54 protein-coding genes and 3 pseudogenes (1 of these 57 running past the window's edge) are annotated in these 55577 nt (G+C 66.4%); 28 read left to right on the top strand and 29 right to left on the bottom strand.

Annotation, left to right across the window (positions count from 1 at the left end):
* The 3 genes and pseudogenes from AAG816_RS16590 to AAG816_RS16580 all read right to left on the bottom strand — a co-directional run.
* A protein-coding gene (locus AAG816_RS16590; protein WP_341990769.1) for a hypothetical protein crosses the window boundary here: on the bottom strand, positions 1-1096 show its 5' portion. Its footprint begins 296 nt before the window's first position; 1096 of the gene's 1392 nt are visible here — the first part of the coding sequence; its start codon is at positions 1094-1096; its stop codon lies off the left edge, out of view.
* A 157-nt stretch (positions 1097-1253) separates the two neighbouring features.
* Positions 1254-2897 carry a cisplatin damage response ATP-dependent DNA ligase gene (locus tag AAG816_RS16585; protein ID WP_341990768.1) on the bottom strand — a complete coding sequence of 548 codons (1644 nt, stop codon included), beginning with the start codon at positions 2895-2897 and terminating at the stop codon, positions 1254-1256.
* Between the two features lie 221 nt (positions 2898-3118).
* Positions 3119-4120: pseudogene (locus AAG816_RS16580) on the bottom strand (ligase-associated DNA damage response exonuclease); the annotation flags it as partial.
* Positions 4121-4165: 45 nt separating this feature from the next.
* Between AAG816_RS16580 and AAG816_RS16575 the strand changes: the two are divergent.
* A complete protein-coding gene (locus AAG816_RS16575) occupies positions 4166-5110 on the top strand; it encodes a methyltransferase domain-containing protein (RefSeq protein WP_341990767.1) in 945 nt (314 codons plus the stop codon).
* A 21-nt stretch (positions 5111-5131) separates the two neighbouring features.
* Here the strand turns inward: AAG816_RS16575 and AAG816_RS16570 are convergent, their stop codons facing one another.
* On the bottom strand, positions 5132-5638 hold the full coding sequence (locus tag AAG816_RS16570) for a tyrosine phosphatase family protein (RefSeq protein ID WP_341990766.1): 507 nt from the start codon (positions 5636-5638) through the stop codon (positions 5132-5134).
* Complete coding sequence (locus tag AAG816_RS16565) at positions 5635-6261, bottom strand: HD family hydrolase (protein WP_341990765.1); 627 nt, start codon at positions 6259-6261, stop codon at positions 5635-5637. The genes AAG816_RS16570 and AAG816_RS16565 overlap by 4 nt, the downstream gene beginning before the upstream one ends.
* A 155-nt stretch (positions 6262-6416) precedes the next feature.
* Here AAG816_RS16565 and AAG816_RS16560 point away from each other — a divergent pair, with 155 nt between their 5' ends.
* The 3 genes from AAG816_RS16560 (at position 6417) to AAG816_RS16550 (ending at position 7680) form a co-directional block, all read left to right on the top strand.
* Positions 6417-6851, top strand: coding sequence for an NUDIX hydrolase (locus AAG816_RS16560; protein WP_341990764.1), 435 nt, complete (start codon positions 6417-6419; stop codon positions 6849-6851).
* Positions 6852-6909: 58 nt separating this feature from the next.
* Positions 6910-7308: a TIGR02301 family protein gene (locus AAG816_RS16555; protein WP_341990763.1), complete on the top strand. Its 399-nt coding sequence runs from the start codon at positions 6910-6912 to the stop codon at positions 7306-7308.
* Positions 7309-7407: 99 nt separating this feature from the next.
* Positions 7408-7680 (top strand): hypothetical protein, encoded by a 273-nt coding sequence (locus AAG816_RS16550; protein WP_341990762.1) that lies wholly within the window; start codon positions 7408-7410, stop codon positions 7678-7680.
* A 49-nt stretch (positions 7681-7729) separates the two neighbouring features.
* On the opposite strand, the gene AAG816_RS16545 is transcribed toward AAG816_RS16550, so the two are convergent.
* A complete protein-coding gene (locus tag AAG816_RS16545; RefSeq protein WP_341990761.1) occupies positions 7730-9067 on the bottom strand; it encodes a dihydroorotase in 1338 nt (445 codons plus the stop codon).
* Between the two features lie 76 nt (positions 9068-9143).
* On the opposite strand from AAG816_RS16545, the gene AAG816_RS16540 reads away from it, so the two are divergent.
* Both AAG816_RS16540 and AAG816_RS16535 read left to right on the top strand, forming a co-directional pair.
* A complete protein-coding gene (locus AAG816_RS16540) occupies positions 9144-9986 on the top strand; it encodes a folate-binding protein (RefSeq protein ID WP_341990760.1) in 843 nt (280 codons plus the stop codon).
* A 2-nt stretch (positions 9987-9988) separates the two neighbouring features.
* On the top strand, positions 9989-10627 hold the full coding sequence (locus AAG816_RS16535) for a DNA-3-methyladenine glycosylase I (protein WP_341990759.1): 639 nt from the start codon (positions 9989-9991) through the stop codon (positions 10625-10627).
* Here the strand turns inward: AAG816_RS16535 and AAG816_RS16530 are convergent.
* From AAG816_RS16530 to AAG816_RS16510, 5 genes are all read right to left on the bottom strand, one after another.
* Complete coding sequence (locus tag AAG816_RS16530) at positions 10614-11741, bottom strand: DUF3616 domain-containing protein (protein WP_341990758.1); 1128 nt, start codon at positions 11739-11741, stop codon at positions 10614-10616. The genes AAG816_RS16535 and AAG816_RS16530 overlap by 14 nt on opposite strands.
* Positions 11742-11804: 63 nt before the next feature.
* Positions 11805-13619, bottom strand: a complete 1815-nt coding sequence (locus AAG816_RS16525) for a sulfatase-like hydrolase/transferase (protein WP_341990757.1) — start codon at positions 13617-13619, stop codon at positions 11805-11807.
* Positions 13620-13739: 120 nt separating this feature from the next.
* Entirely contained in the window at positions 13740-14183 is a 444-nt protein-coding gene (locus tag AAG816_RS16520) for a GNAT family acetyltransferase (RefSeq protein ID WP_341990756.1), read from the bottom strand.
* Positions 14180-15220, bottom strand: a complete 1041-nt coding sequence (locus AAG816_RS16515; RefSeq protein WP_341990755.1) for an L-threonylcarbamoyladenylate synthase — start codon at positions 15218-15220, stop codon at positions 14180-14182. Before AAG816_RS16515 ends, AAG816_RS16520 begins: the two co-directional genes overlap by 4 nt.
* 106 nt (positions 15221-15326) lie before the next feature.
* Entirely contained in the window at positions 15327-16190 is an 864-nt protein-coding gene (locus AAG816_RS16510; RefSeq protein ID WP_341990754.1) for an MBL fold metallo-hydrolase, read from the bottom strand.
* A gap of 214 nt (positions 16191-16404) precedes the next feature.
* On the opposite strand from AAG816_RS16510, the gene AAG816_RS16505 reads away from it, so the two are divergent.
* From AAG816_RS16505 to AAG816_RS16495, 3 genes are all read left to right on the top strand, one after another.
* Positions 16405-16545, top strand: a complete 141-nt coding sequence (locus tag AAG816_RS16505; protein WP_341990753.1) for a DUF3096 domain-containing protein — start codon at positions 16405-16407, stop codon at positions 16543-16545.
* 125 nt (positions 16546-16670) lie between these two features.
* Complete coding sequence (gene ppdK / locus AAG816_RS16500; protein WP_341990752.1) at positions 16671-19349, top strand: pyruvate, phosphate dikinase; 2679 nt, start codon at positions 16671-16673, stop codon at positions 19347-19349.
* A 161-nt stretch (positions 19350-19510) separates the two neighbouring features.
* Positions 19511-20440: a histone deacetylase family protein gene (locus tag AAG816_RS16495; protein WP_341990751.1), complete on the top strand. Its 930-nt coding sequence runs from the start codon at positions 19511-19513 to the stop codon at positions 20438-20440.
* A gap of 45 nt (positions 20441-20485) precedes the next feature.
* On the opposite strand, the gene AAG816_RS16490 is transcribed toward AAG816_RS16495, so the two are convergent.
* Positions 20486-21184: a TIGR00266 family protein gene (locus AAG816_RS16490; protein ID WP_341990750.1), complete on the bottom strand. Its 699-nt coding sequence runs from the start codon at positions 21182-21184 to the stop codon at positions 20486-20488.
* Positions 21185-21336: 152 nt separating this feature from the next.
* Here AAG816_RS16490 and AAG816_RS16485 point away from each other — a divergent pair, with 152 nt between their 5' ends.
* Positions 21337-21792, top strand: a complete 456-nt coding sequence (locus tag AAG816_RS16485) for a GNAT family N-acetyltransferase (protein WP_341990749.1) — start codon at positions 21337-21339, stop codon at positions 21790-21792.
* 35 nt (positions 21793-21827) lie between these two features.
* Positions 21828-22934, top strand: coding sequence for a hypothetical protein (locus tag AAG816_RS16480; protein WP_341990748.1), 1107 nt, complete (start codon positions 21828-21830; stop codon positions 22932-22934).
* A 39-nt stretch (positions 22935-22973) separates the two neighbouring features.
* On the opposite strand, the gene AAG816_RS16475 is transcribed toward AAG816_RS16480, so the two are convergent.
* The 3 genes from AAG816_RS16475 to AAG816_RS16465 all read right to left on the bottom strand — a co-directional run bounded on the left by AAG816_RS16475 (position 22974) and on the right by AAG816_RS16465 (position 26218).
* The gene (locus tag AAG816_RS16475; protein WP_341990747.1) at positions 22974-25211 is read right to left on the bottom strand and encodes a xanthine dehydrogenase family protein molybdopterin-binding subunit; all 2238 of its coding nucleotides are present in this window, start codon (positions 25209-25211) and stop codon (positions 22974-22976) included.
* Positions 25212-25214: 3 nt separating this feature from the next.
* Positions 25215-25676, bottom strand: coding sequence for a (2Fe-2S)-binding protein (locus tag AAG816_RS16470; protein ID WP_341990746.1), 462 nt, complete (start codon positions 25674-25676; stop codon positions 25215-25217).
* 137 nt (positions 25677-25813) lie between these two features.
* Positions 25814-26218, bottom strand: coding sequence for a helix-turn-helix domain-containing protein (locus tag AAG816_RS16465; RefSeq protein ID WP_341990745.1), 405 nt, complete (start codon positions 26216-26218; stop codon positions 25814-25816).
* A 120-nt stretch (positions 26219-26338) separates the two neighbouring features.
* Here AAG816_RS16465 and AAG816_RS16460 point away from each other — a divergent pair, with 120 nt between their 5' ends.
* A complete protein-coding gene (locus tag AAG816_RS16460) occupies positions 26339-26950 on the top strand; it encodes an NAD(P)-dependent oxidoreductase (protein WP_341990744.1) in 612 nt (203 codons plus the stop codon).
* Between the two features lie 22 nt (positions 26951-26972).
* Positions 26973-27596 (top strand): DsbA family protein, encoded by a 624-nt coding sequence (locus AAG816_RS16455; protein ID WP_341990796.1) that lies wholly within the window; start codon positions 26973-26975, stop codon positions 27594-27596.
* A 108-nt stretch (positions 27597-27704) separates the two neighbouring features.
* On the opposite strand, the gene groL is transcribed toward AAG816_RS16455, so the two are convergent.
* On the bottom strand, positions 27705-29348 hold the full coding sequence (gene groL, locus AAG816_RS16450; RefSeq protein ID WP_341990743.1) for a chaperonin GroEL: 1644 nt from the start codon (positions 29346-29348) through the stop codon (positions 27705-27707).
* Between the two features lie 43 nt (positions 29349-29391).
* On the bottom strand, positions 29392-29679 hold the full coding sequence (gene groES, locus AAG816_RS16445) for a co-chaperone GroES (RefSeq protein WP_341990742.1): 288 nt from the start codon (positions 29677-29679) through the stop codon (positions 29392-29394).
* A gap of 342 nt (positions 29680-30021) precedes the next feature.
* On the opposite strand from groES, the gene AAG816_RS16440 reads away from it, so the two are divergent.
* A complete protein-coding gene (locus AAG816_RS16440; protein ID WP_341990741.1) occupies positions 30022-30555 on the top strand; it encodes a hypothetical protein in 534 nt (177 codons plus the stop codon).
* A 209-nt stretch (positions 30556-30764) separates the two neighbouring features.
* A complete protein-coding gene (gene cytX / locus AAG816_RS16435; protein WP_341990740.1) occupies positions 30765-32045 on the top strand; it encodes a putative hydroxymethylpyrimidine transporter CytX in 1281 nt (426 codons plus the stop codon).
* 112 nt (positions 32046-32157) lie between these two features.
* Here the strand turns inward: cytX and AAG816_RS16430 are convergent, their stop codons facing one another.
* The gene (locus AAG816_RS16430; protein WP_341990739.1) at positions 32158-32661 is read right to left on the bottom strand and encodes a VOC family protein; all 504 of its coding nucleotides are present in this window, start codon (positions 32659-32661) and stop codon (positions 32158-32160) included.
* A 7-nt stretch (positions 32662-32668) separates the two neighbouring features.
* Positions 32669-33736: a PA0069 family radical SAM protein gene (locus AAG816_RS16425; RefSeq protein WP_341990738.1), complete on the bottom strand. Its 1068-nt coding sequence runs from the start codon at positions 33734-33736 to the stop codon at positions 32669-32671.
* A 421-nt stretch (positions 33737-34157) separates the two neighbouring features.
* On the opposite strand from AAG816_RS16425, the gene AAG816_RS16420 reads away from it, so the two are divergent.
* From AAG816_RS16420 to AAG816_RS16405, 4 genes are read left to right on the top strand one after another with little or no spacing between them, the layout of a single operon-like run.
* A complete protein-coding gene (locus AAG816_RS16420) occupies positions 34158-34310 on the top strand; it encodes an aa3-type cytochrome c oxidase subunit IV (RefSeq protein WP_341990737.1) in 153 nt (50 codons plus the stop codon).
* Between the two features lie 29 nt (positions 34311-34339).
* On the top strand, positions 34340-35506 hold the full coding sequence (locus tag AAG816_RS16415) for a Re/Si-specific NAD(P)(+) transhydrogenase subunit alpha (RefSeq protein ID WP_341990736.1): 1167 nt from the start codon (positions 34340-34342) through the stop codon (positions 35504-35506).
* Entirely contained in the window at positions 35503-35958 is a 456-nt protein-coding gene (locus AAG816_RS16410) for a proton-translocating transhydrogenase family protein (RefSeq protein ID WP_341990735.1), read from the top strand. Before AAG816_RS16415 ends, AAG816_RS16410 begins: the two co-directional genes overlap by 4 nt.
* A gap of 10 nt (positions 35959-35968) precedes the next feature.
* On the top strand, positions 35969-37366 hold the full coding sequence (locus AAG816_RS16405; RefSeq protein WP_341990734.1) for an NAD(P)(+) transhydrogenase (Re/Si-specific) subunit beta: 1398 nt from the start codon (positions 35969-35971) through the stop codon (positions 37364-37366).
* A 141-nt stretch (positions 37367-37507) separates the two neighbouring features.
* On the opposite strand, the gene AAG816_RS16400 is transcribed toward AAG816_RS16405, so the two are convergent.
* Complete coding sequence (locus tag AAG816_RS16400) at positions 37508-37843, bottom strand: GIY-YIG nuclease family protein (protein WP_341990733.1); 336 nt, start codon at positions 37841-37843, stop codon at positions 37508-37510.
* A complete protein-coding gene (locus AAG816_RS16395; protein ID WP_341990732.1) occupies positions 37840-39675 on the bottom strand; it encodes a M3 family oligoendopeptidase in 1836 nt (611 codons plus the stop codon). Before AAG816_RS16395 ends, AAG816_RS16400 begins: the two co-directional genes overlap by 4 nt.
* A gap of 253 nt (positions 39676-39928) precedes the next feature.
* Here AAG816_RS16395 and AAG816_RS16390 point away from each other — a divergent pair.
* The 4 genes and pseudogenes from AAG816_RS16390 to AAG816_RS16375 all read left to right on the top strand — a co-directional run.
* Positions 39929-40258: pseudogene (locus tag AAG816_RS16390) on the top strand (response regulator); the annotation flags it as partial.
* Positions 40259-40459: 201 nt separating this feature from the next.
* Positions 40460-40639 (top strand): annotated as a pseudogene (locus AAG816_RS16385) (helix-turn-helix domain-containing protein); the annotation flags it as partial.
* Between the two features lie 545 nt (positions 40640-41184).
* Positions 41185-42825, top strand: coding sequence for a L,D-transpeptidase family protein (locus tag AAG816_RS16380; RefSeq protein WP_341990731.1), 1641 nt, complete (start codon positions 41185-41187; stop codon positions 42823-42825).
* Positions 42826-43290: 465 nt separating this feature from the next.
* Entirely contained in the window at positions 43291-44682 is a 1392-nt protein-coding gene (locus AAG816_RS16375; protein ID WP_341990730.1) for a DUF882 domain-containing protein, read from the top strand.
* 403 nt (positions 44683-45085) lie between these two features.
* Here AAG816_RS16375 and AAG816_RS16370 read toward each other — a convergent pair whose 3' ends face one another.
* Positions 45086-45340 carry a DUF2312 domain-containing protein gene (locus AAG816_RS16370; RefSeq protein WP_341990729.1) on the bottom strand — a complete coding sequence of 85 codons (255 nt, stop codon included), beginning with the start codon at positions 45338-45340 and terminating at the stop codon, positions 45086-45088.
* 414 nt (positions 45341-45754) lie between these two features.
* The gene (locus AAG816_RS16365) at positions 45755-46060 is read right to left on the bottom strand and encodes a DUF1244 domain-containing protein (RefSeq protein WP_341990728.1); all 306 of its coding nucleotides are present in this window, start codon (positions 46058-46060) and stop codon (positions 45755-45757) included.
* Positions 46061-46297: 237 nt separating this feature from the next.
* Here AAG816_RS16365 and AAG816_RS16360 point away from each other — a divergent pair, with 237 nt between their 5' ends.
* The 3 genes from AAG816_RS16360 (at position 46298) to pyk (ending at position 49341) form a co-directional block, all read left to right on the top strand.
* Positions 46298-47197, top strand: coding sequence for a DMT family transporter (locus AAG816_RS16360; RefSeq protein ID WP_341990727.1), 900 nt, complete (start codon positions 46298-46300; stop codon positions 47195-47197).
* Positions 47198-47357: 160 nt separating this feature from the next.
* Positions 47358-47867, top strand: coding sequence for a DUF1036 domain-containing protein (locus tag AAG816_RS16355; protein ID WP_341990795.1), 510 nt, complete (start codon positions 47358-47360; stop codon positions 47865-47867).
* A 46-nt stretch (positions 47868-47913) separates the two neighbouring features.
* Positions 47914-49341 carry a pyruvate kinase gene (pyk, locus tag AAG816_RS16350; RefSeq protein ID WP_341990726.1) on the top strand — a complete coding sequence of 476 codons (1428 nt, stop codon included), beginning with the start codon at positions 47914-47916 and terminating at the stop codon, positions 49339-49341.
* Between the two features lie 74 nt (positions 49342-49415).
* Here the strand turns inward: pyk and AAG816_RS16345 are convergent, their stop codons facing one another.
* The 6 genes from AAG816_RS16345 to AAG816_RS16320 all read right to left on the bottom strand — a co-directional run bounded on the left by AAG816_RS16345 (position 49416) and on the right by AAG816_RS16320 (position 53422).
* The gene (locus AAG816_RS16345; RefSeq protein WP_341990725.1) at positions 49416-50237 is read right to left on the bottom strand and encodes a hypothetical protein; all 822 of its coding nucleotides are present in this window, start codon (positions 50235-50237) and stop codon (positions 49416-49418) included.
* Positions 50238-50330: 93 nt separating this feature from the next.
* Positions 50331-50456 carry a type B 50S ribosomal protein L36 gene (gene ykgO, locus AAG816_RS16340; RefSeq protein WP_341990724.1) on the bottom strand — a complete coding sequence of 42 codons (126 nt, stop codon included), beginning with the start codon at positions 50454-50456 and terminating at the stop codon, positions 50331-50333.
* A gap of 199 nt (positions 50457-50655) precedes the next feature.
* Complete coding sequence (locus AAG816_RS16335; protein ID WP_341990723.1) at positions 50656-52038, bottom strand: AarF/ABC1/UbiB kinase family protein; 1383 nt, start codon at positions 52036-52038, stop codon at positions 50656-50658.
* 24 nt (positions 52039-52062) lie between these two features.
* On the bottom strand, positions 52063-52560 hold the full coding sequence (locus AAG816_RS16330) for a DUF6790 family protein (protein ID WP_341990722.1): 498 nt from the start codon (positions 52558-52560) through the stop codon (positions 52063-52065).
* 114 nt (positions 52561-52674) lie between these two features.
* Positions 52675-53031, bottom strand: coding sequence for a hypothetical protein (locus AAG816_RS16325; RefSeq protein ID WP_341990721.1), 357 nt, complete (start codon positions 53029-53031; stop codon positions 52675-52677).
* 16 nt (positions 53032-53047) lie between these two features.
* A complete protein-coding gene (locus AAG816_RS16320; RefSeq protein ID WP_341990720.1) occupies positions 53048-53422 on the bottom strand; it encodes a hypothetical protein in 375 nt (124 codons plus the stop codon).
* A 357-nt stretch (positions 53423-53779) separates the two neighbouring features.
* On the opposite strand from AAG816_RS16320, the gene AAG816_RS16315 reads away from it, so the two are divergent.
* Both AAG816_RS16315 and AAG816_RS16310 read left to right on the top strand, forming a co-directional pair.
* On the top strand, positions 53780-54157 hold the full coding sequence (locus AAG816_RS16315; protein WP_341990719.1) for a DUF2946 family protein: 378 nt from the start codon (positions 53780-53782) through the stop codon (positions 54155-54157).
* 44 nt (positions 54158-54201) lie between these two features.
* Entirely contained in the window at positions 54202-55167 is a 966-nt protein-coding gene (locus tag AAG816_RS16310) for a DUF1775 domain-containing protein (RefSeq protein ID WP_341990718.1), read from the top strand.
* Positions 55168-55577 lie beyond the last annotated feature (410 nt).

Genomic DNA, 55577 nt, shown 5'->3' with positions numbered 1-55577 from the left:
TTGCATCTCGGTTGATGAATCCTGGCCAGGGATCGATCGTAGATAGGATTTTAAAAAAATTTGCGTCGAGTTTTGTATTTGAAATTTCGTCTATAAAATTCTTTGCCTTCTCGAAAATAATGTATTGGATGAATTTATTTTTCATTCCATCATCTAGGCATCGAAGGTAATAATTAGCTGATATAATAAAAAGTTCCTTGTTCTCGAATTTTGAATTCGATAGTTTTTCGCGCGATATTTGTCCTTCAAGAATAGTTGTTCCGTTTTTGTAAGCGTTTAAAATTATATCGCAATTTTCATACTTTTTAGCTAAAGTGCTGTTCGTCATCCATGCATATTCTGTTACTTTTTCACGGCTTTCATTTAGAGGCGGCCATTTCAATGGTGGTCTATGATCCGCTAGTTTTGATAATGCAATCGCTGCCATGCGCATTTTCGAAGATAGTTCTGGCGGAAGGGTTCGATTAGTTGCATTTTCCAAATTGAATGCCCACCATCCCAATGCTGGAAGTATGTGGGTGTCAGATATTGAATTTACGTCAGGGAATGAGCGATTTTTTGTTTCTTTTAGACTTAAATGTGTCCGAATTGCCTCAACCTCACCTGGTTCTGCTAACGTGTCAGTTATCACTATGTCGGCAGCATCGTTGCCGCGCATAGCGCCGATAATGACAATTTGTGCGTGGCGGTCACTCGCTAGCGAGCGCCCGCGATCAAGTGCTTTGCTTACACTCTCGCGTGTTGCATCAGGCCCGTCGCTCAAGGGCACTGTTTTACAGGAGGTCAGTGTCGGCAGTCCTGTTCGGAACTTTATCTGGTCCGCCAGTTCCTGGGCGGCCTCGCGACCACCTTTCCCGGAGAAGGCCGCAACAAATATAGATGGAAGTTCTCCATCGTAGCTCTTTTCAAGAAACCGGCTTTGGATAAACGTGCAAAAAGAATCATCCGGATTAAGCTCAAATTTATCAATAAGCCCAGTTAGATGAGCAGTAATGATCGTCGCAGCTATGCCGGATACGCCGCCGATAAACCATTTAAAAAACGTTCTTAAGAGCTTTGCTAATGTGCTTGCGTTTCCTGCATCTGAGTCACTCATGGTCAGGCTCAGCATTTGAGAAGCGATGATTGGATTGTAATAGAGATCCAATCGAAGGAAACAAAAACATCCAATCGATCTGGTACTAAAGGTCGCTATGCGACAATGACACACATGCCGAATCCTCACGAGGAAAGGATCGGGGAGGTGGCCCCCCTCACCCCAGCAGGCGCTCGAGCGTCTCCAGCCGGTCCGCCTCGCGGGGCGGCTTGTCCCACCTCAGCCGGGCCACACGGGGAAAGCGCATCGCCACCCCCGACTTGTGACGCGGCGAGCGGGCGAGGCCTTCGAAGGCGATCTCCAGCACCAGGCCGTCGTCCGGCTCGTGCCGCACCTCGCGCACCGGGCCGAAGCGGTTGATGGTGGCGCGGCGCACGAACTTGTCGATCTCCAAAAGCTCTGCATCGGTGAAGCCGAAATAGGCCTTGCCCACCGGCACCAGCACATCGCCCTCCGGCCCCGCCGTCCACACCCCGAAGGTGTAGTCGGAATAAAACGACGAGCGCTTGCCGTGGCCGCGCTGGGCATACATCAGCACCGCATCCACCGTGTGGGGATCGCGCTTCCATTTCCACCACGGCCCGGTGGGGCGGCCGGGCAGATAAAAGCTGTCCCAGCGCTTCAGCATCACCCCTTCCACCGCCGCCGCATCGTCGCCAGCACCCGCCGAGGCGGGATCGGCGCGGGCGGCAGTGAGCGCCTCCCAGCTGTCGAACGGCACCAGAGGGGAGAGATCCAGCCGGGCCTGGGTCGGGGGGGAGAGGGTCGCGGTGAGCGCCGCCAGCCGGGCGCGGCGCTCCGCGAAGGGCAAAGGGCGCAGGTCTTCGCCCTCGAGCACCAGCAGATCATAGGCGCGGATGTGGGCGGGGAATTCCGCCAGCATCTTCGGTGTTACGGTTTTGCGGTTGAGCCGTTGTTGCAGCACGTTGAAGGACTGCACCCGCCCCTCCCGCAGCACCAGCAATTCCCCATCCAGCGCGCCATCGAAGGGCAGCGCCGCGGCGAGATCGGGAAAGGCGGGGGAGATGTCCTCGCCGGTGCGGCTATAGAGCCGCGTCACCCGCACCCCGTCCGGCCCGGTGCCGGCCACCGCCTGCACGCGGATGCCATCCCATTTCCACTCGGCGGCAAAGTCGGCGGCGGGCAAGGTGGCGAGCGCCGCCTCGTCCAGCGCATGGGCCAGCATCACCGGGCGGAACGGGGCGGGATCGCGGGTTTCCGGTGGCGGGCCACGGCCTTCCACCCAGGCGAACAATTCGCGATAGGGCAGCTTGAGGCCGGGCCAGACCAGCTCCACCTCGTCGGGGGCGATATCCCCCAGGCTCGCCACCGCCGTCTTGGCGAGGCGGGCGGACGCGCCCACCCGCAGCGCTCCGGTGATGAGCTTCAGCAGCGCCCAGCGGCCGGTATCGTCCAGGCCATCGAGCCACAGCGCCAGCTGGGCGGGCAGGTCGCGCTTGGGGAGCGTCTCCAGCCCCTCGACGATCTCGGACAGGAACGGGGGATGGTTGGCGGCCGGGGTGTCCGCCGGCACCGGCCACATGAGGGCGACGGTCTCGGACAGGTCGCCCACATAGTCATAGGACAGCGCGAACAGCACCGGATCGGTGCGCTCCATGATCAGCGCTCGCACCAGGCCGGGCTTGGCATTGGTGAAGGCGAGCTTGCCGGTGAGCGCCGCCAGCGCCACCCCGCGCTCCGGGTCCGGCGTGGTGCGGAAATACTCCGCCATCAGCCGGATCTTGGCGTTGCGGCGCGGCTCATAGGAGAGGCGATCCAGCAGGGCGGCGAAGCGGTTCATGCCTCGCCCTCCGGCATGGCGGCAGCCGCACCCTTGCCCACCGGCCGGCCGGGCCGGCGGCGGGAGCGGGAAGCCGGGGCGGGAGGGGGCGGCGCGGGGAGGGGGGCGTCCGGGGTGTCCGCGTCGGCGGATGGGGAGTCGAGCGCCACCGAGTCGGACATGGTCGAGGCGGTCATGCCCGAGTCAGTCATGGGTGTCTCGGAGGCCTCCGGCTCGGCCCCCTCGTCCTCCTCCGCATAGCCGACCATGTGCAGCGGACGGGCGTTCAGGCCCCGCGTCTGCGCCCAATGCACCAATGCGTCCTCGCTGCCGTGTGTCACCCACAGTTCGTGACATTGGGTTTCTGTCACGGCGGTCGTCAGTCCGTCCCAGTCCGCATGGTCGGAAACCACCAATGGCAACTCGATGCCGCGCTGGCGGGCCCGCGCGCGCACCCGCATCCAGCCCGATGCGAACACGGTGTTGCAATCGGTGAACTTACGGGTCCAAACGTCGGTTAACGCGGACGGCGGGGCGATCACCATCGCCCCCGCCAGCTCTGATTTGGACGCCCCGGTCACCGGGCGCAGATCGCCCAGCGCGATGCCGCGGCTCTGGTAATAGGCGCTGATCCCCGTCAAGGCGCCGTGAATATAGAGCGGGGCGTCATAGCCGCCCGCCCGCAGCAGCGCCATCATGCGCTGCGCCTTGCCGAGCGAATAGGCGCCAACCACATGAGAACGCTCGGGAAACAGCCGCGCCGAGGCGATCAGCTTGGCGGTCTCAGTGGTTGCGTTGGGGTGTCGAAAGACCGGCAGGCCGAAGGTGGCCTCGGAGATGAACACATGGCACCGCACCGGCTCGAACGGGGCGCAGGTGGGGTCCAGCGCATCCTTATAATCGCCGGAGGCCACGATGGTGAGCCCCTTCCAGCGCAAGGCAAACTGCGCCGACCCCAGCACATGGCCGGCGGGATAGGCGGTGACCGCGACGCCATCGATGTCGAGAGTCTCATGATAATCAAGGGCTTGCGTCTCGCCCGCGAAGTCCGGGCCATAGCGCAGCGCCATGATGTCGAGGGTCTCGCGGGTGGCCAGCACCTTGCCGTGGCCGCGCCGGGCATGGTCGGAATGGCCATGGGTGATCAGCGCCCGCGGCACGGAGCGCACCGGATCGATGAAGAAATCCCCCACCGGGCAATAGAGCCCCTGGGGGGCAGGGCAAAGAAGGTCTTCCGGCCGCATCATAGAGCGCTATATGGGGGCGAACCCCTTGTCCTGCGAGGCCCCGTGGCGCCCCTTCCCCCGATCCAGGCCTTCCGCGCCACCTCCGGCGATCCCGCCCTCGACCGCCGTCTCGACTGGGCCCGCGCCGACCTGGAAGCCGGCGATGCGCGCGCTGCCGCCGAACTGCTGACCGATACGGTCCAGGAGGCGCCAGCCTTTGCGGCGGCTTGGTTTCTGTTAGGCGAAGCCCGCGCCGAGGCGGGCGATTCCGCCGGGGCGGCGGAGGCGTTCAGCGCCGTCCTGCGGCTCGATCCGGCGGATGTATGGGGGGCCGGTGTGCGGCTGGCGCAACTGGGGGCGAGCGCGGCGAGCGGCGCCATGTCGCTGGATTATGTGCGCACCCTGTTTGACCAATATGCCCCGCGCTTCGACCAGGCGCTGCGGGAGAACCTCGCCTATCGCGGGCCGGAGGTTTTGGCCGACGCTGTGCATCAAATTTGCGATGATCTGGGACGCTCCGCACATTTTTCCCGCGGCATGGATCTGGGCTGCGGCACCGGGCTGGCGGCGCCGGTGTTCAAGCCCATGGTGGATGTGCTGGACGGCGTTGATATCTCTCCCGCCATGGTGGCAAGGGCGCAGGCCCTGGACCTCTATGCGCAACTGCAGGTGGGCGACATGGCCGCCGTCCTGACGGGGATGCCGCCGCGCAGTCTGGATCTGATCCTGGCCGCCGATGCATTATGCTATGTGGCTGATCTGTCATCTATTTTCGCCGCAGCGCACGCGGCGCTGGCCCCCGGCGGATTGTTCGCCTTCACGGTCGAAACCCACGCCGGCGAGGGCCTGCTGCTGCGCGACACGCTGCGCTATGCCCATGGCGAAGCCTTGGTGCGGCAGGAGGCGCAGGCCGCAGGATTGACCGTGCATCTTCTGGCGGCACGCTCCACCCGCACCGAGAAAGGCGTTGCCGTCCCCGGTCTCGTGGCCATCCTGGCGCCGGGGTAGGCGACGGCCAAGTCTCTGGTTTCAGGCGATTCTCAGCGAGAACGGCTCGCCTTCGAACGCATCCTGGCCACGGCCGATGGCAGCGATGGCGGCAATCATCCGCCCCTCGCGCCCCAAGGCGGCGTCCGCCAGAGCGACGAGGCGGGCATTGGGGGTGGCGCTGGGCGAGGCCGCCCGCAGTCGCCGCGCCAGTTCCGCCTCGTCCTGCTCCGGCAGCAGGGCGCACAAGGCGGTGTAGGCCCCCGCAGTCGAGCGGGAAATGCCCGCATAGCAATGGATCACCAGCGGCGCCTCACGCGGCCAAGTCCTGACGAACTCAAGGAAATCGGTCATGTGCCCGGAGCCGGGCGCCACCAGGCCCTCCACCTCGTCGACAATGTCGTTCATGCCGAGGAAGAGATGGTTGGTGGGGTCCACATTGCTGGGCCGGGTCACGGCGGTGCCGCCATTGATGAGGGTGATGACGTGCCGGGCGCCGGTGCGTTCCACGGTCTCATGCAGCCGGGAGAGGGAGCAGACGTAGATCATCGGGCAAGCTCCTCAAACCGCGCGAGAAAACGGGTCTTGGCCTCGTCCGCGCGCCAGGGCGTGAGATAGGCCTTCTCCGCCGCCGCGTCGAGCCGGATCGGCCGGCCGAAATATTTCTGCGCCTCCGCCGCCGAAAAACCCGCCAGCCGGGTGGCCTCCAGATAGGCCGACGAGCGATCCGCCGCCTTCACCACCTTGAGTAAAGCGTCCGGCCAGCGGGCGGGCAGGCCGAAGCGCACGCTGATGGCGGTGAGGAGCCGGGCTTCCACCGCCTTGTAGTCGCCGCCGATCATGGCCTTGAACGGCGAGATCATGTCGCCGATCACATATTCCGGGGCATCGTGCAGCAGCACGGCGAGGCGCCAGGTGCGGTCGAGATCGCGGCTGGCATGCTTGGCCAGGCGTTCCACCAGCAGGGAATGCTGGGCCACGGAGAAGATGTTGTCCCCATGGGTCTGGCCGTTCCAGCGGGCGACGCGGGCAAGCCCATGGGCGATGTCCTCGATCTCGATATCGAGCGGCGAGGGATCCAGCAGGTCGAGCCGGCGGCCGGACAACATGCGCTGCCAGGCGCGCGGGGCGGTGCTGGGCTTGGGAACTGGCGCAGGGTCGGGGGCAGGCATGGCGAATCGTCGGCTCCATTCAGCCTGTGAGCCTGGGGGGAGCGGACGCCCATCGCAAGGCGCGGTCGCCACAGGGCCGTGGACTTCCGGGGACAGGGGCCGGCGGCTACCATGCATCTGGCCGATAGATCCGCCCAGTTCCAGCGAGAGACCCCATGCCCGATCCCGTGCGTCCGACCCTTGCTGCCAGCGCGGCCGTCTTTCGCGGGCCGCTGGTGCTGCTGGCGCGGCGGGGGAAGGGGCCGGGGGTGGGATTGTGGAGCCTGCCCGGCGGACGGGTGGAGCCGGGCGAGACCGTGGCCGCCGCCGCCGCCCGCGAGGTGATGGAGGAAGTGGGCGTGGTGGCGCAGATCGTCGCGCTGGCGGCCGCGCGGGATATCATCGTGCATGATGGGGATGGCGTGCTGACCGCGCATTTCGTGGTGCTGGCCCATGCGGCGCGCTGGCAGGCCGGCGAGCCCACACCGGGTGACGAGGCGCTGGAGGTGGGCTGGTTCATGCCCGATGCGGTGGCGGGCCTGTCCACCACCGAGGGGCTGTCGGAGGTGGTGGCTGCCGCCGCGCGCCTGATGGACGCGGCGGGCCACTGACGGCGGCGCAGCCCTCCCGCCCCTTGACGGGCGGCGCTGGCGGCGGCACCTCTTGGCCATGGTCCGTCCGCCCAAACTCCTGATCGCTGTCCTGCTCGCCTGCGCCCTTGGGGCGCGGGGGGCCGCGGCTGCGCCGGCGGAGGGATCAACCCCGCCCTATGAGGGCGACCTGATGAAGATCGCCGAGCTGCTGGGGGCGCTGCATTATCTGCGGCCCCTGTGCGGCGCAGCGGGCGAGGCCCAGCGCTGGCGCACGGAGATGCAGACGCTGATGGACGCCGAGCAGCCCTCGGACGCGCGCAAGGGTAAGTTGGTGGCGGCGTTCAATGCCGGATATTCCAGCTATGCCACGGTCTATCGCACCTGCACGCCGGCTGCCGCCATGGCGGTGCAGCGGCAGATGGAGGAGGGGGCCAAGCTCTCTCACGACATCGTGGTGCGGTTCGGCGGCAACTGATCCGCCGGTTAACCTTTCGTTCAGAACTTCCGCGACGAGACGCGGCGGCATGCTAAATCTTCATCGCCGGACCGTGGTGGGTCGGCGCGGAGGTCGATCTTGTCCAGCACGTCCAATTTCGCCTTCTACCCACAGGACGTGGCCGAGCCGGCCACCGACGAACGGCATGTGGCCTTGTCCTATCTGGACGACGCCTGGACCGAAGCGCTGCGCGATGGGCTGGATGAAGACAGTCTGGTGCAGGCGGCGCTGTTCAGCGCCCTGCGCACCCTGGTGGAAACCTATGGCGAGGAGCCGTCCGCCAAATATGTGGAGAGCCTCGCCACCCGCGTGCGCGCCGGCGAATACACCCTGATCGGCCAGCGCCAGTAAGCGGCGCCTCTGTTGGTCGCGGGGCGCCGATGACGCCCCGCACAACCCATCAGCGGTGCGGCAGGGTTTCCAGGAAGCTGATCGCTTGGCCGGTGGCGGGCGAGGTCAACTCCCCTTCCCACATCACCTTGCGACCGCGAACGATGGTGCCCACCGGCCAGCCGGTGACTTCCACGCCATCATAGGGCGTCCATTTGGAGCGCGAGGCGATCCAGTCCTTGGTGATGGTGGCGCGACGCTTCAGATCGACCACGGTGAAGTCCGCATCGTAGCCGGCAACGATGCGACCTTTGCGCGCAATATTAAACAGACGGGCTGGTCCCGCGCTGGTCAGATCGACAAAACGCAGCAGCGACAGCCGCCCGTTGGCCACGTGATCCAGCATCAACGGCACCAGGGTCTGGACCCCGGTCATGCCCGACGGGCTCTCCGGATAAGGCTTGGCTTTTTCCTCCAGCGTGTGGGGCGCGTGGTCGGAGCCGAGCACGTCGACGATACCCAAGGAGAGCGCCCGCCACAGGGCCTCGCGATGGCGGGCGTCGCGCACCGGCGGGTTCATCTGGGCCAGGGTGCCGAGGCGCTCGTAGCACTCCGGGGCGGCCATGGTGAGGTGGTGCGGCGTCACTTCCACCGAGGCCACGTCGCGCGCGTCGGCGAGGAAATCCATCTCTTCGGCGCTGGTGATGTGCAGCACATGCACCCGCGCACCCACCTCCCGCGCCAGGGTGACGAGGCGCCGCGTGGCGGTCAACGCCGCCACTTCATCGCGCCACACCGGGTGCGAGGACGGGTCGCCGGGCACCCGCAAAGGCTTGCGTTCATTGAGGCGGGGCTCATCTTCGCAGTGGAAGGCGGCGCGGCGGCGGATCACTTTCAGGATCTCGCGCACGCCCGCATCGTCCGCCACCAGCAGCGAGCCGGTGGACGAGCCGATGAACACCTTGATGCCGGCGGCGCCGGGCAGGCGCTCCAGTTCGGGCAGGTCGCGGACATTGTCGTGGGTGCCGCCCACATAGAAGGCGAAGTCGCAATGCATGCGGTTGGTGCCGCGGCGGATCTTGTCTTCCAGAGCGGCGGCGTCGGTGGTCTGGGGAATGGTGTTCGGCATCTCGAACACGCCGGTCACTCCGCCCATGACGGCGGCCAGGGAGCCAGTCTCCAGGTCTTCCTTCTGCTCCAAACCGGGCTCGCGGAAATGCACCTGGGTGTCGATGACGCCAGGCAGAATGTGCAGGCCGGTGGCGTCGATCACCTCGCCGGCGCTGGCGGCATCGAGGCTGCCGAGGGCGCGGATGCGGCCGTCGCGGACGCCGATGTCGCGCACGCCTTCGCCATCGGGGGTCACCACCGTGCCGCCCTTGAGTATAAGATCGAAGGTCTCAGCCATGGTGGGTGCTCGCTCGTAACGGGTGGGCCGTGCCGGGGCTTTAAGTCTCTCGCAGACTTCTGACAAGGAGATGGTCATGCCGATTGCGCATCTTGCCGACCGCGCCCTGCTGACGGTCAGCGGACCCGATGCCCGTCATTTTCTGCACAATGTGGTCACCTGCAACGTCAACACGCTGGCGGCGGGCGGCGCCCGCTATGGCGCCCTGCTGATGCCGCAGGGCAAGATCATTAGCGATTTCCTCATCTATGCCCCGGCGTCGACGCCCGACACCTTCCTGCTGGATGCCCCCGCCGCCACGGCGCCAGACCTGCTGAAGCGGCTCACCATGTATCGCCTGCGCTCGAAGGTGGAGTTCGCCGCGGCGGACGATCTGGCGGTGGCTGCGGCCTGGGACGGGGCGCAGATCGAGGGCATCGAGGCGTTTCCGGATCCCCGCCTGGAAGCGCTGGGCACCCGCCTGGTGCTGCCGAGGGCGCAGGTGGAAGCGCTGGATGGCGATGGGGAGGCCTATGCGGCCCATCGCATCGCGCTGGGCATTCCCCAGGGCGGCGCCGACTTCATCTACGGCGATGCCTTTCCCCATGAGGCCGACATGGACCAGTTGGGCGGCGTGGACTTCAAGAAGGGCTGCTACATCGGCCAGGAAGTGGTCTCGCGCACCCAGCATCGCGGCATCGCCCGCACCCGGGCGGTGGAGGCCCTGTTCGAGTCCGCCCCCGAGGCCGGTTCTGAAATCCGCGCCGGGGAGAAGACCGTGGGCCGCATCGGCTCCTCCATCCGTGGTCAGGGCATCGCCTTGGTGCGCCTGGACCGGGCGGCAGAGGCCAAGGCCGGTGGCCTGCCGTTGGTGGCGGGCGGGGTCGAGGTCACCTTGAAGCGTCCCGATTGGGCGACCTTCAACATGGATGGTGTGTGAGCATGGCGGCTGCCGACTCGAATATTGCCGCGGCGGCGAAGCCCGCATTCCGCCTGACGCCCCACGCGGACGGCAAGTGCCGCTGTCCGTGGTGCGGCACCGACCCGCTGTACATGGCCTATCACGACACCGAATGGGGCGTGCCGGAGCGGGACTCCCGCGCCTTGTTCGAGAAGCTGGTGCTGGATGGGTTCCAGGCGGGGCTCGCCTGGATCACCATCCTGCGCAAGCGCGACAATTTCCGCGCTGCCTTCGACGGTTTTGACCCGGAGACCATCGCCCGCTACGGCCCCGAGAAGCAGGCAGCGCTGATGATGGATGCCGGCATCGTGCGCAACCGCGCCAAGATCGAAGGCGCAGTGCTCTCGGCCCGCGCCTATCTCGACTTGCGCGACAAGGGGGTGTCGTTCGCCGATCTCATGTGGGACGCCGTGGATGGGGAGGTTCAGGTGAACCGTCCCCGTGGGCCGGGTGATGTCCCGGCGCAGACCCCCGCCTCCGTGGCGCTGTCCAAGCGCTTGAAGGCGGCGGGGTTCAAGTTTTGCGGGCCGACCATCGTCTATGCCGCCATGCAGGCCTGCGGGCTGGTGAACGACCACTTTGTGGACTGCCACTGCCTCGGAGCGCTTACGGAAGTTTGATAGTGATCGGCGTCGGATCGCCTTCTGTGGGACCGTCGAAGAACAGCAGGGCGCGCAGGACGCCGTCATGGGTCTCCAGCGGCAGCAGGGCCTCGGGCTTGTCTTTGACGCCGTAGGCCTTGAGATCCATCAGCTTTTGCAGGGACGGCCCTGCGGAGGAGAAGATGGCATAGTCGCCGTCTTTGATGGGCTGTCCCTTGGGAGGGTCGTTGACCGGCCCGGCGACGATGAGCAGTCCGGTCCCGAAGGCGAGCATATCGCGCACGCCGCGGGCCTTGCCGCCCGTATCCGTGCCGAGGTCCAGGAACTGCACGCCGGCCTGCCCCGGCCGGTTCTCGAACACCGCACTCAAAGGCGCGGAGAGAATGACCGCGCCTTTGCCCTCAATCACCGGCCCGCGCATACCGGCATAGAGTTGCCCATCCCGCACCGCGATGCCCTCGATGGACACCCCATTCTCGGCCAGCGGCTTGTCCGCCCAGGGGGCGACGTCCGGCTGCATGCGGATGATGTCGGAGAAGCGCGCGGACGGCGTGACGGTTGCGGACTTGGCGAAGGTGCCGGTGCTCATGTCCACGCCGCCGGGGGCAAAGTGGATGCGAAAGACGCGCCGGCTGGCGTCGGCCTTGGCAGCGGTTTCCGCATCCGAATCGCCAGGATGCCGCGGCTGGCCATGGGAGCCCATGACGTAGAATGCACCTTTATCGTAGGCGACACCCTCGCCATCGAAGTCCAACGACTTTCCCTCAAAGGAATCCTGCGTCAGGCGGATGAAGTCGCCGGCGACCAATTTATCCTTCTTGAGAATGATGATCTGCACGCCCTGCGTCTCGTCATCGACGATCAGGCAGAGGCGTGGATAGTCCGGCTTGGTTTCGCAGGCGATGCCGCTGACGTCGTTGGATTTTTCATAGACCTTGCCGGATTTGTCCTTTGGCTTGCCGCGGACCTGACCGTCGATCTTCCACGTGTCCGCATCTTTGGCCCAGGCCGTGACGGGAGCGGCAAAGGTGGATGCTAAAAGCGCGCCCGCCAGCAGCAGAGCCGCGCGCACGCGGGTGGTGTGAATGCCCATGGCCAGCTTCCCCTCCGACAGCGTTTCGATCCTGCGCAAGGAACTCGTCTGCGGGCGTGGAAAGTCAATCAAGATCTCTGCGGCGGCCGCAAACGCCGCGCCTTACCGCTGGTCCGGCTTCGGAAATACCCATTTGCCGTCCTTCAGCGGCAGGAAGCGTCCGTCGTCCAGGCCCACCTCCTCGGCGATGCGGGTGTTGAGCTTGGCATTCATCGCCATCACCAGGTCGCGATGCTTGGTGCCGGCCATGGCGAGGTTGATGCTCTCCGTGGGGTCGTTCTCCAGATCGTAGAGTTCGAGATCATTGGCGGCGACCAGGGCTTCGAACGTCTCCGGCGTGTTGAAGGCCAGCGGGGCGAAGTAGCGGGAGAAACGATAGCGGCCATCGAAGATGGAGCGGATGGCGCAGCGGTCGGTGAAGTCCGGCTCATATTGCTGCATCCAGGCCAGCTTCTGCGGACCGGTGGTGGACGGATCATGGACCACCTGCTCCATGCGGGTGACCCATTTGGCATCCTGGAACAACAGCATGTTGTAGTTGAACAAGGCGCCGGGGCGTAGCGCGTCCGTCGCGGCCGCCGCTGGGGCACGCATCAGGGGGGAGAAGTCGCGGCCCGGAAGGCCGGCGGCGGCGGTCTTCAGAGCCTCGGGCGCGGCACCGGTGAGGGCAAGCAGCGTTGGGGTGATGTCGATCTGCGAGGTCACAGCCTTGCAGGTGGTTCCGCCCGGATAGGCGGGATGAACGACCATGAGTGGCAGATGGTTCTGCTCGCGATAGGTGCTGTTGCCCTTGCCGCGCATCTGGTGGGCGCCGCCCAGTTCGCCATGGTCGGCGGTGAAGACGATGATGGTGGTCTTGTCCATGCCGGTCTGGCGCAGCGCATCGAGCACCGCCACAACCTGCCGGTCGCAGTCGCGGATGCAATTGTAATAATAGTCCTGCAGCACCCGCCAGCGCCGGTCCTCGTCGGGCCATTGGCCCACCAGCACATCCTGCACCTGCTGGTAGATCTGCTGCGCGGCCGGGCGACCCGGCGCATGGAACGACTGGCCGCGGGTGGGGGGCAGCGGCACGTCCCAGGTGGCTTTGTAGATCGCGTCATCGGGGGGGCGGGCGATGCCCATGGCGGACGCCTTGCCCTGCACGGTTTCGCCCGGCAGATCGGAATTGATGTACATGACATCGTGCGGATTGACGAAATTGACCGCCAGATACCAGGGCTTGCCGGCCGCCTTGAGGTCCAGCGCCTTGGTGCGCAGCCAGCGGCTCACAAAAGCGGTGGTGGCCTCATCATAGTTATAGCCGCCCAAGGTGGTGTCGGTGACATCGCCAAAGCCGAAGAAATCCTTGAAGCCATAGGTCTCCATGGTCTTCTGATATTCGGCCATGGGGGCGTCCACGGCCTCCTTCACCTTGTCCAGATTGTAGCTGAGGTGCCATTTGCCCTGATAGGCGGCGTGATAGCCCAGTTGTGACAGGCGATGGCCAATGGTGGGAATGGAGGTGGACAGATCCGCCTGCCACGGGGAATTGGCGTTGTCGAAAATCCCCGTGTGCTGAATGTGCTGCCCGGTGTAGAGCGTCGAGCGCGCCGGTGAGCAGACGCAGGACGCCGCCTCGTGGTTGGTGAAGGTGATCCCGTTCGTCTTGATCCACTCGCGTCCCGGTACCGGGAACGGCCAGCGCTCAAAGAAATGCTCCTGGTCCACCAGGATGAACAGGATATTGTAGCCGGCGGGCGGGCTGTCGGGTGCAATCGCGGACCGTGCCGGGGCCGCCTCGGGCGTGCTCGTCTCTGTGGCGACGGCCTCGGTGGTGGCCACACCGGGCAGCAGATGGGCCCCGAGCAGCGCCGCACCGCTGCCCATGACGCGCCGCCGAGCCGGATTGTCCAAGCTTTCGTCTCGGTCAGCCATCGGATCCTCCGCATCGCTCCGCGCCGCGGAAGCTGCGATGCGAAGCGTCATCTTGGCGGATGTGATCTTGGCATGGCCTGCTGACAGCGCAACAGGGACGACGGGCGGTCCGCCGAGGTTTCAGACCTTCTGGTCGAGCCGCCGGGAAAAGATCACGCGCGGCTCCTCTTCATAGCCGAGCGCATTATAGAAGCCACGCACGGCTTCATTCTCCGGCCGCACCATGAGCATCAGCTTGGGCACGCCCCGCGCCCGCAGCCAGTCTTCGGCCACCGCACTCAGCCCGCGCCCGAGGCCGCGCTTGGTGTGGCTGGGGGCCACCGCCAGATAATAGATCCAGCCCCGATGACCGTCGTGGCCCACCATCACCGACCCCACCACCGCCTCGCCGTCCCGGGCCACCAGAATGGTGGAGTGCGGTCCGCGCCGGGCGAGGGCGATGTCGGCGCGCGGATCGTTCCAGGGCCGGGTGAGGCCGGTGGCCTCCCACAAGGCCACAAGAGCCTCCACGTCGCCCTCGCGCATATGGTCGATGGGCAGGCCGGCAGCGGTGACGTGGGTCATGAGGGAACATCCTTCGAACGCGGCGCGGCAGCGCGGCCGAGACGATCGGCGATCGCCTCGCCGAGCCCGTCGCGGGGGAGGGGGACGACGGCGATGCCGCTGGCGCCGGTGGCATCCAGCGTGCGCAGCGCCGCATAAAGACCGGCGGCGGCTTCCAGCACATCGCCGGTGGGTGACAGGTCGAGCACCATGGACGCGGCGTCCGTGCCCGGTGGGGTGGCGCCGCCGAAGGTCAGCAGCGCTTCGCCGGGCTGAACCTCCCGGGCGTCCAGCCGCACCTTGGCGTTGGGGGCATAATGGGAGGCCAGCCGGCCGGGCGCGGCAGGGTGCGCCTCGTCGCCACCGGCCGCATCCGCCAGGGCGTGGCCAAGGACTTTCTCGATGGCGCTGCGGGCGATGCCGCCGGGACGCAGCAAGGCCGGCCTGTCGCCGCTGCAATCGACGATGGTGGATTCCACGCCCACCGTGGTGGGGCCGGCATCCAGCACCGCGTCGATGCGGCCGGCGAGGTCTTCCATCACATGATCGGCGGTGGTGGGCGAGATGTGGCCGGAGCGATTGGCGCTGGGTCCGACCACGGGACGGCCCACCGTATCCAGAAACACCAAGGCCGCCGGATGGGCCGGCACCCGCAAGGCAACGGTGTCGAGCCCGGCGCGGGCCAGATCGCACACCGCCACCGTGTCCCGGCACGGCACCACCAGCGTCAACGGTCCCGGCCAGAAGGCGGCAGCCAGGCGGGTGGCGTCGGCGTTGAAGCTGCCGAGCCGTTCGGCGGCGGCCTGGTTGGAGACGTGGGAAATCAGCGGATTGAAGGCCGGGCGGCCCTTGGCGGCATAGAGCGCGGCCACGGCGCGGGCGTTTCCCGCATCGGCCCCCAGGCCGTAGACGGTCTCGGTGGGGAAGGCGACCAGTCCGCCGCCGGTCACGATCCGCGCGGCAACCACCGCCGCGGCGCGGATGCGGGCCGGGCTGGTGGCGGGCAGAACTTGCGTGGCGCGGCGCGGAAGGTCGGCCGGAGAAGGAGACGCGGGCATGATCGGTCCAGCGGCGCCGGGCGAGGGACGAGCGGCGCGCGCCCACGGCTTAAGGACCTCTGCGGGTTCCGGTCAAGGCGTCATGTGGTCTTGGTGATGCCGCGGCTCAGCGGCCCGGCAGCACCAGAAGCGTCGGCTTGCGGGGCAAGGTCTCCCGCGACAGCAGCACCGTGGGCGTCTCCGACCGGGTGACCACATACTCCTTGCCCAGGCGCGAGAGGAACCGTTCCAGCCCCCACTGGCTGAAATAGTGCATGGGAATGACCAGCGGGGCATTGATGGCTTTGAGGGTCTCCATCATGCCGTCGATGTCCAGGGTGTAGCTGCCGTCCACCGGCGCCAGCACCACATCCACCCGGCCCAGCGCTTCCAGATGATCTTGGGTGAGCAGGTGGTGCAGGTGGCCGAGATGGGCGATGCACAAGCCGGCCACTTCAAAGACGAAGATGGAGTTGCCGTCATAGCGGGTGGTGGAACCCATGCGGGTGTTGGTGGGGACGTTGCGGATCCAGACGTCATCCACGGTCAGTTCGTGGCGGGCCGGTTCCTCGCCCTGGCCCCATCCGCGCAGGATATGACCGATGCCGGCCGGCGGATTGTCGGTGTAGTGGGTGTCGTGGGCGCGGTTCATGGTGATGATTTCCGGCACGATGTCCGGGCGCACGTAATCATTATAGTCGGTGGCGATGGTCACGCCGTGCGGGCTTTCGATCAGGAAGGTGGCGTGGCCGACAAAGGTCAGGCGCACTTGGCTTGCCTCGGTGGCGGCCAGGCGAAAGCTCGCCGGCCAGATGCGCGGCGCGGTCTGCGCCACCATGCGGGGGCATTTCTCCGGTTCCGCGGCGGCGGGGGCCAGGAGCAGAATGGTAAGGAGCGGGGCCAGCAGCAGCGCGGCGATCCCCCCGCCAATCCTGGAGCCGCCGCGGGCGAAATGGCTCGCCCGGATCTCGAACATGCCGCCCCACGCCATGGTCGTCTCCCTGCAGGTGAACGCCGGTTGCCGCAGCGCTAGCCGTGATCACCGCACAGCTGCTGCCGCGCAGCAATCGTGCGACAGATCACAGCGGCGTGAGGGTTGGGGTGGTATCGGCGGCAAAGGCTGGCTAGAAGGTCGGGAACCAGAGACGCCGTTCACTTCTTTCTAGCGTAAGCGCAGCTGCTGCGCCCCTGATAGGAGAGCCGCCATGACTCTTGACCTCGTGATCCTCCAGCCGATCGTGGCGCTGGTGGCCGGCGTTCTGATCCTGATGTTTCCGCGGCTGCTCAATGTGCTCGTGGCGGTCTATCTGATCGTCGTGGGCATCCTGGGCCTGCTGCCCCACTAAAGCCTTGGGCGACATGGTATGGCCCTCAGGGTGTGCCGGTGCCCGCAGTTGAAGCTTGGCGTCTGCCAAGCTAAAGCAATCGCGCCATTCCACGACACGCGCGCTACCCTAAGGGGATCTCCGAGATGACGAAATGGGTCTACTCCTTCGGCGATGGTAAGGCCGAGGGGAAATCCGAGATGCGGAACCTGCTCGGCGGCAAGGGTGCAAACCTCGCCGAAATGGCCAATCTCGGCCTGCCCGTGCCTCCCGGTTTCACCATCACCACGGAACTGTGCACTTATTATTACGCGCACGGCGAGACCTATCCGGCGGAGCTGAAGGGTGAAGTGGAGGTGGCTCTGGCGCAGATCGGCGCGCTGACCGGCCGTTCGTTCGGCGATCCGGCCAATCCGTTGCTGGTTTCGGTCCGCTCCGGTGCCCGCGCCTCCATGCCGGGCATGATGGATACGGTGCTCAATCTCGGGCTCAATGACGAGACGGTCGAAGCGGTGGCCAAGGCCGCCGGTGACCGCCGCTTTGCCTATGACAGCTACCGCCGTTTCATCACCATGTATTCCAATGTGGTGCTGGGCATCGACCATCATCATTTCGAAGAGCTGCTGGAAGCCTACAAGGCCGAGCACGGCCACACCCTCGACACCGACCTGTCCGCCGACGACTGGGCGGAACTGGTGGTCGCCTACAAGGCGCGGGCCGCGCAGGAACTGGGCAAGCCCTTTCCGCAGGATCCCCATGACCAGCTCTGGGGCGCCATCGGCGCGGTGTTCGGCTCCTGGATGAACCAGCGCGCCATCACCTATCGCCGCCTTCACGCGATCCCGGAGAGCTGGGGCACCGCGGTGAACGTGCAGGCCATGGTGTTCGGCAACATGGGCGAAACCTCCGCCACCGGCGTTGCCTTCACCCGCAACCCCTCCACCGGCGAGAACGCGCTCTATGGCGAGTTCCTGGTGAATGCCCAGGGCGAAGACGTGGTGGCGGGCATCCGCACCCCGCAGGATCTCACCGAGCGCGCCCGCACGGCCGCCGGCTCCGAGAAGCCCTCCATGGAGACCGCTCTCCCGGACGCGTTCAAGGAGTTCGAGCGCATCTCGCATGTGCTCGAGAACCATTATCGCGACATGCAGGACCTGGAGTTCACGGTCGAGAAGGGCAAGCTGTGGATGCTCCAGACCCGCTCCGGCAAGCGCACCGCCAAGGCGTCGCTGCGGATCGCGGTCGAGCTGGCCAATGAAGGCCTCATCAGCCAGGAAGAGGCGGTCACCCGCGTCGATCCGGCCTCCCTCGACCAACTCCTGCATCCCGCCATCGACCCCAAGGCCGAGCGCAAGATCCTGGTGACCGGCCTGCCCGCGTCTCCGGGCGCGGCCTCGGGCGCCATCGTGTTCTCCGCCGACGAGGCCGAGACCCTGAAGGGCCAGGGCACCAAGGTGATCCTGGTGCGGGTGGAAACCTCGCCTGAGGACATCCACGGCATGCATGCGGCCGAAGGCATCCTCACCTCGCGCGGCGGCATGACCTCGCACGCGGCGGTTGTCGCCCGCGGCATGGGCAAGCCCTGCGTCTCCGGCGCCGGCGCCCTGCGCATCGACTACGCGGCGCAGACGCTGACCGTGAACGGCCAGAGCTTCAAGAAGGGCGACATCCTCACCATCGACGGCTCCACCGGCCAGGTGCTGGTGGGCCAGGTGGCGATGCAGCAGCCGGAACTGTCCGGCGAGTTCGCCACCCTCATGGGTTGGGCCGACAAGGTGCGCCGCCTGAAGATCCGCGCCAATGCCGAGACCCCGGCGGATGCCCGCATGGCCCGTTCGTTCGGCGCCGAGGGCATCGGCCTGTCGCGCACCGAGCACATGTTCTTCGATGCCGGCCGCATCCTGGCCGTGCGCGAGATGATCCTCGCGGACGACGAGGCCGGCCGCCGCTCGGCTCTGGCCAAGCTGCTGCCCATGCAGCGGGCGGACTTCGTCGAGCTGTTCGAGATCATGAAGGGCCTGCCGGTCACCATCCGCCTGCTGGACCCGCCGCTGCACGAGTTTCTGCCGCACACCGACGCCGAAGTGGCGGAGGTGGCCAAGAGCCTGGGCGTGGACGTGGAGCGCATCGAGCGTCGCCAGAAGGAGCTGCATGAGGTCAATCCCATGCTCGGCTTCCGCGGCTGCCGCATCGCCATCGCCTTCCCCGAGATCGCCGAGATGCAGGCCCGCGCCATCTTCGAGGCGGCGGTGATCGCCGCCAAGTCCACCGGCGAGCCGGTGGTGCCGGAAGTGATGGTGCCGCTCATCGCCACCAAGGCGGAGTTCGACATCGTCAATGCGGTCATCCAGAAGGTGGCCAAGGCGGTGGAGCAGGAAAGCGGCACCAAGCTCACCTTCCAGGTGGGCACCATGATCGAATTGCCCCGCGCCGCCCTGCGGGCCAAGGAGATCGCGGAGACCGCCGAGTTCTTCTCCTTCGGCACCAACGATCTGACCCAGACCTGCTACGGCGTCTCCCGCGACGATGCAGGCACCTTCCTCGGGCCCTATGTGCAAAAGGGCATCATCGAGGTGGATCCGTTCGTCTCCATCGACGTGGATGGCGTCGGCGAACTGGTGAAGATCGGTGTGGAGCGTGGCCGCCAGTCGCGCCCCGACATCAAGCTCGGCATCTGCGGCGAGCATGGCGGCGATCCGGCCTCGGTGGCGTTCTGTGACGAAGTCGGCCTCGACTATGTCTCGTGCTCGCCGTTCCGGGTTCCGATCGCGCGTCTTGCTGCGGCCCAGGCGGCGCTGGGCCGCAAGGCCGCCAGCCAGGCCTGATCCGGCCCCCTTCCCATATGAAAAAGGGGTGCTTCGGCGCCCCTTTTTTATGATCGGGTCGGTGCGGACGTGACGCTTTTGAGCCAGCTCAAAATCATTCCGAACTGACTGGAATATGGTATGTCAGGGACACAAAACCTCCTTGAGAGAGGCCTGACGCCATGTCCACGTTGCTCGTGACCCACCCCGCCGGGCTGGACCATCTCACCCCAGCCGGTCACCCCGAGCGGCCGGATCGGTTGCGCGCCCTGGACCGCATTTTCGAGCAGGAGCGTTTTGCCACGCTGTTGCGCGATCAGGCGCCGCGCGGCGAACGGGATGACATCATCCGGGTTCATCCCGAGGATTTCGTCGACTCCCTGGCCGAGGCTACGCCCCATGAAGGGGTGGTGCGGATCGATTCCGATACCATCCTCTCGCCGGGCTCCTGGGAGGCGGTCACGCGCGCCGTGGGCGGTGCCTGCTTTGCCGTGGATGAGGTGATGGAGAAGCGCGTCACCAACGCATTCGTGGCCATGCGCCCGCCGGGCCATCATTGCGAGACGCGGCGGCCCATGGGCTTCTGCCTGCTCAACCAGGTGGCCATCGCCGCGCGCCATGCGCAGGCGAAATATGGTCTCGGGCGAGTGGCGATCGTGGATTTCGACGTGCACCACGGCAATGGGACGCAAGAGATCTTCTGGGCGGATGACAGCGTGCTGTACGCCTCCACCCATGAGATGCCGCTCTATCCTGGCAGCGGCGCGGTGAGCGAGATCGGCGCGGTGGGCACCATCGTCAATGCCCCGCTGCGCTCCGGGGATGCGGGCGACAAATTCAAGGAAGCGTTCGAAAGCCGGATCTTCCCCCGGCTGGAGACCTTTCGGCCGGAACTGCTGATCATCTCCGCCGGCTTCGATGCCCACAAGAACGACCCGCTGGCCTCCCTGCGGCTGGTGGACACCGATTTCGGCTGGGTCACCAAGCGGCTGATGGAAGTGGCCGACAAATATTGCGACGGCCGCGTGGTCTCGGTTCTGGAGGGCGGCTATGACCTGGAAGGTCTGGCCTCGTCCGCCGCCGCCCATGTGACCGCGCTGATGCACGGCTGAACCTGTGCCGGCGGACACGGGCGCATTACCCGTGTCCGCCAGACCTCAGCCCTTCTCCGCGGGCGGCATGTAGGGTGCCAGCGCGTGGGCCAGCTTTGAGGGCGTCAACGTCTGGAGCCACACCTTGCCCGGTCCGGTCAATTCCGCCAGGAATAGGCCATCGCCGCCGAACAGGACGTTGCGCACGCCGCGCATCATGGTGATGTTGAAGCCCACGCTCTCCTCGAACATCCCCACATGGCCGGGATGCACCAGGAGTTGCTGGCCCGGCGACAAGTCATAGCTGACGATCTCGCCGCCCAGTTCCACGAAGGCGGTGCCCGTGCCGGTGAGGCGCTGCAGCACGAAGCCGTTGCCGCCGAACACCCCGGCGCCCAGGCTCTGCTGGAAGCCGATGGCCAGCTGCAGGCTGGCCGCGCCGGCCAGGAACCCATGCCGGTGCACCATGAAGCCGCGCTGCGGCGATACTGGAATTTCGATGATGTTGCCGGGCACGGTGGCCGCAAAGGCCACCAGTGCCTCGCCGCCCTGGGCGGTGAATTCGGTCATGAACAGGCCGCCGCCTGAGAGCACTCGGCCGATGACGCCGAACAGTCCGCCCGCGCCGCCAGCGGCGGTGGTGGTGTGCAGGGCGACATTGTTGGTCATCCACGACAGGCGGTCGGCTTCCGCCAGCAGCGTCTCCCCGGCTTCGAGGGTGACCTGGAGAACCGGGAGGGTGGTACCGGAAATCTGATGGCGCATGGGGTGTCTCTGGAGGACGCAAGGGAGCGCAGAGTGCGGTGAAGACCGGGGAGCGGCAAGAGGGCCCGGGCGCCTATCCACTCGGGTCGCGGGAGTATCGTGCAACCTTCCGCACCTGTTCCGGGTGGCTCTGCGCTGCTATAACGCCTTCGATGTCCTCTCACCTGCGCCTTGCCCGCCCGGAGGACCAGCCCGCCGTTGAGGCGCTGGTCCACGCCGCCTATTCTCCCTACGTGCTGCGCAATGGTCTGCTGCCTGGGCCCATGCGCGACGACTATGCCGCGCTGATCGGCGACGGCCGCATCCATGTGGCGGAGCGGGACGGCATTCTCCAGGGCCTCGTGGTGCTCCTGCCGCAGGACGACGCCATGTTGCTGGACAATGTGGCGGTTGACCCGTCGCTGCACGGCACCGGCATTGGCCGGATACTGCTGCAATTCGCCGAGCAGGCGGCGCGCGCGGCGGGCTATGGGGCCGTGCGACTCTATACGCAGGACATCATGACGGAGAATCTCGCGCTCTATGCACGCATTGGCTATCGCGAGACCCATCGCGTCGAGGAGAAGGGCCTGCGCCGGATCTATATGCTCAAGACGCTCGCGGACTGAGACCGAAACGCCATGACTGGGAGCTGAAGGGACGCATGGTCAGTCTTGCCCATTTGCACCGCGCCGCGCGCATCCTGAGCCTTGGCCTCGTCTGCGCTGGCCTGGCGCGCGCCGTCCCCGCTCAAGCGGCCGGGCCGGACTATGCCGGGGCGGGGGCTGCGGTGTTTCTGCCCTTCCTCAATGCGCCCATGGCTGGCCAACCGATCACGCGGACGCCGAAACTGGGCATCGCCTTCGGTGCGGGGCCGGTGCATCGCGGCACCATGGATACCGGCTCCACCGGCATCGTGGTGTCCGCCACCTCTATTCCCAATCTCGCGCAATTGCCCACGCTCGGCCCGGGCACGCTGACCTATTCCAGCTCCGGCCGCATCGAGAAGGGCATCTGGGTGGTGACGCCAGTGACGCTGTCCGGGGCCAACGGCAATCGTGTTACCACACGGCCCATGCCGGTACTGGCGGTGCGCGAGATTGCCTGCACGTCCACCGCACGCAACTGCCGCCCGCGCCGCAACCCGCGCCATATCGCCATGATCGGCGTGGGGTTCGCCCGTCAGCACGACCATCAGGCCCAGGGAACGCCGGATCATAACCCCCTGCTCATGGTTGAGGGCATGGGCGAGCCGGGCAAGCCAGGGACGATCCGGCGTGGCTATGTGGTGTCGCAGCGGGGACTTCAGGTGGGCCTGGATGCCAATGTGGCGGCGGGCTTCAGCTTCGTGAAGCTGGAGAAGAGTGCGGTTTATCCCGACTGGTCCGCGGCCCCTGCCTGCCTGTCGCTCGAGGGCAAGACGCCGCCCGCGTGCGGCACGATGCTGATGGATACGGGCGTCACCACCATGTATCTGCGCGTGCCGCCCGACCAATTGGCGGGCCATAGCACGCCGGGCAGCGGTCCCTTGCCAACGCTCGATCCCGGAACCTCCGTGAGTGTCAGCATTCCGGGCACAGCGGGTATCGCCTACAGCTTCAAGCTCGGCGATGCGGCCAATCCGGTGGCGCCCTTGGCCGTGGTGCTGGTGCGAAAGGACGCCAATCCCGGCCCGTTCGTGAACACCTCGGTCCGCTTCCTCAACGGCTTCGATTATCTCTATGACGCCGATGCCGGCTATGTGGGCTTTCGCGCGATTCAAGCGAAATGACGATCGGGGCCGGACCCGTAGGCCCGGCCCCGGCGCGGCTCAGGACGCGCCGACGGCGTTGAGGGTGAAGGGCAGGCGCAGCACCGGCTTGCCGGTGGCGGCAAACAGCGCATTGGCCACCGCCGGGGCGATAGGCGGCACGCCGGGCTCGCCAATGCCGGTGGGCTTGGCGTCGGACGGCATGATGTGCACTTCCACCTTGGGCATCTGCGACATGCGCAGCGGCTCATAGGTGTCGAAATTGGCCTGATCCACCACGCCGTCGGTCAAAGTGATGGCATCCTGCATGGCATGGCCGAGGCCGAAGCCGACCCCGCCCTCCACCTGGGCGCGGATGACGTCAGGATTGACCACAATGCCGCAATCCACCGCCGCAATCACCCGGTCCACCCGATAGCCCTTGTCCAGCAAGGTGATCTCGGCGACCTCGGCCACATAAGTGTTGAAGCTCTTGTGTGCGGCGACCCCACGGAACTTCCCCTTCTCCAGGGAGGTGCCCCAGCGCGCCTTCTCCGCCACCAGCGCCAGAACCGCCTTCAGCCGGGGATCGGTGATCAGGTCCATGCGGAATGCCACCGGATCCTTGCCCGCCGCCTTGGCCAACTGGTCGATCATCACCTCCACCGCATAAGCGGTGTGGGTGTGACCCACCGAGCGCCACCACAGCACCGGCACGCCCACCTTGGGGCTGGTGAGTTCCACTCGGCGGTTGGGCACCGCATAGCCAAGGCCCGCGGCGCCTTCCACCGAGGTGGCGTCGATATTGTCCACCACCATCATCTTCTCGAAGAAGGTGCCGGAGAGGATCGACTGGCCGACGATGCGGTGATGCCAGGCCACCGGCTTGCCGGTGGCATCCACAGCCGCCTTCACCCGGTGCAAATACATGGGGCGGTAATAGCCCGCCTTCATGTCATCCTCGCGGGTCCACACCAGCTTCACCGGCACGCCCTTCCCGTGAGCCTTGGCGATGGCCACCGCCTCCGCCACGAAGTCGGAATTGGGCACCGCCCGGCGGCCGAAGCTGCCACCGGCCCAAAGCGCGTTGATGACCACCTTATCCGGGGTCGTGCCCGCGACGGCGGCCGCGGCGGGGACGTCTGCGGACGGGAATTGCGAGGCGGTCCACACGGTGACACGATCACCGGTGATCTGCGCCACGGCGTTCATGGGTTCCATGGAGGCATGGGCGAGGTAGGGGAATTCGAAGTCCGCCTCCACCACCTTCACGCCGGGCTGGCTGAAGGCCTGGGCCACATCGCCCTCGGTTTCCGCAACGGAGCCGGGCTTGCCGAGATGCTCGCGATATTCCGCCAGCAACGCGGCGGTGCCGCGCTTCTCCGCTTTGCTCTCGTCCCATTCGACCTTGAGGGCATCACGGCCCTTCATGGCGGCGAAGGTGGTGCGGGCCAGAACGGCGACGCCCTGGGGCACCACCACCACATCCGCCACGCCTTTCACCGCTCGGGCGGCGGTGGCATCATGGCTGCGCACCGTGGCGCCGAAGCGCGGCGGGTGGGCGACCACGGCCACCAGCATGTCCGGCAGCTTCACATCCTGGGTGTAGATCGGCGCGCCGGTGGTCTTGGCGACATTGTCCACCCGGTGGACGCCCTCTTTTCCGATCAGGGCATAATTCGCCGGCTTCTTGAGCGGCACATTCTGCGGCACCGGCTCCTGCGCGGCGGCAGCCGCCAGTTCGCCGAAGCTTGCGGTCTTAGGCCCGGCAATGAGCATGCCCGAGGTGACCGTAATGGCGTCGGCGGGCACATTCATCGCCTTGGCGGCGGCCGCCAACAGCATGGCGCGCGCGGTTGCCCCGGCCTGACGATAGACATCGAAGCTCGCCGCCATGGAGGTGGAGCCGCCGGTGCCCTGGGCGCCGCCGAAAGCGGCATTGCCATAGAGCTTGGCATCGGCAGGGGCAAACTCGGTGCGAACCTTGGACCAATCCGCATCCATCTCTTCGGCGACCAACGTCGCCAAACCGGTGGTCGTGCCCTGGCCGAGGTCCAGATGCTTGATGATGACGGTGACCGTGCCGTCGGGCGACAGCCGGACAAAGGGATTGAAGGCAGGGGCTTCCCCGCCCGCTTTTCCTGCCGCATGGGCCTCTCCCACGAGGCCGGGCATAGCGGCGCCGAGGATGAGGCCGACGCCGACGCCGCCCATGGCGCGCAGCATGAAGCGGCGGGAGAGCGCGGTTTCACCCGCTGCGGCAGCGGTTTCGGCGGCCTTTTGGGCGAGGGCTTCGGAAGCGCGGACAAATGCGTTCATGGCTCAGGCCTCCAGCCGGCGGGCGGCGTCGTGGATGGCGGCACGCACCCGCTGGTAGGTGGCACAGCGGCAGACATTGCCGTCCATGGCCGCGTCGATGTCGCTGTCGGAGGGCTTCTTGTTGTCGGACAGGAGGGCCACGGCCGACATGATCTGGCCGGACTGGCAATAGCCGCACTGGACCACATCCAGTGCCCGCCACGCGGCCTGCACCGCCTCGGCGGTCTTGCCCGTGACGCCTTCGATGGTGGTGATCTTGGCCGTCCCCACGTCGCCGATGGTGGTCTGGCAGGAGCGGATGGCGGCACCGTCCATATGCACGGTGCAGGCGCCGCATAGGGCTTGACCGCAGCCGAACTTGGTCCCCGTGAGGTCCAGTTCGTCGCGCAGCGCCCAAAGCAGCGGCATGTCGGGATCAGCATCGATCACGCGCGGCTGCCCATTGATGGTCAAGGTTATTGGCATAAGCAGAGGGTCGCCTCTATGACCGCGCCGACGGGGCTGCGGTTGGGGAACGTGACCTTAGCTAGGCATGCCCTTCGAACTCTTCCAGGGTAGCGACCTCAAATCCGCGCGAGGTCGGCCACCTTTCTGCCATCTCCTCACGCAGGTACCGCGATAGCTCCGGAAATTTGGGCCTCAGATCTGCCCCGTCCGTCAAAATCAGCCTGAGCGTCCGTGACGTCGCCCATATGGGCCTCGGCCCATCGCACCAGGGGCACCAAAGTGAGGGCAAGCGAGGCGCCCAGTGGGGTGATGGCGTATTCCACCGTCACCGGCACCGTGGCGAAGGCCGTGCGTGTGACGAGCCCGTCCCGTTCCAGGCTCTTGAGCGTCTGCGACAATACTTTCTGCGACAGGCCCTCGACCTCGCGGCGCAGGGCGTTGAAGCGGCGGGGTTGTTCACACAGCAGGCCAAGGATCAACACCGTCCATTTGTCGGCGATGCGGTCAAGCACCTGGCGGGTGGGGCAATGGGCACTGTAGGGGCTGGGGATGCGCAGCATGATTGGGCCTAAGTGGAAGCGGTTTCCAATGGGTGACCTGATATGTCTCAGGTGCCTTCTTTACATCTAATATCAAAAACGACATCTGGTATCTATCAGAAACCTATTGAGGATCAGAAGATGAAGATCGCCCTTATTGGTGCGTCCGGCGCGGCCGGCTCCCGCATTCTCGCCGAACTGTCCCAGCGCGGCCATGCGGTGACCGCCATTGCGCGCCAGCCGGAAAAGATCGCGGCGCTCGCCGGCGTCACGGCCATTGCCGGAGATGCGGGCGACTCTGCGGCCCTTGCGGCTCTGCTGCGGGGCCATGACGTGGTCATCAGCTCCATTCATTTCTCCGCCAGCGACCCGCAGAAGCTCATCGCCGCGGTGACCGAGGCCGGCGTGCCGCGCTATCTGGTGGTCGGCGGCGCCGGCAGCCTGGAAGTCGCCCCCGGCGTGGCGCTCTATGATGCGCCGGGTTTTCCCGCCATCTACCTCACCGAGGCCAAGGCCGGCGGCGCCTTCCTGGATCTTCTGAAGGGCCAAAGCTCCCTCGCCTGGACCTTCCTGTCCCCTTCGGCCGAGTTCATTCCCGGCACCCGGACCGGCATATTCCGCCTCGGTGGTGATCAGCTTCTGACCGCCGCTGATGGGCGCAGCTCCATCTCGTTCGAGGACTTTGCGGTGGCATTGGCCGACGAAGTGGAAGCGCCGCGCCATGTGCGCCAGCGTTTCACCGTCGGGTATTGAGGCCCGCCAGGAGGATCGCGTGATGACGCTGCGGCTGCACTATATCTATGACCCGCTGTGCGGCTGGTGCTACGCCGCCGCGCCGCTGGTGGCGGCCGTGCAGGCCGTGCCGGGCGTGGAACTGATCCTGCACGGTGGCGGGCTGTTCGCCGAACCCACGGGTCTGGCGGCGCCCATGCGCCAGCACATCCGGGCTTCCGATGCACGGATTGCCGAGATGTCCGGGCAGGAGTTCGGCTCGGCCTATCTGGATGGATTGCTCAACGATCCGTCGACCATCTTCCATTCGGCTCCCACCATTGCGGCGATTCTCGCCGCGGAGCAGGTGGCGCCGGGACACGGCCCCGCCATGCTGAAGGCGATCCAGCACGCTCATTATGTGGAGGGTCGGCGGGTGGTGGAGCCCGCGGTGCTGACAGATCTGGCTCAGGCCATCGGCCTGCTGCCCGATGCGTTCGAAGCGGCACGTCGGGCCTACCCGGTGGACAGTCATGTCAACGAAACCCGCCGGACCATGGCCTCTTTCGGCGTTCGGGGTTTTCCGGGCCTGCTGCGGGAGGAGGCGGGGCAGATCATCCCGCTGCCTTTGTCTGATTTCTACGGACGACCGGACGCGTTTACCGAAATGGTCCGCAGCCGGGCTTGAGTGCCCACATGCCGACGCAAAAAAGAAAAGGCGCGACCAGAGTCGCGCCTTTTCCCGATAAAAAGCGAAGCCGGAGGTCCGGCTTCGCCAAACACTTGAGAGGCTGGATCAGAAATCCATGCCGCCCATGCCGCCCATGCCGCCGCCCGGCATCGCGGGCATGCCGCTGTCCTTCTTGGGCAGCTCGGCGACCAGGGCCTCGGTGGTGACCAGCAGGCCGGCCACGGAGGAGGCGTCCTGCAGGGCAGTGCGCACGACCTTGGCGGGGTCCACGACGCCGGCGGCGACGAGGTCCACATACTCTTCGGTCTGGGCGTTGAAGCCGAAGTTGCCTTCGGACTCGAGCACCTTGCCCACCACGATGGAGCCTTCCACGCCGGAATTCTCGGCGATCTGGCGGATGGGGGCCTCAAGGGCGCGCAGCACGATCTTGATGCCGGCCATGATGTCGGGGTTCTCGGAGGAGAGCGCCTCGACGGCCTTCTTGGAGCGCAGCAGAGCCACGCCGCCGCCGGGGACGATGCCTTCTTCCACCGCAGCGCGGGTGGCGTTCAGGGCGTCGTCGACGCGATCCTTCTTCTCCTTGACTTCCACTTCCGTGGAGCCGCCGACGCGGATGACCGCAACGCCACCGGCGAGCTTGGCCAGACGCTCCTGCAGCTTCTCGCGGTCATAGTCCGAAGAGGTCTCTTCGATCTGCGCCTTGATCTGCGCCACGCGGGCTTCGATGTCGGCCTTCTCGCCAACGCCGTCCACGATGGTGGTCTTTTCCTTCTCGAGGATGACCTTCTTGGCGCGGCCGAGCTGGGCCAGCGTCACGTTCTCAAGCTTGATGCCGAGGTCTTCCGAGATCACCTGGCCGCCGGTGAGGATCGCGATGTCCTCCAGCATGGCCTTGCGGCGATCGCCGAAGCCGGGAGCCTTCACCGCCGCAACCTTCAGGCCGCCGCGCAGCTTGTTGACCACCAGGGTGGCCAGGGCCTCGCCTTCCACGTCCTCGGCCACGATCACCAGCGGCTTGCCGGACTGAACCACGGACTCGAGCACGGGCAGGATCGGCTGCAGGCCGGACAGCTTCTTCTCGAAGATCAGGATGTAGGGATCTTCCAGGTCGGCGATCATCTTCTCCGCATTGGTGATGAAATAGGGAGAGAGATAGCCGCGGTCGAACTGCATTCCCTCGACCACTTCGAGCTCGGTCTCGGCGGTCTTGGCTTCCTCGACGGTGATGACACCCTCGTTGCCGACCTTCTGCATGGCAGCGGCGATCATTTCGCCGATGGAGGCATCGCCATTGGCGGAGATGGTGCCGACCTGCGCCACTTCAGCGGAGGAGGACACCTTCTTGGCGCGGGCCTTGATGTCGGTGATGGCGGCGGCCACGGCGAGATCGATGCCGCGCTTCAGGTCCATCGGGTTCATGCCGGCGGCAACCGCCTTCGCGCCTTCCTTGACGATGGCCTGGGCCAGCACCGTAGCGGTGGTGGTGCCGTCGCCGGCTAGGTCATTGGTCTTGGAGGCCACTTCGCGCAGCAACTGGGCGCCCAGGTTCTCGAACTTGTCTTCCAGTTCGATTTCCTTGGCGACGGTGACGCCGTCCTTGGTGATGCGGGGCGCGCCGAAGCTCTTCTCGATCACCACATTGCGGCCCTTGGGGCCGAGGGTCACCTTCACCGCATTGGCGAGGATGTCGACGCCGCGCAGCAGCTTCTCGCGGGCATCAGCGGAAAATTTTACGTCCTTGGCAGCCATTGTGCCTCTCCTGATTCTCTGGAATGAGCGGGAACCGGTGTGATCAGCCGATCACACCGAGGATGTCGCTTTCCTTCATGATGAGCAGGTCCTGGCCATCGACCTTGACCTCGGTGCCGGACCACTTGCCGAACAGCACGCGATCGCCGGCCTTGACGTCCAGGGCCACAACCTTGCCGCTCTCGTCACGGGCGCCGGGGCCCACGGCCACGACTTCGCCCTCTTGGGGCTTTTCCTTGACGGTGTCGGGGATGATGATGCCGCCGGCGGTCTTCTGTTCGGCTTCGATGCGCTTCACGACCACGCGGTCATGCAGGGGACGGAAGGACATGGATCTGATCCTCTCAGGCATTGGAGCGAGCCTGGCTCGCGGGTTCTGGCACTCCCACATCGAGAGTGCCAAACGCGGGCCGGACATAAGATCGCCCTGCGGCCACGTCAAGGCATCGGCCGCGCGGAACATCACTTTCAGGAACCAAGTGGTAACTTGCGGCGTCTAATCTCGACTTCCAGCCGCGCCGAGGTGCGGTGATCGCCATCCCCTTTCACCGTGATGCCCGGAATCGACGCCGCGCCACTCTCCCATTATGGTCCGTTGCAACCGCTGCGGCGGGGTTCGGCACGGGCCCGGCCCGGCAGCAAAACAGGGCGCTTCCGCCTCGGAGTTACGTGAATGTCTCAGTCGTCCGTCCGGCCGATGGTTGCAGATGCCGCGCATCAGTCGCGCGCCTCCCGTCGGTTTCCCCGCGCCACGGTGGCGGCGGTGAGCTTGGCCGCCTTGCTGCTGGCGGCATGTGCCACCACGGAGCCGGGCCCTCCGCCTCCGCCGCCTCCGCCGCAGTGGACCAGCCCCATTCCCGCCGCGAGCCTCGTGGGCCGCTACGGTCTGGCCGCCTTCCATCGCCCCGAGGATGCTGGCCGCACCGAGGCCCAGGCCCGCGCCCAGTGCTCGAACCCCTATATCATCACCGCCGGCCCCAATGGCGGCGTTCTGATGTATCTGGCGGACGACAACAAACTCACCGAGATGGTCTCCAAGGCGGTGCCTGGCAGCCCCACCTTCATTGGTCCGGCCGAGGATCCCGCCGGCGGCGACCGCGATCGCCAGGTGCTGCGCTTCGACGGCCAGGTGCTGGTGCTGAAATGGGTCGATCCGGAAATCGGCAAGCGTTACGGCACGATGGTTTATGTCCGCTGCGGCGGCTGAGGATCCCTGTTCTGTCGCTGAGTTCAACGGGCCCCCGACGGGGCCCGTTTCTGTTTGGTCATGACGCCGGCGCGGGATACGGACGCGCCGTGTCCCAGGGGGGAGGGCGGACAATCGTTGTATCCGCGCCTTGCCGGCGCGGCCGATCGTGCTACAGGCTCGCAGCAGATTTCCTGCGCTCGGCGCACCGGCTTGCGGACTCAGTGTTGATGGACCTTTCCCACTCTCCCTATGACCCGCTGACCCCCGTGCCCGCGGATCAGCGGGCCTTTGCCCCGCGCGATGCCTTTGCCTTGTGGTTCAGCCTCGGCATTGGGCTGCTGGTGCTTCAGGCCGGCGCTTTGCTGGTGCCGGCCCTCAGTCTGGGCGAAGCCTTTGCGGCGATCCTGGTGGGATCGCTCCTGGGGGCGGGGCTTCTGGCGTCGGTGGGCGTGGTGGGGGCGGATACCGGCCTTGCGTCAATGGCTATGCTGCGTCCGAGCCTCGGGCTGCGAGGCGCCTCCGTGCCGACGCTGCTCAATGTGGTGCAATTGGTCGGCTGGGGTTCGTTTGAAATCATCGTCATGGGCGAGGCCGCCGATGCGCTCGCCACCTCCGCTCTGGGTGTGACGCTGCCTTATGCGTGGACCATCCTGTTCGGGGCGCTCGCCACGGCGATCGCGGTGGCCGGGCCGGTGTCGTTCGTGCGGCGCTTCCTGCGGGCGTGGGGGCTCTACCTGATCCTCGGCGCTGCGGCGTGGCTGACCTGGCGGCTGCTGGCGGACCACGATCTGGCGGCGCTGGCCGCGAAGCCCGGCACCGGCGGCATGAGCTTTGGCGGCGCGGTGGATCTGGTGGTGGCCATGCCCTTGTCCTGGCTGCCGCTGATCGCGGACTATACCCGCTTCGGCCGCTCGCCCGCTGGCATGTTCCGCGGTAGCGCGCTGGGCTATCTGATCGCCAACATCTGGTTCTACGGCCTCGGTGCCGCCTATGCCCTGGCAACCAACGGTGAGGGCACGCTGGTGGTGGCGCTGGCCACGGCGGGCGGCGGTCTGGCGCTGCTGCTGATCCTGCTGGACGAAACCGACAACGCCTTTGCGGATATCCATTCCGCCGCCGTGTCCACCGGGACGGTTGCCCGGGTGCCGGTTCCCTATCTGGCGCTGGGGTTCGGCGTGGTCTGCACGCTCATTGCCTTGGTCGTGCCCATGGCCCAGTTCCAGGACTTTCTGCTGCTGATCGGGTCCGTGTTCGCGCCTTTGTTCGGCGTGGTGTTGGCTGACCATTTCATCGTTCGTCGCCGCGCCATTGACCTCGGGCAAATCGACCGGGTCGGTGGGGCCTATTGGTATGCTGGCGGCTGGCGGATCGCCGGGTTGGCCGCGTGGGGGCTGGGTATCGTAACCTTCCACGGGGTGACGGCGCTTCTCCCGAACCTGGGCGCGACTTTGCCGGCCTTGCTGGTCGGCGCCATCGCCTTCGTGGCGATCAGCAAACTGCGCCACTGAGGCGGCCGCCTTCCAGCGCGCTCTTGCGTGAAGGGCGATCCGGTTTGCCCGGCGGCGCTCCGGCCTCAGGGCGCCCAGCATGTCCGTCGGCCAGCCTCGCTTCGGCGCGAGGTCAATCGGGCAACACGGGCCGGCCGGCGGCGTCGAGGAGCCAGAAGGGGTTGTGAGCGACTTCCCAGATGTGGCCGTCCGGGTCGGCGAAATAGCCGCTGAATCCGCCCCAGAATGCCCGTTGCGGCGTCTTCACAATGGTCGCGCCTGCCCCTTCGGCCGCGGCCATCACATGCCCCACGGCCTCCTCGTCGGCGACGTTGAATGCCAGGGCGATGCCCGAAAAGCTTCGCTTGGAAAGGGCACGCGCGGTGTCAGCCATGGGGGCCGGATCCGTGGGGGCTGCCGTCCCCGCCAGTGGCGTTGAAGCATCGGTGAGACCCGCATCCGCCGCCAAGGCGCTGCGGTCGAACAGCGACAGTACGACGCCGCTGGCATCGAAAAACGCCACCTTGTCGCTGCCCTGGTCGCGTCGCGCGAGCCCCATGGCGGTGTAGAAGGCCACGGCTTTCTCAAGATCGGCGACGCCCAGCGTCACCAGGTGCAGTCCGAATGCGGGTGTCATCGGTCTCTCACTCGAACAGGGACAATTGCTCGCCGGCTTTGGCCGGGCGGCGGAAATGGGCGGTGGTCAGCTTCACGCTACGCCCGGACAAGCCGAGCCGCCGGGCGGCGATCTCGAACCGGCGGCCGATGGTCCAAGCGTAGGGGCCATCGCCCTTGCCGCGCTTGCCGAAGGTGGTATCATAATCCTTGCCGCCGTGCATCTCGCGGATCAGCGACATCACGTGCCGCGCCTTGTCGGGGAAATGCGCCACCAGCCATTCCTTGAACAAATCAGCGATCTCCAGTGGCAGACGCAGCGTCACATAGCCTGCTTCGCTGGCGCCCATGAATTTCGCCGAATCGAGGATGCGTTCTACTTCCATGTCGTTCAAGGCGGGGATCAACGGCGCCGTGAGGACGGCGGTGGGAATGCCGGCATCCGCCAGTCGGCGGATGGTCTCCAGCCGTCGGTGGGGCGCGGCCGCGCGGGGCTCCATGACCCGGGCCAGATGGGGATCGAGGGTGGTCAGCGAGATCGCCACCTTGGCGAGGCCCCGCTCGGCCATGGGGCCAAGGATATCGATGTCGCGCGCCACCAGCGCCGACTTGGTCACGATGGCCACGGGATGGCCGAAATCGCTCAGGACTTGAAGCAGCCGCCGGGTCACCTCATAGCGCCGCTCGATGGGCTGGTAGGGGTCGGTATTGGTGCCCATGGCGATGGTCCGCGGCTGGTAGCGCGGCTGGGCCAATTCCCGCGCCAACAGCTCCGGCGCGTCGGGCTTCACGAACAGCTTGGTCTCGAAATCCAGCCCGGCCGAGAGGCCTTGATAGGCATGGGTCGGGCGCGCAAAACAGTAGACGCAGCCGTGCTCGCAGCCGCGATAGGCATTGATCGAGCGATCGAAGCCGACGTCGGGAGATTGGTTGCGCGTGATGACGGTGCGGGCGTGCTCTTCGGTGACTTCGGTGCGAAAGGGCGGCAATTCATCTAAACTTTGCCAGCCATCATTGAACAGGATCCGAGCGGCCGGCTCGTATCGCCCGGCGGCGTTGGAGGTGGCGCCGCGCCCGCGCCGGGCCTCGGCGGCCACCTGGGTTCCGGCCTCGCCCGCATCTGCATCCTGCGCCGCAGATCGCGGGTCCTGCGGCGGCGCCGCTCGCTCCGTCTTCAGCCGGCCGAGAATGCGCTCCGGCTTTGATTTTGCTTTTGCATCAACGACCTGCGCGGAACGCCGACGCGCTGTCGGGCGCGCCGGTGCGGAGGCTGCACAGGGCACGGAAGGAGCCGGCGCGGGGTCGTCCGGCAGAAAACGCAGGTCGGTTTCGCGATGCAGATCCATGCGAAAACGCTACGCGAGAGTCGGGAACAAAGCAAGAACAAGAAAGTGCCGCGCAGGCCGAATTCCGCCTTGATTGCGCCGGTTTCTGGTATATTGTCCACCACCACGAAGTTGCCATAGAAGCCCTTCTCAGCTAAAGGGCCAAGGCCACCATACGCCAGGGGGAAATACGATGTCCGAGCATGGCGCGATCGAATACGCGACCGCTGACGGCAACGATTATGCCGAACACCAGCGCACCTACGAGTTGTTCACCGGCCTGACCAAATGGGGCACTGTGGCCCTGGCCGTGCTCATGGTCCTGATGTGGACTTTCCTCCTCTGAGCTTGGCTCGGAACTCGTAGAGGTTTCAGATGAAAATTGCTGTCCCCGCCGAGTTTGATCTCGGCGAGCCGCGGGTCGCTGCGACCCCGGATACGGTCAAGCGCCTTGTGGCGTTGGGCGCCGAGATTGCCGTGCAGTCGGGCGCCGGCCTGCGTTCGGGCATTCTTGACGCCGACTATCAGGCTGCCGGTGCCACCATCGCCTCGAGCGCGGCGGAAGCCGCCATCGGCGCCGATGTGGTGCTCAAGGTGCGCCGCCCCACCGCGGAAGAGATGCTCACCTACAAGCGTGGCACGCTGGTGATCGGCATTCTCGACCCCTATGGCAATGAGGAGGCGCTGCGCCAGCTGGCGGATGCGGGCCTCACCGCCTTCTCCATGGAGCTGATGCCCCGCATCACCCGCGCCCAGGTGATGGACGTTCTGTCCTCGCAGGCCAATCTCGCCGGCTACCGCGCGGTGATCGATGCGGCCGCCGAGTTCGGTCGCGCCCTGCCGATGATGATGACCGCCGCCGGCACCGTTCCCGCCGCGCGCACCTTCGTCATGGGCGCCGGCGTCGCCGGCCTCCAGGCCATCGCCACCGCCCGCCGCCTCGGCGCCGTGGTGACCGCCACCGACGTCCGCCCCGCCTCCAAGGAGCAGGTGGAATCCCTCGGCGCCAAGTTCGTCGCCGTGGAAGACGATGAGTTCAAGCAGGCCGAGACCTCGGGCGGCTATGCCAAGCCCATGTCGGCCGAGTACCAGGCCAAGCAGGCGGCTTTGGTGGCGGAACACATCAAGAAGCAGGACATCGTTATCACCACCGCTTTGATCCCCGGCCGGCCCGCGCCGCGCCTGATCTCCGCGGCCATGGTGGCCTCCATGAAGCCGGGTTCCGTGCTGGTGGATCTGGCGGTGGAGCGCGGCGGCAACGTCGAGGGCGCGGTGGCCGGTCAGGTCACCGACGTGAACGGTGTGAAGATCGTCGGCTATCTCAACGTGGCCGGTCGCATCGCCGCCTCCGCCTCGCAGCTGTATGCCAAGAACCTCTACGCTTTCCTGGAAACCCTGGTGGACAAGCAGGCGAAGGCGTTGGCCGTGAAGTGGGACGACGAGCTGGTCAAGGCCACCTTGCTGACCCGCGACGGCGCCGTGGTTCATCCGAACTTCGCCCCCAAGTCCACCGTGGGCACGACTGAGGGAGCCGCCTCATGAACCCGATCACCGCACAAGCCGCCGCTGATGCCGCTGTCCAGGCCCGCGCCGCCGCCGAAGTGGCGCGCCAGGCCGCGGAAGCCGCCCAGCTCTATGCCGACCAGGCGGCTACCGCCCTCGGCGCCGCCGCGCATGCGGCCACCGGCGGGGCCATCGACCCGTTCGTGTTCCGCCTCGCCATCTTCGTGCTGGCGGTGTTCGTCGGCTACTATGTGGTGTGGCAGGTCACTCCCGCGCTCCACACGCCGCTCATGTCGGTCACCAACGCCATTTCCTCGGTGATCGTGGTGGGCGCGCTTCTGGCGGTGGGCGTGTCCACCGTGGGCGATCCCGGCCATACGCTGTGGGCGCGAGGCTTCGGCTTCATCGCGCTCATCTTCGCCTCGGTGAACATCTTCGGCGGGTTCCTGGTGACCAGCCGAATGCTCGCCATGTATCAGAAGAAGAAGTGAGGGCGCACCGATGAATGCCAATCTGGCCGCCCTGCTTTATCTGGTCGCAGGTATTCTGTTCATCCTGGCGCTGCGGGGGCTCTCTCACCCCACCACGTCCCGCCAGGGCAATCTGTTCGGCATGGTGGGCATGGGCATTGCCGTGCTCACCACGCTGGCCCTCTCGCCCCCCGCCGATCTGGTCGGTTGGGTGCTGGTGATTGCGGGCATCGCCATCGGTGGTGGCGTCGGCGCAGTGGTCGCCCGGCGCATCGCCATGACCCAGATGCCGCAGCTGGTGGCCGCATTCCACTCGCTGGTGGGTCTCGCCGCCGTGCTTGTGGCCGCCGCTGCGCTCTATGCCCCGGTGGCGTTCGGCATCGGTGACGTGGGCCACATCCACCGCGCCTCGCTGGTGGAAATGACCCTGGGTGTGGCCATCGGCGCCATCACCTTTACCGGATCGATCATCGCGTTTGCCAAGCTCAACGGCAACATGTCGGGCAAGCCGATCATGCTGCCGGGCCGGCATTTCATCAACGGCGGCCTGGCGCTGCTGCTGCTGGTGCTGATCATTGCCTTCGTGATGACCGGCTCGATCCCGCTGTTCTGGATCATCACCATCCTGTCGCTGGTTCTCGGCGGGCTGCTGATCATCCCCATCGGCGGCGCCGACATGCCGGTTGTGGTGTCCATGCTCAACTCCTATTCGGGTTGGGCGGCGGCCGGCATTGGCTTCACGCTTGGCAACACCGCGCTGATCATTACCGGTGCGCTGGTGGGCTCCTCGGGTGCGATCCTGTCCTACATCATGTGTAAGGGCATGAACCGCTCCTTCATCTCGGTGATCCTGGGCGGCTTCGGCGGCGAAGTGGCCGGCGGACCTGCGGGCGCGGCGGAAACCCGCCCGGTCAAGCAGGGCTCGGCGGATGACGCCGCCTACATCATGAAGAACGCCCAAAAGGTCATCATCGTGCCGGGCTACGGCATGGCGGTGGCCCAGGCCCAGCACGCGCTGCGGGAAATGGCCGACAAGCTGAAGGAAGAGGGCGTTGAGGTGAAGTACGCCATCCATCCGGTGGCGGGCCGCATGCCGGGGCACATGAACGTGCTGCTGGCGGAAGCCCAGGTGCCGTATGACGAAGTGTTCGAGCTGGAGGACATCAACTCCGAGTTCGCGCAGGCCGACGTGGCGTTCGTCATCGGCGCCAACGACGTCACCAACCCGGCGGCGAAGACGGACCCGACCTCTGCCATCTACGGCATGCCGATCCTGGACGTGGAAAAGGCCAAGACGGTTCTGTTCATCAAGCGCGGCATGGGCTCCGGCTATGCCGGCGTGGAGAACGAACTGTTCTTCCGCGACAACACCATGATGCTGTTCGGCGACGCCAAGAAGGTCACTGAGGAAATCGTCAAGAACCTCTGAGCGATCTTCACTTTAGAATGGAAAAGGCCGCGGGCATCTCCGCGGCCTTTTCTTTTTGTCAGCTGCCAGGAAGTCTGAGGAAAGCGCGGTGCTGTGGCCCGCAGACCGGATCGGCCATGGCGGCAACCCGGCGCCCGGGCGTCAGGCCAACCACGCATCTGGAAGGATGGCTGTCGCGACCAGAGCCAGCTTCCTCTGCCGCGAGGCGCGCTTGAGGTGATACTCCACCCGCTGGGCGATGGTGCGCGAGGGCAATTCGCAGCTCCACAGCAGGGCCTTCACGCCGCCATGGCCGCGCACATAGCGCGAGCCCTTGGGGGTGGCGTGGTCGCGCATGCGGCGGGCCACATCGGTGGCCACACCGCAATAGAGGCTGCCGTCGGCGCATTCGAGAATATAGGCACTCCAGCGAACGACCGCTTTGCCGGGACGAGGTGCCCCGGCATCGGTCTCTGCTGTCGGAGCCGGCTCGCTCACGCGCCTTCCATCTGCTCCAGCTCGGTGATCATGCCGTCGATGAGGTTGAGGCCGGTCTGCCAGAAGGCCGGGTCGCGGGCATCAAGGCCGAAGGGTGCCAGCAGTTCGGCATGGTGCTTGGTGCCGCCCGCGGACAGCATCTCCAGATAGCGTTCCGCGAAGCCGTCGGAGGCGTTCTCATAGACCGCATAGAGCGAGTTCACGAGGCAGTCGCCGAAGGCATACGCATAGACATAGAACGGCGTATGGATGAAGTGCGGGATGTAGGTCCAGAAGGTCTCGTACCCGGCGCTGAGGTGAATGGACGGCCCCAGGCTCTCGGCCTGCACCTCCATCCAGATGGCGCCGATGCGCTCGGCGGTCAGCTCGCCCTGGCGCCGCTCGGTGTGGACCCGCCGCTCGAAGGTGTAGAAGGCGGTCTGGCGGACCACGGTGTTGATCATGTCCTCCACCTTCTGGGCGAGCATGATCTTGCGGGTCTGCGGGGTTTCCGCCGCCGCCAGCAGCCGGCGGAAGGTGAGCATCTCGCCGAACACCGAGGCGGTTTCCGCCAGGGTCAGCGGGGTGGGGGCCATCAGCGCACCCTGCTGCCCCGCCAGCACCTGGTGGACGCCATGGCCCAGTTCATGGGCAAGCGTCATCACGTCCCGCGGCTTGCCCTGGTAGTTGAGCAGCACATAGGGATGGGCGGAGGGCACGGTGGGATGGGCGAAGGCGCCCGGCGACTTGCCGGGGCGCACCGGCGCATCGATCCAATTGTGATCGAAAAACTGCTTGGCGATGTCCGACATGCGCGGCGAGAAGGTGGTGTAGGCGCCCAGAACCGTATCGCGGGCCTCGTCCCAGCCGATGTCGCGGGTGGCGACCTTGGGCAAGGGCGCGTTGCGGTCCCAGAACTCCAGCTTGTCCTTGCCGAACCAGCGCGCCTTGAGGGCGTAATAGCGATGTGACAGGCGCGGATAGGCGCCCTGGATGGCGGCCACCATGGCATCGACCACCTCGCGCTCCACGCGATTGGCCAGATGGCGGGAATCCGCCACGTCCTCGAACCCGCGCCAGCGGTCGGAGATTTCCTTGTCCTTGGCGAGCGTGTTGGTCACCAGGCTGAACAGGCGCAGGTTTTCCTGAAAAGTGGCGGCCAGCGCCAGGCCGGCGCTCTTGCGCACGCTCTCGCTGGGATCCTGCATCAGGTTGAGGGTCGGCTCGATGGCCAGATCCTTGCCGTCCACATTGAAGCGCAGGGACGACATGGTCTCGTCGAACAACCGCCCCCAGGCGCCGCGCGAGGGGCTGGACTTCTCGTGGAACAGCTGCTCGACCCGATCTTCCAGCTGATAGGGCTTGTCCTTGCGCAGGTCTTCCACCCACGGGCGATAGTGCCCGAAGGCGGGCGCGGCGAAGGCGGCTTCCACCTGGGCGTCATCCAGGCGGTTCATCTCCAGCGTGAAGAACAGCAGGTGGGTGGACGAGTCCGTCAACTTTTCCTGGATGTCGCTGAAGAACTTGGCCCGGGCCGGGTCGGCGGTGTCACCCGCATAGACCAGGCTGCCGTAGGAGGCGAGGCGCCCCATCACGTCATCGATGGCCTCATAGCGCACCAGGGCTTCGCCCAGGGCCTCGCCGGCACCCGGGCCGGCGGCGATGGTCTCCAGCTTGCCCTTGTAGTCCGCCTCGAACGCCTTGGAGAGCGCGTCGGCGCGTGCGAGGTCTGCCGCCAGCTGCGGCGCATCCATGCTGGCGTAGAGGTCGGTGAGGTTCCACTCCGGCAAGGGCGTGGGCGCGGCGGAGGCGGTCGCAGCTTCCGGGGTCAAAGATGAAACGGGACCGAACATGAAGCCTCCAGGCGCGTCGAGAACGACTGCGCCGGTCATACCGCGCATCGCCCTGTCGCTTCAACGGTTGCGCGCGGTCTTTTGATGGGCGTGGGCGGGCGCAATGCCGCGTGGCTCCATCGCCGCCGGTCGTGTGGGCCGGGTCGGGAAAAGACGGGTTGGGCTGACGCTGGGGCGGAAAGCTGGGGGAGGCGGTTGGTTTCGTTAACCTCGCCCGGCGAAGCTTGTGGGATTCGTGCGTGACCGGATTCCCATGACAGCCCGTATCCTCCTGGTAGAAGACGACTTTCTCGAACGCGCCCGGCTCGAATCGGCGCTCACTCATCTCGGATTCGTGGTGACCGCCTGCGGTGACGGCGATGCCGCGCTGGCGCGCCTCGCGGCCGAACCGTTCGACCTGATGCTTCTGGACCTGGTGCTGCCGGGGCTGGACGGCATGGGGGTTCTGGGCGTGCTGAAGGCGAGGGGGTGTCCCATTCCCGTCGTGGCTGCGGTGACGCACGCCGGGCTCGATGGCGCCGCCTCGGCGCTGCGGGCCGGCGCCCGCGACTTCGTGGTCAAGCCGGCGGGCACACTGCGCCTCAAGGTTGCGATCACGAATGCGTTGGCGCTGGCTGCCGCCAGCAGCCCCCGCCCGGAGATGGTGGCGGCACCTGCGGTGCGGGAGACGCACCTGCGTCTCGCCCACGATGCCGATGCGCTCGCGTGGGACGAGGCCGAGGAAATGCAGTCCGCGGAGGGGATTGCGGAGACGCTGCCTCTTGTGGACGCTGGCGGCCATGCCCGTCCGTTGGAGCAATTGGAGGCGGAAGTGATTCGCGCGGCGGTGGCCCTCTACGGCGGCCGGATGACCGAAGTCGCGCGCCGGCTCGGAATCGGGCGCTCAACCCTTTACCGAAAGCTTACGGCTTTAGGATTGCCTGTGACCGAGCGTTTTGCCCCGCTGGCTGTGGCGGCTGAGTGACAGAGCGGTGAAAACCGTCTGCCACGAGGGGTTGTGAATTGAACATCGTGCGGGGGCGCGCGACCACCGTGGAAAGAGTTGCAGTGATGGAGCGTCCCTTGGAGCGTCCTCTTCCCAGGCCGACGGCCGGTCGTGTGTTTGCCGGGCTGATGGTTGGGGCCGTGCTGGCGGGCGGTGCCCTGTCCGTCCCAGGCTTCGTCTCCGCGGTTCGCGCCGAAGGCAACGCATCCGACGCCACCTTGCCGGGCACAACCGGCCCCGCGTCTTCTGCCGCTGCACCGGAGGCGTCGCACCCCGCGCCTGCGGCCCACGCTCCCGTGCCGCATGTCCCGTGGCCGCCCAATCACGTGGATGTGGTGCCCGGACCTGCGCCGGTTCCCGCTGACACGGCGACAGCGCCCCATGCCGTTCCTCCGGTCGCGCAGTCGGCTACGCCGAAGGCTCCGTCGACCGCGGCCGCCTCTGAACCGGTGGCACCCCAGGGCGAACCCGCCCGATCGACAGCTTCAGCGCCGGCCGATGGCCCCGCGCCGGCGCAACCGGTGGTGAGCGCGCCGGCCCAGACCTCGGCTCCCGCGACCGGGGCGGCGGAAGCCCCCGCGCCGCAGTCCGCACCCGTTGTGGTGCAGGCTGCGCCCCTGAGCCCGCTGGCAGAACAGGTTCGCCTCCTGCTTGCCTTGCCCTCGCTGGAGGGGCTCGGCATCACCAAGCGCGAGCAGGATGCCATCCAGGCGTTTTATGCCGCGCGCCAGGACCAGCCGGTGTTCGTGGATGACCACGGCCTCACCGCCGTTGGTCGCGGTGTCGAAGCGCGTTTTGCCGCGGCAGGGGAAGATGGGCTAGATCCGGCCGATTATGGTCGGGCCAAATTGACCGCCAGCCCCGATCTTCCCGCGTTGGCGCGGGCCGAGGTTCGGCTGGCCGCGTCGGCGCTGCTCTATGCGCGGCATGCCCAGGCGGGCCGGTTCGATCCGTCGCGCATCTCGGCGCAGATTACCCCGCTGCGCACCTTCCCTGAGCCGAATGCGGTCTTGGTGGGCCTTGCCGCGGCGCCGGATGCGTCCAAGGCGCTAGCGGCTTACAATCCGACCCATCCCGGCTATTGGGCCTTGAAGGGCAAATTGGCGACCGCGCAAACCCGCACCAGCGGTCCGGTGCCGGTGCATGTGCCGGCGGGTTCGACGCTGCGGCCCGGCGATGTGGACCCTCGCGTTCCAGCGCTGCGCGCCCGCCTCAACCTGAAGTCGGCGGTGGCCGGAGACCGGCTCTATGATCAGGCGCTGGCCGGCGCGGTGATGGCCTATCAGGCCTCCGCCGGTCTCAATGCGGACGGGGTGGTGGGCGCTGCGACGCTGGAGGCCCTGAACCGGGTGGAGAGTGCCGCCGACCGGCGCTCCGACATCATCGCCAATATGGAGCGCTGGCGTTGGCTGCCGCGGGATCTCGGCAACACCTATGTGATGGTGAACATTCCCGAATATGTGGTCCGGGTGGTGCAGGCCGGCTCCACCGTCCACCAGACTCGCGTGGTGGTGGGCAAGCCGGAGAACCAGACTCCGCTGCTCACCCACGACATGGAATATGTCGTGCTGAACCCGTATTGGAACATCCCGCCGTCCATCGCCCGCAAGGAAATGCTGCCGAACCTGCAGCGCGACCCCTATTTCCTCGCCCGCCAGGGCATGGAAGTGGTGCGCAATGGCCGGGTGGTGGATCCGGGCACGGTGAATTGGGCCCAGGGCGTGGGCGGCTATTCGTTCCGGCAGCCCCCTGGCGAGCGCAATGCGCTCGGACGCATCAAGTTCATGTTCCCCAATGACCACTCGGTCTATCTGCACGACACGCCGTCAAAGGCATTGTTCGCCAATGATCGGCGCGCGTACAGCCACGGCTGCATCCGGGTCCAGGATCCGCTGAAGTTCGCCGAGGTGATTTTCAACCTGGGCATGCCGGGGCAGAACTGGACCGACGAGAAGATCGGCAAAATGCTGGGCGGTGCGGAGCGCTATCTCACTCTGAAGCAGCGCATTCCGGTGCACCTGGTCTATTTCACCACCTTCGTGGACGAGAGCGGCCGGCTGGTGTCGCGCGATGATGTCTACGGCACCAATGCGCAGGTCAAGGAGCTGCTGCATCTCGATCCGGAGCAGAAGCTGGCCACGCGCACCGCGCCGGTTCCCCGCTGATCGCGACGGCTTGGGCTGCTGCCAGGGCTGGAATATGATTGGATTGCAAGAGATGGAGGTGCACTGCTGCCTCCATTTTGCCGCGATGAGGAGCGGTATCCTGTTGTATCCGGTTTAGGTGTGCAGAAAATTTTCCTGTTAACTCCGTGTGCTAGAGCTTGCGTGTATCTTGCATGACACGGGGAACTGGCACGATTTTGCCATAGTGGGCCATTACTCACGGCACCGTGACCTGGGAGCGACGGGCGTCAACGTGCCCTTAACCGAACCCGACAAGACTCCGTTGAGCTTCGCACCGCGCGTACGCGCGCGGCCTGGATAGACCTGAGCCCCGGGTTCCGACCTTTGCCCATTGATAACGCACTCTTCGCGCCCCTCCGCAGCCGCCTCCAAGCCTGGACCTCATCCGGCAGAGGCGTTGCGACGCTGAAGGTCGGTCGGTATGTGGCGGTGGCGGTCTCCGTGATGGTGGGAGGCTCGACCTCGCTCCAGAATGCGGTGGCGAACGGGGACACCCGGACTCTTTCCTTTACCAATGCCCATACGGGCGAAAGCGGCTCCTACACCTTCAAGAAGGACGGTCGCTACGACACCGAAGTGCTCACCAAGCTAAATTGGATCATGCGCGATTGGCGCAAGGATGAGCCGACGGAGATGGACCCCCACCTGTTCGACGTGATCTGGGAAGTCTATCGCGACGTCGACGCTTCAGCACCGATCACCATCCTGTGCGGCTATCGCTCGCCGCAGACCAATTCCATGCTGCGCTCCCGCAGCAAGGCGGTGGCCGAAACCAGCCAGCACATGCGCGGCAAGGCGATGGATTTCTATATCCCCGGCGTGCAGCTCTCGTCGCTGCGGGCCGCCGGCCTGCGGCTGCAGCGGGGCGGTGTCGGCTTCTATCCGTCCTCCAATTTCGTCCATATGGATACCGGCGGCGTGCGCATGTGGCCGCGCATGAGCCACGACGAACTGGCGCGCCTGTTCCCCGATGGCAAGACGGTTCTGGTCCCCAGCGATGGCAAGCCGCTCTCCGGCTACCATGAGGCGCTGGCCGAATTGGAATCCCGCGGCAATGCCCCCGCCGAAGTGGCCCAGGCCGACGGCCTGAAGGGCATCAAGAAGTTCTTCGCCTCGCTGTTCACCAAGCAGTTGCCGGAAGAGAGCGACGCGGGTGAAGAAGAGGCCGCCCGTCCGAGCCGCAGCCAGCGTCCGACCCAGGTGGCGTCCGCCGCTCCTGCCAAGCCGGCGCCGGCCCCGGTGGCCCAGGCCGCCCAGCCGGTGGTCACTGCGGTTGCCGCCCGGCCGCTGCCTCCGGCGCGCCCGGCGGAGATCGCCGCCGCGACCATGATGACGGCGCAGGCGGTCAATGCCCCCCTGGCCCCTCTGCCCTTGAAGCGTCCGGTCGCGCCGACCCAGGTGGCGAACCTGCAGATGCCGGGTAGCGTCCCGCTACCCGCCGTCATCACCCGCGGCGTCAGCGAGCAGTCGGGTACTGCCGGCACGACCTTGCTCGGCTATGCCGCAACCGGCGATATCATGGGCAGCTTGCCGGCCAATGCCGCCGTGGCGGCGGCGCCGCAACCCAAGTTGCGGACTGCCGCACGCTCGGCGGATATCCCCTTCGGCCGTCTGTTCCGCGCGCCGGGCCTGACCGGGGAGGCCTATCTGAAGATGCCGGAGACCCGCGTCTTCACCGCCTTCATCACCGCCCCGCGCGAGGTGGTCGCCACCGGCTTCGGCGCCGATCCCACCGGCGGGCTCTCCACGGCGCGCTTCAGCGGTGAGGCGGTGGTCTCTCTGCCCACTTATGTCTTCCAGGCTCAGCCGGTGCGCTTGAGCCAGCGGCTGCCCTGATAAGCTGCGTTGACCCTCGGCCTCGCCACGCGCGATCCCGACCGCACTGAACGATCTGCCTGCATTTGGGATCGGACGTGAAGTGTGCGGGGCGGGAGAGCGGTGCGGTCGCGTGCTGCTATCTCGATCCAACTGACACTGGGGCGATCCAGTCCGTCCCGTCCGCGGCGATGTCCATCATGGGGACCGATGCCCGCGTCCAGGATGCGTTTGGCTGCACACCAAGGGACGCCCAAGCGGAAGACCGCCGACAGGCGCAATAACCTTGCATCTACGGGAAATGGTATCTCCGGGAAATGCCTGTGCCCCGTGCGGGGACGGCGCGGCCCTGCGGCCGCGAGGCAGCCATCCGGCTGCGTCGGGCTCGGCGCTTTGATCGCCGGCGCGCGGCCGGCGTCACTCCTCAGACGAGGCCGAGGGCCTGCATGTAGAGTTCAAGGATCGCTTCCTGCTCCTGACGCTCCTGCGCGTCCTGACGGCGGATCTGCACCAGCTTGCGAACGGCCTTCGCATCGAAGCCGCGGGCCTTCAGCTCCGCATAGACATCCTTGATGTCGTCCGCGATGGCCTTCTTTTCCTCTTCCAGCCGCTCAATGCGCTCGACGAACTGCTTCAGTTCCTCAGCGGCAACGCCGGTATCCGCCACATCTGCCGTCATCGTCTCACTCCTGCTGCGCAGCGTGGCTGAAGCCACCATCGACCGTGCCGTGACCGGCGGGATCGATGCTGCATCGTCAAATTCAATCGGCGCGAACCTGGGACAGGTTCACGCTCCGCCCTGCAAACGGCGCGCTGCGCCGGACGCTGCGCTGCCCGTCTGCAAAGGCCGGAGGGCGAGGATAGAGGGGGCATTGCGTGGCCCACGTCAAGGAAGCGTCCCCGCAATCCACCTATGCGCGGCCGCCGACGGGCAAGAATCCTTTGCACCACAGGATTTCGGCAGGCGCCGGGCTCCGATGTGCGGCTTCAACGCCTCCCGCGCCGGCAGGCCGGGGCGCAACGGTCGGAGAATCGCTTCGCCCGGCGCCGCGGCGCCTGACCAGCCACGGAGGCTGGTCCTGTGGCGCCAAACTCAGTGCTCCGGCTTCGCCGCTTCGAACGCGGCTTTCTGGGCGGGGGTGGCTTCGCTCTGGTGCAGCGCCTTCCAGGCCTCATAGGGCATGCCGTAGACGCGCTCGCGGCTTTCGTCCTTGGTCACCGGCAATCCGTCCGCCTGTGCAGCCTCCAGATACCAGTTCGACAGGCAGTTGCGGCAGAAGCCGGCAAGATTCATCAAATCGATGTTCTGCACATCGGTGCGCTCGCCGAGATGCGCCACCAGCCGCCGAAAGACAGCGGCTTCAAGACGGATCTGCTCGTCGTCCGATAGGCGCGTCATGGACGGTCTCCTTCTGAGGGGGGCTCCACCAGGCGCGATCAAGGTGATCGTTGCAGGTATGGCGCCATGCTTGCTCTCTTCGGGATGTGGCGCGCGCGCGCCTTTCGTGCAAGCCTTGGCGCACCGGATCTGCCGCCACGACCTGAACGTCGCGGGCTTCGGTCCCGCCTTGGTGTCCTTCCTGCCGCAGGTTCGTGCGTCCGTGTTCATTCCCCTGCCGCCGCGTGGCTCCCAGCCGTGAGCCAAGTCCCCGCTGAGCCTTTGCGTCTGGCCTTTGGCGTCTCCGCTCTGGTGGCCGGGGCGCTGGCCATGGGCGCCTCGGTGCTGTTCGTGCGTCTGGCGGACGTCGGCCCGTTCGCCAGTGCGTTCTGGCGCACCGCCTTGGCGCTGCCGTTCCTGCTCGCCTGGGCCATGGCCGAGACCGGGCAGCGGCCCCCCTTGCCGGATCGGGCCTCGCTACTGGCTGGGCTGTTTTTCGCCGGCGACCTGATTTTCTGGCATCTGGCCATCCTCGGCACCACGGTGGCAAACGCGGCGGTTCTGGCCACCACCTCGCCCCTGTGGGTGGCGCTCTACGCCTTCCTGGTGCTGAAGGAGAAGCTGACCTGGCCGCTCGCCGCCGGCCTTTTGCTGTGCGTGGCCGGCACCTTGGCGCTGATCGGCGACAGCTGGCAGTTTGCCCCCGATAAGCTGCCGGGCGATGCCGCCGGGCTGATCACCGCCATGTTCTTCGCCGCCTATTTCCTGGCGGTGCGTCAGGCGCGGGGGCGGTTCGGCGCCGGGCTGGTGACGTTCCTGTCCACTGCCGTCACCTCCCTGGTGCTGCTGGCCGTGGCCCTGGTTCTGGAGCCGACCTTGATCCCCTCCAGCGTGTCCGGCGCCCTGGCGCTGCTGGCCCTGGCGGTGGTGAGCCAGGTGGGCGGGCAGGGATTGATGGCGGTGGGATTGGCGGTGGTGCCGCCGGTGTTCGGCGCCCTGGTGTTCTTCCTGGAGGTGGTGTCCGCGGCCGCTCTGGGCTGGCTGGTTCTGGGCGAGCGTCTGGGGGCGTTGCAGGGCGCGGGCGCGGGCCTCATCGTGCTGGGATTGTTCCTCGCCCGGCCGCGGGCCGTGCCCACCCCGCCGGCGTCCCTGCCATGAGCCGCCTCGCTGCCGCCGTGATCAGGCGAGAGAAGACAGCAAACCATGGATCCGTCGGCATGTTGACGACGGTCCCAGGCACGGGCACACACACATCCCGATGTTGCTTTCTCCGTCTCAGCGCTTGCCAGGCATGACCCGCTCTCAGCTTCTCCGGCGCATGGCCCATCGGCTGTTCACGCTCGTGGCGCTGGCGGGAACCGCCGGCCTGTTCAGCCTGGTGGCGACGCCGGCGGCGGCGGATTTCCGCCTGTGCAACCGCACCCAGAGCCGGGTCGGGGTGGCCATCGGCTACAAGGAAGGCGACATCTGGGCCACGGAGGGCTGGTGGAACGTCTCCGCCAACAGCTGCGAGACCCTGTTGCGGGGCGATCTCGTCGCGCGCTTCTATTATCTGTACGCGGTGGACTACGACCAGGGCGGCGAGTGGTCCGGCAAGGCGTTCATGTGCACGCGGGACAAGGAATTCACCATCAGGGGCGTGGAGGACTGCCTGGCACGGGGGTTCGACAAGACCGGCTTCCTGGAGGTGGACACCAACGAGCAAAAGGGCTGGACGGTGCAATTGACCGAGGGCAACCAGAGCCCGGCTCGCGTCTCCACCGGCACCCCGCCCGCCGGCATTCCCATGCCGCTGCCCGCGCCGCCGTCACGGGCGAAGACGCCATAGAAATCAGCTAAGCTCTGCCGCAAAGGCGGGATCAGGAGGGGCGATCATGAGACGGCAAAGGCGCACAAAGATCGTTGCAACCCTTGGGCCGGCTTCGTCCGACCCCGCCGTGATCGAGCAGCTGTTCCTGGCCGGTGCGGACGTGTTCCGCATCAACATGAGCCACACCACCCATGAGGCTCTGGGCCAGTTCGTCACCGACATCCGCGCCATTGAGGAGCGCTATCGCCGGCCGATCGGCATTCTGGCCGACCTCCAGGGTCCGAAGCTGCGCATCGCCGCGTTCCAGGACGGGGCCACCATCCTCAAGGCCGGGGCGCAGTTCGTGCTGGATGGCGACCCCACGCCCGGCGATGCCAGCCGGGTTCACCTGCCGCATCCCGAGATCCTGGCCGCTCTGGCGGCGGGCGATACGCTGCTGCTGGATGACGGCAAGGTCCGCCTGAAAGTCCTGTCCGCCACGCCGGATCGGGCGGTGACCGAGGTGGTGGTGGGCGGGCGCCTGTCCAACCGCAAGGGCGTGAGCCTGCCCGATACCCTCATCCCCGCCTCGGCCTTGACGCCGAAGGATCGCGCCGACCTGGACGCGGCCTTGCAGGCCGGGGCGGACTGGATCGCGCTGTCCTTCGTGCAGCGGCCGGAGGATGTGGCCGAGGCCCGCAAGATCACCCGCGGCCGGGCGGGCATCCTGGTGAAGGTGGAGAAGCCGCAAGCAGTGGCGCGGCTTGCCGAGATCATGGAATTGTCGGACGCGCTGATGGTGGCGCGGGGCGATCTGGGGGTGGAATTGCCGCTGGAGCGGGTGCCGGGGCTGCAGAAGCAGATGACCCGCGCCGCCCGCCGCTCCGGCACGCCGGTGGTGGTGGCGACCCAGATGCTGGAGAGCATGATCTCCTCGCCGGTGCCCACCCGCGCCGAGGTCTCGGACGTGGCCACCGCCGTGTTCGAGGGGGCCGATGCCATTATGCTGTCAGCGGAATCCGCCGCCGGGCAATATCCGGTGGAGGCGGTGGCGACCATGAACCGCATCGCCGAGGAGGTGGAGAGCGACCCCACCTATCGGGCGGTGATCGATGCCCAGCGACCGGCGCCGGAGCCGACAACGGCCGATGCCATCGCCGCCGCCACCCGCCAGATCGCGGAAACGCTGGATCTGGGGGCGGTGGTGTGCTGGACCGCCTCGGGCGCCACCGCGGTGCGGGTGGCCCGCGAACGGCCGCGGCCGCTGATCATCGCCCTGACGCCCAACCCCGCCACCGGCCGGCGGCTGACCCTGTCCTGGGGGGTGCATTGCGTGGTGACGGAGGATGCCCACGACACCGGCGACATGGTGGACCGGGCCTGCGAACTGGCGCAATCGGAAGGGTTTGCGCGGCCGGGGCAGCGGATCATCGTGGTGGCGGGGGTGCCGTTCGGGACCCCGGGGGCGACCAATATGATCCGCATCGCCTTCGTGCCCAGCGGCCCGGCCTAGGGGCGGGCAGGGGGCAGGCGGCGCGCTAAGTCCTTGTCCTGACGCGGTTTCCGCAAACCGCTTGGCGGCCCGGCTCAGATGCCGCGGCCGTCCACCTTGGTGGCGAGCTGGCTTTCCAGCTCCTTGGCGGCGGTCAAATGCGGGTTGATGGCCAGGGCCCGGCGGGCGGCCTCCAAAGCGTGGGCGTCATCGCCCAGTTCCCGCAGGATCATGGCCATGCCCAGAAGGATCGTGAAGTGGCGCGGCTCGCGGGCCAGGACTTCGCGAATATCGGCCATGGCGCCGGCATAGTCATCCTGAAGATAAAGCACCGTTGCCCGGCGGCTGAAGCCGGCCAGAGAGTCCGGATCCTGCTCCACCACTTCATCCAGCAGCGCCACGGAGAGGTCGTATTGCTTGGAGTCCGCCGCCAGATTGGCGCGGGCCAGCAGGATGTCGGCACCGGTGCTGGTGGTCTCGGACATCAGCGTGTCCAGTCGCTCCGCCAGGATCTTGGCGCTGGCCTCGTCCGGGGCGAGGCGCAGGGCCTCAAACATGGCGTCCAATTGGGCGCGCTTGTCGCGGGGGAGCTTGGGGCGGACGGGGGCCGGTTGGGCGGTGTCCGGGGCGGCGGCGGGCGCCTCGCGGCCGGATTTGGGCACCGGGCCGGTGGTCTGGGCGGCGAGCGGGAGGCTCAAGCCGACCAGAGCCGTCACCGCAATGGCACACAGGCGGATGATCGCGCTATTCCGGTGGGAAATACCGGGGAACAGAGGCGATGGACGCGCTGTTCCGGCATGCGACACACGGGGAATGCGACACACGAAATCCAGCCGCCGCACCGCGTCGAGAACGCGGGTGCGGGACAATCGGCGGGTAAAACCGGAAATCCGGAGGGCCGTGCGCGAAAGCATCATGGCTCAAGTTTCGGGCGCATCGGTGCGCCCGTCAACCGTTGTGTGGGCGCGCCACGCAACGGTGATCGCGCCGCCTGACGGCGGCGCGGATCATCAACCCTGGCGCGCCTTGTAGCGCTTCTGGGTCTTGTTGATGATGTACATGCGGCCCTTGCGGCGCACCAGACGGTTGTCGCGGTGACGGCCGATGAGGGACTTGAGCGAATTCCGGATCTTCATGACACTAGCTTTCGACTTGCCTCGGCCGACCGCGGCGCGCTGAACCGCGCGGCTCGTCAGACCCGTGGAATGGAACAGAGCCGGCGTGATACGGGCCGGCGCCGCCGATGTCAATGTCCGGGGCGCCGCGAAAGCGACCCCCGGCCCAGGTTGCGCACAGCCCCACCGCAGCGGGGCCGGCCTCTTAAAGCCCCAAAGCTTAAAGCCCCACTTGGGCCAGCGCCGCGCTTTGCCGTGCCGCCACCTGCTCTTGCGAGAAATCGCCGATGGCGGCCTCGAACAACTGATGAAAGTTCAGTTCCGCCTTCAGATGCAGGAACACCGCCCCGAGGCCAATGGCGGCGCGGTCCATGAACACGAATTCCCGCGGCACCGTCACCGGCCCCAGCCGCTTCAAGGCGGTGTGGACCTGGAACGCTTCCCGCCGGCCGTAATGGCCCGGCTCCACCCCATCGGCGATGGTGCGCACCCGGTCGTCCAGCAGCGGCCCATAGATAAAGCGCGCCCAGATGTTCAGCACCTCGATCAGTTCGCGGGTGAGGCCCTTGAAGCCCCAGGTCTCATAGGCATGCACCACGCGGGCCTCATCGCCGGAGCCGAGGCCCCGATAGAGATCCACCACCCCGGCCACGAAGCGCGGCGGGAAGATGCGGATGCAGCCGTAATCCAACAAATTGATGCCCTGCGGCGCGCCGGCCTCATCCACGAACACGGTGTAATTGCCCAGATGCGGGTCGCCATGGATGACGCCATAGCGGCTGAACGGCAGCCACCAGGCGGTGAACATGGCCTGCGCCAGCCGGTTGCGCTCCTCTAGCGAATGGTCGGTGAAGCCGAGGATCTTCTGCCCCTCCAGCCATTCCAGGGTGAGCAGGCGGCCGGTGGAGAGATCGGCGCGCACGCGCGGCACCCGGACCTGCGGGTCATCCGCCAGCATCAGGCGATAGAGATCGGCGTGCTTGGCCTCGCGGCGATAGTCCAGTTCCTCGCGCACCCGCGCGCCGATCTCGCCGGCGATCTCGCGGGTGTCGATGGCCGCATCCATGCGGCGATGGAGCGAGAACAGAATGTCCAATTGGTTGAGGTCGGCCTCCACGGCGGCCTGCATGTCGGGATATTGCAGCTTGCAGGCCAAAGCCTCGCCATCCAGCGCCACCGCCCGGTGCACTTGGCCTAAGGAGGCGGCGGCGGCGGGCTTGTGCTCGAACGAGGAAAAGCGGCTTTCCCAGTCGCGGCCCAGTTCGGCCATCATGCGGCGGCGCACGAACGCCCAGCCCATGGGCGGGGCATCGCTCTGCAGCTTCTGCAGTTCGGCGGCATAATCGGGCGGCAGCAGATCGGGAATGGTGGCCATCAACTGGGCCACCTTCATCAGCGGCCCCTTCAGCGATCCCAGCGCCGCCGAGAGCGCGGCGGCATTGCCGGCGCCGGCCCCGCCCATCAGCCGTGCGCCGGCCATGCGGGCGGCCACCCCGCCCACATTGGCCCCCACCCGCGCATAACGGGCGGCGCGGGCGGAGAAGCGGTTGCGTTCGGCATCGTCAGGGGTGTTGGGGGTATCGGAACCGGGAGTCTTGGACATGGGGCGCCTTATCTGTCCCCCTTGTTACGGCATGCGGCGCCGTGCGGATCGCCAGGTGAGGCCGAGCAGGATGAGCAGGGCCAGGGGGGTGAGCACATCCGTATAGAGAATGGGGCCTGCATTGCCCGCCGCAAGGTTGCCGGTGGTGGCAATCTGCACCACATGGCCCACGGCGGCGCCGCCGAGAAAGCCGCAGGTCATCACCGCCACCGCCAGCCGATAGCCCCAATCGCGATAGATCGCGCCGATCAGCCCGGCGAGGCCGATGCCGAGATTGGCCACCCCCACCTCGAACTGGAACGGGCTCGGCGCCCAGCCGATGCTGGCCGCCGCCTGGGCGCCGAACACGATATGCCCCAGCGCCGCCCACAGCCCCATGAGGCCGACGGGAAACAGCAGAATGCCGACGATCAGCCGATCGGCGATGAAGCCGAAGGAGCGCCGGCCGGGTGCGCGGACGATGGCGAAGACGGCATAGGCGAGGGCCAAGGCCCACATTAGCAGCGGAAACCAGAAAACCATTGTGTGCCCCCCCCGGCTGTGACGCCCCGGCGGCGTCGCGCCGGCATTGCCTGATAATATTCCGCCGAAATGCTGGATTAAGGAAAAAGCCCCGAATTGCTCCGGGGCTCTGTCCTACTTCGCTTTGCCCTTCGGAGCTTGCCAGTTGATTTTCTCTTTCAGGAAATTGTCCACCTCATCGGCGGCCATCGAAGCTGTTGCCCAATTTTGGTTGAGGGCGTCTTCTCGTTCAAGTGGCTGATGATTGTCCCAGTAGGAGCCGTAGATGCGCTCGGAGTCACCAACCTTGTAGGTAATACGATAACAGGGCTGATAGCCTCTGCCGGTCACCCCAATCTTGACTTCGGCGTTGCCGTGCTGTTTTGCGCAGTTCATCATTTTATGACGAACGCCCGCGACATACTCGCGGGGATTCTTGAGTGTTTCCCATACAGAAGCAACAGTCGAATATGGTGTGATATTACCTATCATATCTTCCTCCCAGGGCTCATTTTCGCGTGTCGAGGAAGGAAACGAAGAGCTTCTTTCGCTTCAGCCCGCCTGCTGCTTCCCAGTCCTTCTTGCGGTTCTTCACCGCTGTCTGGGTGACAGACATCTTGCGGCCCGCCGAGTTGTAGCCAGCACCCTGATCGAGAAGGCGGAACAGGATTTCCACGCCCTCAGGGGTCAGGTTGTGACCGTTTTTGTTGCGGGGGTCACGACAGTGCTCATCGGTGGGATCGTTGAAGTTGACGCCACCCGTTGGCGTCTTGGCCTCAGGAATGAGGCGTTGAAGGAGAGCGTCAAAGCTCCGTTCAACGCTAGCGTGTACGTCTTGCCGTGCGGCTTCGATGGCAGCGCGGAGCTCATCAGTTTGGTTCATAGAGAAAAACCTTTTTTCTCGGTGCCTTCGTGAGACCATCTCTCGAAGTGCTGAAAGAGCATATACCTATGCTCTACACTAAGTGCAATCCCTGAGTTTGTTTTTGGCAGTTTCAGAGTGACGTTCGTCCCGCAGGCGCTGGAATTTATGGCCGCCATTGGGGCGCAAAGCAGATGTCACTGAAAGCGCAGTCGAGAGCCGGTACGCGGCAGGGTATGCCTTCGCCTTCAGACCTGTAAGCGGAGGTTCATCGACACTGCCAGTCCAAGGCGGTCTCGGATCACGCCGGCCCCCACCCAGCCCCTGCGGCGCCTTCAGCCCTTGCCTCCCGTCATCAGCCGTCCTAAGCCCGCTGTCATGACGACGCGCAGCGGCACGGTGCAGGCGGTGGGCAGGTGGGTTTCCCGCCTGGTGCTGGCCTATGCGCTGCTGTGCCAGATGCTGGTGGGCGGCATCGCCGCCACCGAGCATGCGGTGGGTGTCGCCACCGGCGTGATCTGCCAGGGCCACAGCGAGGGCGGCTCCGATAGCGGCGATGCCGACCATACCGCCTTGTGCTGCGCCTTCGGCTGCCTGGCGGCGGCGGCACCCGCCGCGCTCGATCCGCCCGCGTCCATTGCCCTGGCCTTTCCCGAGCCGCAGCGGCTGGCGGCGGCGACCCCAACCTCCGAGCGCGCGGCAGCGCCGGTGCGGCATGTCTCCTTTGCGGCGCGGGGGCCTCCGGCGCGCGGCTGATCCCGTGCGCTTGAAACCCTCAAAAACCGTTCAGGAGACGTTCCATGTTCTCTCGCCCCATGTTTTCTCGCCTTGCCGCGCGCGCCCTTCCCGTGGCCGCCCTCGCTTCCGCTTTGATCGCCGGCCCCGCCGCCGCCCATGTGACGCTGGCCCCCAATCAGGCCCAGGCCGGCACCTCCATCCGCACCGCCTTGCGCGTGCCCCATGGCTGCGACGGCAGCGCCACCACCGCCATCAAGGTCACCATTCCCGAGGGCGTGGTGGGCGTGAAGCCCATGCCGAAGGCCGGCTGGACCGTGGCCACCGAAACCGCGCCTTATGCCAAGCCCTACACCTCCCATGGCAAGACCATCAGCGAAGGGGTGAAGTCCATCACCTGGTCCGGCGGCAACCTGCCCGACGCGCAATATGAGGAATTCATCTTCATCGGCTCGGTGCAGGCGGATGCCGGTGGGCAGAATTTGGCGTTCCCGGTGCTGCAGACCTGCGAGAAGGGCGCCACCGACTGGTCCGAAATGGCCATGCAGGGCCAGCCCATGCCGCCGCGCCCCGCGCCGCTGCTGAAGGTGGCCGCTGCGGCCGCGCCGGCCGGCGTCATCAAGGTGGGCGATCTGACCCTCGATGCCCCCTGGAGCCGGGCAACCCCCGGTGGCGCCAAGGTGGCCGGCGGCTTCCTGAAGATCACCAATACCGGCACCACCCCGGACCGGCTGGTCTCCGCCACCTTTGAACAGTCCGGGCGGGTGGAGATCCACGAAATGGCCATGAACAATGGCGTCATGACCATGCGTCCGCTGGCCGCCGGGCTGGAGATCGCGCCGGGCAAGAGCGTCGAGCTGGCGCCGGGCGGCTTCCACCTGATGTTCATGGACCTGAAGCAGCCGCTGAAGGAAGGCGAGAAGGTCAAGGGCGTCCTGGTGTTCCAGAAGGCCGGCAAGGTGGATGTCACCTTCGACGTGCGCGGCCTCGGCGCCAGCGCCCCCGCGGCAGCCGGCGGCCACCAGCATTGAGCCTCTTTCTCTCGCGATGACAGCGGGCGCCGGTTCCACCGGCGCCCGTTTGCGTTTGCGCATAGGCGCCGGCTGAAGCTGTTCTCCGACCAAGCTCTACCCGCCGTGCGGGCGGACCGGGGCCGTTTCACCCCCCTCCCCAGCCCTCCCCCGCACGGGGGGAGGGGGCGCGTTGCGTCGGGAGGGGCCGGCCCGCCATGCCGGGACGGACACCTCAAATCTTGGCGACGCCCTTGCGGATTTCACCCTCCCCCCTTGCGGGGGCAGGGGAATCGCATTTGGCAGTTGTCGATTTTGGCGAAACGGATTCGATTGGTGGGCGGCGTAGAGGAGGCGCCGCCGATGTCCTGTTTGATCTCGATCTTCGACGACATCCCCGATCCGCGTGCCGGTAATGCGCGTCATCGTCT

Origin of the sequence: Azorhizobium sp. AG788, assembly GCF_943371865.1 — a bacterium.
In the GTDB taxonomy this organism is placed as follows: Bacteria; Pseudomonadota; Alphaproteobacteria; order Rhizobiales; family Xanthobacteraceae; genus Azorhizobium.
The sequence above is the reverse complement of the archived record's forward strand: the minus strand, read 5'-3'. Positions and strand labels throughout refer to the sequence as shown.

Coding starts and splice junctions, on each gene's coding strand:
- AAG816_RS16515 (WP_341990755.1), bottom strand. CDS start 15,220: ATGCCCGCGTCTCCTTCTCCGGCCGACCTTCCGCGCCGCGCCACGCAA.
- AAG816_RS16330 (WP_341990722.1), bottom strand. CDS start 52,560: ATGGTTTTCTGGTTTCCGCTGCTAATGTGGGCCTTGGCCCTCGCCTAT.
- AAG816_RS16470 (WP_341990746.1), bottom strand. CDS start 25,676: ATGCCAATAACCTTGACCATCAATGGGCAGCCGCGCGTGATCGATGCT.
- AAG816_RS16320 (WP_341990720.1), bottom strand. CDS start 53,422: ATGAACCAAACTGATGAGCTCCGCGCTGCCATCGAAGCCGCACGGCAA.
- AAG816_RS16535 (WP_341990759.1), top strand. CDS start 9,989: ATGGCGGCTGCCGACTCGAATATTGCCGCGGCGGCGAAGCCCGCATTC.
- AAG816_RS16560 (WP_341990764.1), top strand. CDS start 6,417: ATGCCCGATCCCGTGCGTCCGACCCTTGCTGCCAGCGCGGCCGTCTTT.
- pyk (WP_341990726.1), top strand. CDS start 47,914: ATGAGACGGCAAAGGCGCACAAAGATCGTTGCAACCCTTGGGCCGGCT.
- AAG816_RS16570 (WP_341990766.1), bottom strand. CDS start 5,638: ATGATCTACGTCTGCTCCCTCTCCCGGCTGCATGAGACCGTGGAACGC.
- AAG816_RS16325 (WP_341990721.1), bottom strand. CDS start 53,031: ATGATAGGTAATATCACACCATATTCGACTGTTGCTTCTGTATGGGAA.
- AAG816_RS16585 (WP_341990768.1), bottom strand. CDS start 2,897: ATGAACCGCTTCGCCGCCCTGCTGGATCGCCTCTCCTATGAGCCGCGC.
- AAG816_RS16370 (WP_341990729.1), bottom strand. CDS start 45,340: ATGACGGCAGATGTGGCGGATACCGGCGTTGCCGCTGAGGAACTGAAG.
- AAG816_RS16420 (WP_341990737.1), top strand. CDS start 34,158: ATGTCCGAGCATGGCGCGATCGAATACGCGACCGCTGACGGCAACGAT.
- AAG816_RS16555 (WP_341990763.1), top strand. CDS start 6,910: ATGGTCCGTCCGCCCAAACTCCTGATCGCTGTCCTGCTCGCCTGCGCC.
- AAG816_RS16405 (WP_341990734.1), top strand. CDS start 35,969: ATGAATGCCAATCTGGCCGCCCTGCTTTATCTGGTCGCAGGTATTCTG.
- AAG816_RS16520 (WP_341990756.1), bottom strand. CDS start 14,183: ATGACCCACGTCACCGCTGCCGGCCTGCCCATCGACCATATGCGCGAG.
- AAG816_RS16460 (WP_341990744.1), top strand. CDS start 26,339: ATGAAGATCGCCCTTATTGGTGCGTCCGGCGCGGCCGGCTCCCGCATT.
- AAG816_RS16375 (WP_341990730.1), top strand. CDS start 43,291: ATGGTGGGAGGCTCGACCTCGCTCCAGAATGCGGTGGCGAACGGGGAC.
- AAG816_RS16310 (WP_341990718.1), top strand. CDS start 54,202: ATGTTCTCTCGCCCCATGTTTTCTCGCCTTGCCGCGCGCGCCCTTCCC.
- AAG816_RS16335 (WP_341990723.1), bottom strand. CDS start 52,038: ATGTCCAAGACTCCCGGTTCCGATACCCCCAACACCCCTGACGATGCC.
- groL (WP_341990743.1), bottom strand. CDS start 29,348: ATGGCTGCCAAGGACGTAAAATTTTCCGCTGATGCCCGCGAGAAGCTG.
- AAG816_RS16475 (WP_341990747.1), bottom strand. CDS start 25,211: ATGAACGCATTTGTCCGCGCTTCCGAAGCCCTCGCCCAAAAGGCCGCC.
- groES (WP_341990742.1), bottom strand. CDS start 29,679: ATGTCCTTCCGTCCCCTGCATGACCGCGTGGTCGTGAAGCGCATCGAA.
- AAG816_RS16495 (WP_341990751.1), top strand. CDS start 19,511: ATGTCCACGTTGCTCGTGACCCACCCCGCCGGGCTGGACCATCTCACC.
- cytX (WP_341990740.1), top strand. CDS start 30,765: ATGGACCTTTCCCACTCTCCCTATGACCCGCTGACCCCCGTGCCCGCG.
- AAG816_RS16485 (WP_341990749.1), top strand. CDS start 21,337: ATGTCCTCTCACCTGCGCCTTGCCCGCCCGGAGGACCAGCCCGCCGTT.
- AAG816_RS16480 (WP_341990748.1), top strand. CDS start 21,828: ATGGTCAGTCTTGCCCATTTGCACCGCGCCGCGCGCATCCTGAGCCTT.
- AAG816_RS16540 (WP_341990760.1), top strand. CDS start 9,144: ATGCCGATTGCGCATCTTGCCGACCGCGCCCTGCTGACGGTCAGCGGA.
- AAG816_RS16465 (WP_341990745.1), bottom strand. CDS start 26,218: ATGCTGCGCATCCCCAGCCCCTACAGTGCCCATTGCCCCACCCGCCAG.
- AAG816_RS16345 (WP_341990725.1), bottom strand. CDS start 50,237: ATGATGCTTTCGCGCACGGCCCTCCGGATTTCCGGTTTTACCCGCCGA.
- AAG816_RS16525 (WP_341990757.1), bottom strand. CDS start 13,619: ATGGCTGACCGAGACGAAAGCTTGGACAATCCGGCTCGGCGGCGCGTC.
- AAG816_RS16415 (WP_341990736.1), top strand. CDS start 34,340: ATGAAAATTGCTGTCCCCGCCGAGTTTGATCTCGGCGAGCCGCGGGTC.
- AAG816_RS16315 (WP_341990719.1), top strand. CDS start 53,780: ATGACGACGCGCAGCGGCACGGTGCAGGCGGTGGGCAGGTGGGTTTCC.
- AAG816_RS16490 (WP_341990750.1), bottom strand. CDS start 21,184: ATGCGCCATCAGATTTCCGGTACCACCCTCCCGGTTCTCCAGGTCACC.
- AAG816_RS16505 (WP_341990753.1), top strand. CDS start 16,405: ATGACTCTTGACCTCGTGATCCTCCAGCCGATCGTGGCGCTGGTGGCC.
- AAG816_RS16440 (WP_341990741.1), top strand. CDS start 30,022: ATGTCTCAGTCGTCCGTCCGGCCGATGGTTGCAGATGCCGCGCATCAG.
- AAG816_RS16510 (WP_341990754.1), bottom strand. CDS start 16,190: ATGGCGTGGGGCGGCATGTTCGAGATCCGGGCGAGCCATTTCGCCCGC.
- AAG816_RS16545 (WP_341990761.1), bottom strand. CDS start 9,067: ATGGCTGAGACCTTCGATCTTATACTCAAGGGCGGCACGGTGGTGACC.
- AAG816_RS16395 (WP_341990732.1), bottom strand. CDS start 39,675: ATGTTCGGTCCCGTTTCATCTTTGACCCCGGAAGCTGCGACCGCCTCC.
- AAG816_RS16430 (WP_341990739.1), bottom strand. CDS start 32,661: ATGACACCCGCATTCGGACTGCACCTGGTGACGCTGGGCGTCGCCGAT.
- ykgO (WP_341990724.1), bottom strand. CDS start 50,456: ATGAAGATCCGGAATTCGCTCAAGTCCCTCATCGGCCGTCACCGCGAC.
- AAG816_RS16355 (WP_341990795.1), top strand. CDS start 47,358: ATGGCCCATCGGCTGTTCACGCTCGTGGCGCTGGCGGGAACCGCCGGC.
- ppdK (WP_341990752.1), top strand. CDS start 16,671: ATGACGAAATGGGTCTACTCCTTCGGCGATGGTAAGGCCGAGGGGAAA.
- AAG816_RS16455 (WP_341990796.1), top strand. CDS start 26,973: ATGACGCTGCGGCTGCACTATATCTATGACCCGCTGTGCGGCTGGTGC.
- AAG816_RS16565 (WP_341990765.1), bottom strand. CDS start 6,261: ATGCCTGCCCCCGACCCTGCGCCAGTTCCCAAGCCCAGCACCGCCCCG.
- AAG816_RS16410 (WP_341990735.1), top strand. CDS start 35,503: ATGAACCCGATCACCGCACAAGCCGCCGCTGATGCCGCTGTCCAGGCC.
- AAG816_RS16365 (WP_341990728.1), bottom strand. CDS start 46,060: ATGACGCGCCTATCGGACGACGAGCAGATCCGTCTTGAAGCCGCTGTC.